The sequence below is a fragment of the Citrobacter sp. GW821-FHT07H02 genome, assembly GCF_059418505.1.
Window position 1 is genome coordinate 1 of record NZ_JBWKPZ010000005.1, and the last position, 57,671, is coordinate 57,671.

The 57,671-nt window shown below is 54.1% G+C and carries 45 protein-coding genes (1 of these 45 running past the window's edge); 28 read left to right on the top strand and 17 right to left on the bottom strand.

Annotation, left to right across the window (positions count from 1 at the left end; all coding sequences use genetic code 11):
* Positions 1-304: 304 nt before the first annotated feature.
* The 4 genes from AC07NP_RS08100 to azoR all read right to left on the bottom strand — a co-directional run bounded on the left by AC07NP_RS08100 (position 305) and on the right by azoR (position 9,978).
* Positions 305-1,639 (bottom strand): HlyD family type I secretion periplasmic adaptor subunit, encoded by a 1,335-nt coding sequence (locus AC07NP_RS08100; RefSeq protein ID WP_203361117.1) that lies wholly within the window; start codon positions 1,637-1,639, stop codon positions 305-307.
* Positions 1,636-3,396 carry a type I secretion system permease/ATPase gene (locus AC07NP_RS08105; RefSeq protein ID WP_494660097.1) on the bottom strand — a complete coding sequence of 587 codons (1,761 nt, stop codon included), beginning with the start codon at positions 3,394-3,396 and terminating at the stop codon, positions 1,636-1,638. Before AC07NP_RS08105 ends, AC07NP_RS08100 begins: the two co-directional genes overlap by 4 nt.
* Before the next feature lie 60 nt (positions 3,397-3,456).
* On the bottom strand, positions 3,457-8,751 hold the full coding sequence (locus AC07NP_RS08110) for a peroxidase family protein (protein WP_494660098.1): 5,295 nt from the start codon (positions 8,749-8,751) through the stop codon (positions 3,457-3,459).
* 621 nt (positions 8,752-9,372) lie between these two features.
* On the bottom strand, positions 9,373-9,978 hold the full coding sequence (azoR, locus tag AC07NP_RS08115) for an FMN-dependent NADH-azoreductase (RefSeq protein ID WP_192612286.1): 606 nt from the start codon (positions 9,976-9,978) through the stop codon (positions 9,373-9,375).
* Positions 9,979-10,179: 201 nt separating this feature from the next.
* Between azoR and hrpA the strand changes: the two genes are divergently transcribed.
* Positions 10,180-14,082 (top strand): ATP-dependent RNA helicase HrpA, encoded by a 3,903-nt coding sequence (gene hrpA, locus AC07NP_RS08120; protein ID WP_494660099.1) that lies wholly within the window; start codon positions 10,180-10,182, stop codon positions 14,080-14,082.
* Between the two features lie 57 nt (positions 14,083-14,139).
* Here hrpA and AC07NP_RS08125 read toward each other — a convergent pair whose 3' ends face one another.
* Entirely contained in the window at positions 14,140-15,459 is a 1,320-nt protein-coding gene (locus AC07NP_RS08125) for an MFS transporter (RefSeq protein WP_494660100.1), read from the bottom strand.
* A gap of 388 nt (positions 15,460-15,847) precedes the next feature.
* Between AC07NP_RS08125 and AC07NP_RS08130 the strand changes: the two genes are divergently transcribed.
* Positions 15,848-16,648: a YdcF family protein gene (locus AC07NP_RS08130; protein WP_494660101.1), complete on the top strand. Its 801-nt coding sequence runs from the start codon at positions 15,848-15,850 to the stop codon at positions 16,646-16,648.
* 204 nt (positions 16,649-16,852) lie between these two features.
* Positions 16,853-18,292 (top strand): aldehyde dehydrogenase, encoded by a 1,440-nt coding sequence (gene aldA, locus AC07NP_RS08135; RefSeq protein WP_494660102.1) that lies wholly within the window; start codon positions 16,853-16,855, stop codon positions 18,290-18,292.
* Between the two features lie 62 nt (positions 18,293-18,354).
* On the opposite strand, the gene gap is transcribed toward aldA, so the two are convergent.
* Complete coding sequence (gene gap / locus AC07NP_RS08140; RefSeq protein WP_494660103.1) at positions 18,355-19,356, bottom strand: type I glyceraldehyde-3-phosphate dehydrogenase; 1,002 nt, start codon at positions 19,354-19,356, stop codon at positions 18,355-18,357.
* Between the two features lie 191 nt (positions 19,357-19,547).
* Between gap and cybB the strand changes: the two genes are divergently transcribed.
* The 5 genes from cybB to AC07NP_RS08165 all read left to right on the top strand — a co-directional run bounded on the left by cybB (position 19,548) and on the right by AC07NP_RS08165 (position 24,012).
* Positions 19,548-20,078, top strand: coding sequence for a cytochrome b561 (cybB, locus tag AC07NP_RS08145; RefSeq protein WP_494660104.1), 531 nt, complete (start codon positions 19,548-19,550; stop codon positions 20,076-20,078).
* Positions 20,079-20,349: 271 nt separating this feature from the next.
* Positions 20,350-20,562 (top strand): hypothetical protein, encoded by a 213-nt coding sequence (locus tag AC07NP_RS08150; protein ID WP_203361126.1) that lies wholly within the window; start codon positions 20,350-20,352, stop codon positions 20,560-20,562.
* A 181-nt stretch (positions 20,563-20,743) separates the two neighbouring features.
* On the top strand, positions 20,744-21,019 hold the full coding sequence (locus AC07NP_RS08155) for a metal/formaldehyde-sensitive transcriptional repressor (RefSeq protein ID WP_003833178.1): 276 nt from the start codon (positions 20,744-20,746) through the stop codon (positions 21,017-21,019).
* 32 nt (positions 21,020-21,051) lie between these two features.
* On the top strand, positions 21,052-22,170 hold the full coding sequence (locus AC07NP_RS08160; protein ID WP_494660105.1) for an S-(hydroxymethyl)glutathione dehydrogenase/class III alcohol dehydrogenase: 1,119 nt from the start codon (positions 21,052-21,054) through the stop codon (positions 22,168-22,170).
* Positions 22,171-22,338: 168 nt separating this feature from the next.
* Entirely contained in the window at positions 22,339-24,012 is a 1,674-nt protein-coding gene (locus tag AC07NP_RS08165) for a methyl-accepting chemotaxis protein (RefSeq protein WP_494660106.1), read from the top strand.
* 79 nt (positions 24,013-24,091) lie between these two features.
* Here AC07NP_RS08165 and AC07NP_RS08170 read toward each other — a convergent pair whose 3' ends face one another.
* The gene (locus AC07NP_RS08170; protein ID WP_192612277.1) at positions 24,092-25,015 is read right to left on the bottom strand and encodes a LysR substrate-binding domain-containing protein; all 924 of its coding nucleotides are present in this window, start codon (positions 25,013-25,015) and stop codon (positions 24,092-24,094) included.
* Positions 25,016-25,310: 295 nt separating this feature from the next.
* On the opposite strand from AC07NP_RS08170, the gene hglS reads away from it, so the two are divergent.
* The 5 genes from hglS to rimL all read left to right on the top strand — a co-directional run bounded on the left by hglS (position 25,311) and on the right by rimL (position 31,122).
* Positions 25,311-26,654, top strand: a complete 1,344-nt coding sequence (gene hglS / locus AC07NP_RS08175; RefSeq protein ID WP_494660107.1) for a 2-oxoadipate dioxygenase/decarboxylase HglS — start codon at positions 25,311-25,313, stop codon at positions 26,652-26,654.
* A gap of 48 nt (positions 26,655-26,702) precedes the next feature.
* Positions 26,703-28,211 (top strand): carboxylesterase/lipase family protein, encoded by a 1,509-nt coding sequence (locus AC07NP_RS08180; RefSeq protein WP_494660108.1) that lies wholly within the window; start codon positions 26,703-26,705, stop codon positions 28,209-28,211.
* A 231-nt stretch (positions 28,212-28,442) separates the two neighbouring features.
* Positions 28,443-30,101: a glucan biosynthesis protein D gene (locus AC07NP_RS08185; RefSeq protein ID WP_301697106.1), complete on the top strand. Its 1,659-nt coding sequence runs from the start codon at positions 28,443-28,445 to the stop codon at positions 30,099-30,101.
* A 167-nt stretch (positions 30,102-30,268) separates the two neighbouring features.
* Positions 30,269-30,487, top strand: a complete 219-nt coding sequence (locus AC07NP_RS08190; protein WP_192612273.1) for an HP1242/YdcH family protein — start codon at positions 30,269-30,271, stop codon at positions 30,485-30,487.
* An 89-nt stretch (positions 30,488-30,576) separates the two neighbouring features.
* Positions 30,577-31,122: a 50S ribosomal protein L7/L12-serine acetyltransferase gene (rimL, locus tag AC07NP_RS08195; protein ID WP_203361132.1), complete on the top strand. Its 546-nt coding sequence runs from the start codon at positions 30,577-30,579 to the stop codon at positions 31,120-31,122.
* On the opposite strand, the gene ydcK is transcribed toward rimL, so the two are convergent.
* Positions 31,114-32,094 (bottom strand): YdcK family protein, encoded by a 981-nt coding sequence (gene ydcK, locus AC07NP_RS08200; protein WP_494660109.1) that lies wholly within the window; start codon positions 32,092-32,094, stop codon positions 31,114-31,116. The genes rimL and ydcK overlap by 9 nt on opposite strands.
* A 112-nt stretch (positions 32,095-32,206) precedes the next feature.
* On the opposite strand from ydcK, the gene tehA reads away from it, so the two are divergent.
* The 3 genes from tehA to AC07NP_RS08215 all read left to right on the top strand — a co-directional run bounded on the left by tehA (position 32,207) and on the right by AC07NP_RS08215 (position 34,645).
* Positions 32,207-33,211, top strand: a complete 1,005-nt coding sequence (gene tehA / locus AC07NP_RS08205; RefSeq protein ID WP_494660110.1) for a dicarboxylate transporter/tellurite-resistance protein TehA — start codon at positions 32,207-32,209, stop codon at positions 33,209-33,211.
* On the top strand, positions 33,208-33,804 hold the full coding sequence (gene tehB, locus AC07NP_RS08210; protein WP_494660111.1) for a tellurite resistance methyltransferase TehB: 597 nt from the start codon (positions 33,208-33,210) through the stop codon (positions 33,802-33,804). Before tehA ends, tehB begins: the two co-directional genes overlap by 4 nt.
* 163 nt (positions 33,805-33,967) lie before the next feature.
* Positions 33,968-34,645: a DUF3313 domain-containing protein gene (locus AC07NP_RS08215; RefSeq protein WP_494660112.1), complete on the top strand. Its 678-nt coding sequence runs from the start codon at positions 33,968-33,970 to the stop codon at positions 34,643-34,645.
* Between the two features lie 33 nt (positions 34,646-34,678).
* Here the strand turns inward: AC07NP_RS08215 and AC07NP_RS08220 are convergent, their stop codons facing one another.
* On the bottom strand, positions 34,679-35,890 hold the full coding sequence (locus tag AC07NP_RS08220; protein ID WP_494660113.1) for a benzoate/H(+) symporter BenE family transporter: 1,212 nt from the start codon (positions 35,888-35,890) through the stop codon (positions 34,679-34,681).
* A 52-nt stretch (positions 35,891-35,942) separates the two neighbouring features.
* Here AC07NP_RS08220 and AC07NP_RS08225 point away from each other — a divergent pair, with 52 nt between their 5' ends.
* Positions 35,943-36,479 carry a helix-turn-helix domain-containing protein gene (locus tag AC07NP_RS08225; RefSeq protein WP_494660114.1) on the top strand — a complete coding sequence of 179 codons (537 nt, stop codon included), beginning with the start codon at positions 35,943-35,945 and terminating at the stop codon, positions 36,477-36,479.
* Between the two features lie 78 nt (positions 36,480-36,557).
* Complete coding sequence (locus AC07NP_RS08230; protein ID WP_494660115.1) at positions 36,558-38,519, top strand: peptidase U32 family protein; 1,962 nt, start codon at positions 36,558-36,560, stop codon at positions 38,517-38,519.
* Positions 38,520-38,522: 3 nt separating this feature from the next.
* On the opposite strand, the gene AC07NP_RS08235 is transcribed toward AC07NP_RS08230, so the two are convergent.
* The 4 genes from AC07NP_RS08235 to AC07NP_RS08250 all read right to left on the bottom strand — a co-directional run bounded on the left by AC07NP_RS08235 (position 38,523) and on the right by AC07NP_RS08250 (position 41,441).
* Positions 38,523-38,753 carry a DUF2554 family protein gene (locus AC07NP_RS08235; protein ID WP_203361271.1) on the bottom strand — a complete coding sequence of 77 codons (231 nt, stop codon included), beginning with the start codon at positions 38,751-38,753 and terminating at the stop codon, positions 38,523-38,525.
* Between the two features lie 146 nt (positions 38,754-38,899).
* Complete coding sequence (locus tag AC07NP_RS08240; protein ID WP_192612264.1) at positions 38,900-39,028, bottom strand: DUF2474 domain-containing protein; 129 nt, start codon at positions 39,026-39,028, stop codon at positions 38,900-38,902.
* Entirely contained in the window at positions 39,028-40,038 is a 1,011-nt protein-coding gene (cydB, locus tag AC07NP_RS08245) for a cytochrome d ubiquinol oxidase subunit II (protein ID WP_494660116.1), read from the bottom strand. The genes AC07NP_RS08240 and cydB overlap by 1 nt, the downstream gene beginning before the upstream one ends.
* Positions 40,038-41,441 carry a cytochrome ubiquinol oxidase subunit I gene (locus AC07NP_RS08250; protein WP_494660117.1) on the bottom strand — a complete coding sequence of 468 codons (1,404 nt, stop codon included), beginning with the start codon at positions 41,439-41,441 and terminating at the stop codon, positions 40,038-40,040. Before AC07NP_RS08250 ends, cydB begins: the two co-directional genes overlap by 1 nt.
* A 261-nt stretch (positions 41,442-41,702) precedes the next feature.
* Between AC07NP_RS08250 and AC07NP_RS08255 the strand changes: the two genes are divergently transcribed.
* The 8 genes from AC07NP_RS08255 (at position 41,703) to patD (ending at position 49,568) form a co-directional block, all read left to right on the top strand.
* Entirely contained in the window at positions 41,703-41,879 is a 177-nt protein-coding gene (locus tag AC07NP_RS08255) for a type II toxin-antitoxin system HicA family toxin (protein WP_276295086.1), read from the top strand.
* 46 nt (positions 41,880-41,925) lie between these two features.
* Positions 41,926-42,342, top strand: a complete 417-nt coding sequence (locus tag AC07NP_RS08260) for a type II toxin-antitoxin system HicB family antitoxin (RefSeq protein WP_276295180.1) — start codon at positions 41,926-41,928, stop codon at positions 42,340-42,342.
* A 115-nt stretch (positions 42,343-42,457) separates the two neighbouring features.
* Entirely contained in the window at positions 42,458-43,867 is a 1,410-nt protein-coding gene (locus tag AC07NP_RS08265) for an aminotransferase-like domain-containing protein (RefSeq protein ID WP_494660118.1), read from the top strand.
* A gap of 337 nt (positions 43,868-44,204) precedes the next feature.
* Positions 44,205-45,350: a putative ABC transporter substrate-binding protein YdcS gene (gene ydcS / locus AC07NP_RS08270; RefSeq protein ID WP_494660119.1), complete on the top strand. Its 1,146-nt coding sequence runs from the start codon at positions 44,205-44,207 to the stop codon at positions 45,348-45,350.
* A 17-nt stretch (positions 45,351-45,367) separates the two neighbouring features.
* Positions 45,368-46,381, top strand: coding sequence for an ABC transporter ATP-binding protein (locus tag AC07NP_RS08275; RefSeq protein WP_494660120.1), 1,014 nt, complete (start codon positions 45,368-45,370; stop codon positions 46,379-46,381).
* Positions 46,382-47,326, top strand: coding sequence for an ABC transporter permease (locus AC07NP_RS08280; RefSeq protein ID WP_494660121.1), 945 nt, complete (start codon positions 46,382-46,384; stop codon positions 47,324-47,326).
* Entirely contained in the window at positions 47,316-48,122 is an 807-nt protein-coding gene (locus AC07NP_RS08285; protein WP_494660122.1) for an ABC transporter permease, read from the top strand. The genes AC07NP_RS08280 and AC07NP_RS08285 overlap by 11 nt, the downstream gene beginning before the upstream one ends.
* A 21-nt stretch (positions 48,123-48,143) precedes the next feature.
* Entirely contained in the window at positions 48,144-49,568 is a 1,425-nt protein-coding gene (gene patD / locus AC07NP_RS08290) for an aminobutyraldehyde dehydrogenase (RefSeq protein ID WP_494660123.1), read from the top strand.
* An 89-nt stretch (positions 49,569-49,657) separates the two neighbouring features.
* Here the strand turns inward: patD and yncL are convergent, their stop codons facing one another.
* Entirely contained in the window at positions 49,658-49,753 is a 96-nt protein-coding gene (yncL, locus tag AC07NP_RS08295) for a stress response membrane protein YncL (protein WP_162382245.1), read from the bottom strand.
* 192 nt (positions 49,754-49,945) lie between these two features.
* Between yncL and AC07NP_RS08300 the strand changes: the two genes are divergently transcribed.
* Positions 49,946-50,119, top strand: coding sequence for a GhoT/OrtT family toxin (locus tag AC07NP_RS08300; RefSeq protein WP_203361147.1), 174 nt, complete (start codon positions 49,946-49,948; stop codon positions 50,117-50,119).
* A 41-nt stretch (positions 50,120-50,160) separates the two neighbouring features.
* Here AC07NP_RS08300 and AC07NP_RS08305 read toward each other — a convergent pair whose 3' ends face one another.
* Genes AC07NP_RS08305 through AC07NP_RS08315 form a run of 3 tightly spaced genes read right to left on the bottom strand, consistent with a single transcriptional unit; the run spans position 50,161 to position 56,589 of the window.
* Positions 50,161-52,311 (bottom strand): virulence factor SrfC family protein, encoded by a 2,151-nt coding sequence (locus AC07NP_RS08305; RefSeq protein WP_494660124.1) that lies wholly within the window; start codon positions 52,309-52,311, stop codon positions 50,161-50,163.
* Positions 52,308-55,289 (bottom strand): virulence factor SrfB, encoded by a 2,982-nt coding sequence (locus AC07NP_RS08310; RefSeq protein WP_494660125.1) that lies wholly within the window; start codon positions 55,287-55,289, stop codon positions 52,308-52,310. The genes AC07NP_RS08305 and AC07NP_RS08310 overlap by 4 nt, the downstream gene beginning before the upstream one ends.
* Positions 55,290-55,293: 4 nt before the next feature.
* Positions 55,294-56,589 carry an SrfA family protein gene (locus AC07NP_RS08315; RefSeq protein ID WP_494660126.1) on the bottom strand — a complete coding sequence of 432 codons (1,296 nt, stop codon included), beginning with the start codon at positions 56,587-56,589 and terminating at the stop codon, positions 55,294-55,296.
* A 282-nt stretch (positions 56,590-56,871) separates the two neighbouring features.
* Between AC07NP_RS08315 and AC07NP_RS08320 the strand changes: the two genes are divergently transcribed.
* Positions 56,872-57,671, top strand: the 5' portion of a protein-coding gene (locus tag AC07NP_RS08320; RefSeq protein WP_494660127.1) for an ABC transporter substrate-binding protein. Its footprint extends 799 nt past the window's final position; only the first 800 of its 1,599 coding nucleotides appear in the window; the start codon lies at positions 56,872-56,874; its stop codon lies off the right edge, out of view.

Genomic DNA, 57,671 nt, shown 5'->3' on the forward strand with positions numbered 1-57,671 from the left:
ACAACGGTGGGTTGACACCCACCGAGATGGAAAGACAAAGAACCTCTGGCTGTGTCCAAATTAAGTAGACCACTTCACGCCCGACCCGGTCGCCTGGAGGAATAAACGGAGGGGACCGCGAAGCGGTAATTTTCCTGCCGGGAGCCGGGATTGTTAAGGGGGCGGCGATAGCCCCCTTAACCCGTTCACGGGACATGAAATACCAGAGTAGCTAAGAACATAAGGTGAACGGAACCCTTCGCCAGAGTGACAGATTCTCCCTAATTTCTTAACCGACCATCATGACTAACCACACCTACCAGAATTAATACTCTTTGAACGCCAGCTCCAGACGGGCAAGCAATGGTTTAAACAGGTAGCTCAGAAAGGTGCGCTCACCGGTTTTTATCGTGACGCTGGCGGGCATCCCCGCTTTAATTTTGTAATTTCCCAACAGATGCACCCCTTCCGGGGAGACCCGGACTTCAGCGAGATAATAGGGCTGCTGAGTCACTTTATCGATAAGACGGTCGGCCGAAATGGTTAACACCTGCGCCGGCACCGAAGGCAATAATGCATGGTTGAGCGCCGGGAAAAGCACATCGACGGTCAGTCCCGGCGTCATTTTATCAATGGCATGTACCGGAATTTTGGCGTCGATTTGCAGCGGTTGCTCTGCGGCGACTATATCCATCAAGTGCTCACCCGGTTGAATGATCCCGCCGACGGTACTGACTTTTACGTCCAGAACGATCCCGTCAATCGGCGAGCGGATCTCCGTGTTATTCAGCTCGTGTCGGGTCGACGCTAACTCATCTTCCAGCATGGCGACCTCTTTTTGTTTGAGGGTCAGCTCCGATTCCACTTCCTGGAGAAACTGGTGCTGTACCTGATACGCCTTAATCTTCATTTCATTTTGCTGAGACTTGAGTTTGGCAATATTAAGAATATCTTCTGAGACATTACTGGATATTTCGGCGGCCTCCCGCTCAAGCACCAGTAACTGGGCCTTGGGATAGTAGTTTTTTTCGCTCAGTGCGCGAATGGCGCCCAGTTCTCTGCTAATCAGCGTAAATTGATGCTCGCGAAACCCTTTTATCTTGGTTAAATTTTCGGTTTGCCCGGTCAGACCGTCCAGGGTTTCCTGAATCATGGATAATTCATCCTGAATATTTTTTCTGCGGGTTTCAAACAGCTTTTCTTGTAATTGACGGACTTCGACAAGGCGCTTATTACTGGAAAATTGGCTTATCAATTCCTCGCTATAGACGATGGTATCGCGGCCGTCTCTTTCTGCCAGTAATCTGTCCTCATGGGTTTTTGCCGAGATATATTGTGCAATCAATGCGCTGTAACGCATATCAAGCTGCATTTTATCCAGGCGAACAAGGATTTGATCTTTCTTAACCCGATTGCCTTCCTTAATCAGAATATCGGTCACGCGTCCGCCGCTTAAATGTTGAATCGTTTTTCGATTACTGGAGACGGTAACCGTACCGTCAGCGACCACACCAGCGTCCAGTGGCGCACCTACCGCCCATAATATAAAACCACCGACCCCCAGAATAATCACAGCGATACCTCTGATTAAAGGCGGCCATATATTTGTATCGACACTCTCCGTCTTTGGCTCTGTCGTATTCTCTGTCTGCTTTTTCATGATAAAGCCTCTCGTTGTGGTTCATTATTCTGGGCAGGTGGTGGGGTGGTTGATGCGTTGGGAACCGATTTTAAAATATTTGCCTGACGCAAATTGGCAAACACCTGGTCGCGCGGACCGAATTCCTGAATCGCCCCTTCGTTGAGCAATAACACTTTATTGACGACGCCCAGCAGCGTCGGTCGGTGCGAGATAATGATCACCGTTTGTCCCTGCGTGCGTAGCGTATTGATGGCCTTGATCAGGGCCTGTTCACCGGCGTCGTCAAGGTTAGCGTTGGGTTCGTCCAGCACGATGAATGCCGGGTTGTCATAGACCGCCCGCGCCAGCCCGATACGCTGACGCTGGCCGCCCGACAATTGATATCCCTCGGCACCGAGCGGGGTATCGTATCCCTGTGGCAGACGTAAAATCATGTCGTGTACCCCTGCAAGTTGCGCTGCCGCCACGATCAGTTCGCTGTTATTGGGGGTAAAGCGTGCGATATTCTGCGCGATGCTACCGTCAAACAATTCAACATCCTGCGGCAGGTAGCCGAGAGACGGACCAAGCAAGGCTTTGTCCCACTGGCAGATATCTGCGCCATCGATACGGACCTTACCGGAAAGCGGACTCCAGACGCCGACCAGCAGTTTTGCCAGCGAGGTTTTTCCGGAGGCAGAGGGGCCGATTATCCCCAGGATTTCTCCCTGTTCGAGTTGAAACGTGATATTTCGCAGCGTTGGCGTTTTTTGGCCTGGAGGTGCCGCGAAGACGCCTTCTACGCTGATATTGCCTTTTGGACGCGGAAGCGTCAGCACATCTTTCTGTTCCGGAAATTCCCGTAACAGCGTGGTGGTCTGATGCCAGGCGTTGCGAAACTGCACAAACTGTTTCCAGCTACCGATGACCTGTTCGACCGGATTCAACACCCTGCCGAGGATAATGGAGGCGGCAATCATCAGGCCGGGGGTGATTTTCCCGTCGATCACCAGTAAGGCACCCGCACCCAGCGAAACAGATTGCAGTAAGATGCGAACAAAGCGGCTCAGACTGCTTAATGTGGCGGTTTTGTCCGCAATTTGTGTTTGCAGAACCAGCACTTTACTGTGCTGTTCCAGCCAGTGTTTTTTCAGCGTTGCCAGCATTCCCATCGCTTCAATGGTGTCGGAGTTTTGCAATTGCTTATTCAGTTTACTGGTATTGTTGATGGTTAATGCGTGCGCCTGCTGAATCGGTTTTTTGGTTGACAGTTCTGACACCAGCGTCAGGGTAAATAAGATCAGTATCCCGATAATGGAAAGATATCCCAGCAGCGGGTGGACAATAAACGCAATCAGTAAATAGAAGGGTGTCCACGGAATATCTAACAGGGCAAATAAACTGTTGCCTGCCAGAAACTGGCGGATTTGCGCCAGGTCGGCCAGCGCCTGCGCCGGGTTATTTTCACGGGTGGAAACCCGGCGTTTAAACGCGGCATTAAAAACTAATTGATTTAATTTCACATCCAGTCGGTTGCCAAATCGCGTCATCACGCTGGTGCGGGCATATTCAATCATTGAGATAACCGTATACAGACCGATTATCAGTAATGTCAGCATTAACAATGTGGTGGTGTTCTTACTGACCAACACGCGATCGTAGACTTGTAACATATAAATTGCCGGCGCCAGCATTAGCATATTAATCGTACTGCTAAAAAACAGTAACATCAGAAATGCAGGCTTACATCCTTTCAACGCATTTTGTAGCTCAGTTGGCTTTTGCTGGCGCGGCATAATAGGCTCCTTACTCGTTAATCAAATGTTCAACAGTTCGGCTTTTCTTATTCCAGACGTTTAAATAATAAAGTCAGTAGAGTTAACGGTATTGGCTCCAACCCCCGTTAATGTAATAACATCGCCGCCGATGGTGATGATCGTTTGGTTATTATTTCCCGAAATCAAAACCGTAGAGGTAAAGTTTGCGGTAGTCACTCCCATTCCAGAGATATTAATCAGATCCTGTCCGCCGATAGCATTACTGTCGAAACCAGAAATGCTGTCCTGTCCGAACCCGCTTGAGAAGATGAAGCGGTCGTCACCGGTACCGCCGTCCATGGTGTCGTTACCTGTACCGCCCGTCAGCACGTCATTGCCGAGACCGCCAGAGAGCACATCGTTGCCTGCGCCACCCCGCAGGGTGTCGACTCCGTTTGCCCCTTGCAGGTTGTCGTTGCCGTCGCCACCGTCGAGAATGTCGTTGCCAACACCACCCAGCAACTGGTCATTCCCGCCCATCCCGGATAAGTTGTCATTGCCATTACCCCCGGTGATGGTGTTCGCCAGCGCGTTACCAGTGCCGGTGAAATTCCCTGTACCGGTGTATTCCAGGATTTCGACGTTGTCCGTCAGGACATAAGTGGCGAGATTGGTCTCGACAGTATCGGTACCCGCATTCGCCCCCTCGATCACCACGTCACCTGCGTTATCAACGATATAGAGGTCATTCCCGGCGCCACCGTCCATGGAGTCGGCATCCAGTCCACCATCCAGTTGATCGTTGCCGGCCTCGCCAATCAGCGTATCCCGACCACTGCCGCCTTCAATGTCATCATCACCGGCTCCGCCGTTCAGCAGATCGTCACCCGCCTGACCGAGCAGGGTGTCATTGCCGCCTTGCGCAAGGATGACGTCACTCCACGCTGTTCCAGAATGGGTGTTTGACGCATTCGTGCCGACGATCATATCGCCAATCGGTTGAGTGGCGGCGGAGGTCAGGACGACGGACGGGTTCCCCTCATCATCGGTGACCGTTACCACGACCAGCAATGTACGCCCAATCATGTTTGCTGGCGGGGTGTAGGTCGCTTGCGTCGCCCCGGCGATATTGGTGAAAGTGCCGTTTGGCTGGTTCACTCTCCATTGGTAGGTGAAGTTATTCCCGGTTAAACCGTCTGCATCCGCAATGCCGGAGACGAGGGCGGTCAGCGTGACGCTTTCCGTTGGCGTCAGATCGCTAATGACCGGCGAGCCGGTGGTGGGCTGGTCGCGTACCATCACGGCACTGGTTTGCGACGACACCAGTGTTTCAGCATCGCCCATGCGGTCGGTAAAGCTGGCAACAACCCGCAGCGGCGCGCCCAGAATATTCCCCGGAACCCTGAACTGCGTACCTGTCGCCTGATCGCGCCATTGACCGTTGACCAGCGCCTGCCAGGTCATGGTGATTGGTGTATCTGCGGCAATACCATTCCCGTCGAGCAGATTAGACAGATTGACCTGCAACAAATCGCCCACTTCCGGTGTTCCGTCGCTAATGGCCAGATTGCCGGTGGCTCTTTGCGCCGTCACCCAGAGCTGATCGCCGTTACCAAACTCCAGTTTTTCAATGTTGAGCAGGCGGTCTACGCCGTCATTGAACGCCAGTCCTGCCGCCGGAGTGGCATGATTGACGGTAAGACTGCCGTCGGCATTACGCTGGAATTGATAGTTGCTGCTGAGATCCCGGTAAACGGCAACGTCGGTTTCTGTGCCATTACCGTCGCGGAGGATTTCCCGCACAATCGACAGCTGGTTCGGTTTGAGCGTGCCAGCCTGCATGTAGGATTTGAGCTCATTCATGCTGTCGGCGCTGGTTAACCCTTGCATCCCGGAGACCGCGATACGCACGTTCAGCCACGCATCACCGTCGATGATGTCGTTGCCGGCCTTACCGGTGATGCGGTCGCTGCCGCCGCCGCCGAGCAAAATGTCGCCACCGTTGTCCGGATTAAACAAGACGGCATTGCCCGATGCTGCGCGTGGAACACCCAGAATCGACTGGAGTCCGGTGATTCTGTCTGCGCCCTCCTGGGTCAGGTTGTTGGAAAGCGGCGTGCCCTGAACCGGCGCGGTTCCGATAGGTTGCTCTGTGCCTACCAGCACATCGTTAAATTTCCAGCCCGAAAGGCCTTCCACCAGGTCAAAGCGATCGCGCAGGATAAACTCTTGCTGGTTGACGAAAATCGGGATGCCCAGATCCGAGTTGGCGGCGTTTGGGTCACCTTTGTGGATGGCCCAGTCAAAACCAGACATGCCGTTGTTGCGCTGAATGCCCGCGCCCTGAACCATAATGTCGTCACCGGCTTCGCCATCGTAGTCGGTGTCGTTACCCTGACCGTTCAACACGTCATGACCAATGATGGTACTGTTAAAGAACAGTTCGGAGTTATCGCCGGCCAGGGTATCGAAGCCGTCACCGCCTTCTAACCAGTCGTCGCCTTCGTTACCCATCAGGGTGTCACCGCCAGATCCCCCCAGCGCGAAGTCATTATCGCGTCCGGAAAAGACTTCCTGAGCATCTTCGCCGATCACCATGAAATCACTGCCGCTGCCGCCGAAGATCAGGTCGTTGCCGTTACCGGAGAAAATGACGTCGTGTCCCGCATCACCATGCAGGAAGTCAGCCCCGCCGATGGGGGTTCCGGTGTCTGTAATGATGTCGTTGCCATCACCGCCGTGCACAACGTCGGCTTCATCGCCACCGTCGAGACGGTCGTCACCGGCATCACCCCACAGGCTGTCGATCCCTTTGCCGCCAATTAACGTGTCGTTGCCCGCCGAACCGCCGAGCACCACATGACCATCACCCGAATATTTCAAATAGGCGCCATCAGCCGCGCCGTCATTGTCGACATCCGCCCCCGCCGCACGGCGAACCACCAGTGGGAAGAGGAGGTCTTTCAGCGCATTGCCCCATTTCGGATCGGCATGCGTCTGCAAGGACTGGTTGACTTCGAAGGTGTAATCAGGTGTCTGGAACAGGTGGGCAGGCAGGTGAGACGAGCCTGGATCGCCCAGGTCACTGTTACGCATCACCAGGGCAGAGAAGGAGTTTGCCTCCAGTTCGTTCAGCATGTTGAGACCCTGAACGCGGCTCAGATAGTAGAACCGGTCACCGTCCTGCAACATCTCCATCTGCGTTTCAAAGACAAAGTTAAAGGTGGAGCCGAGCATGCCACCGAACTCATTTTTGCGTTCCGCCAGCCCGCCAATCCAGAAATCGACCATATTGAGGCCGGTTTCTTTGTTGGCCCAGGCACCGGTTCCCATAAAGAAATCGAGCGCATCGGCAGGCGCCGGGGCGTCATCCGAACCAAACAGGAGGAGGTTTACCGCCGCGCGTTTTCCTTCCAGCGTGTCGGCGGCTTTGATCAGCTCATGTTGGCCGTAGGCCGCCATAAAGTTGATGATCGATGCCGGGTTTTTCAGGAAGGAGCCAAAATCGGCCCAACTGGTATAGGGGCGCAGCTCGCTGTTGCCGGTTAACTCGTAGAATTGCTCACGCGCCTGATTGAGGGTGGGCATTAACGTGTCGCGCCCGCGTGCGATGTTGAGTGCGCCCAAATCCAGCGGTAGCCCGACCAGGTTATTGCGCAGCGCCTCGGTAATGAACTCATCAATTTCGTTGCCGACCTGACGGGTCATCCCGCGAACAATGGCGCCGACCGCCTGATCGCTGGAGATAGTTTGACCGTTAAGTTCATGGAACGCGATCGGGTTAAGGAAAGCCTCAATCAGCCCGATGTCATCGTCTTTCATGTCGGCATCGGTACGGGCGACGGTTTCGGTCAGCATCGAGTGACCAAAGCGGTAAACCACGTGGGCAAATTCAGCAAAAATAGCCGGGTTGATGTCCGCCGTGTTGGAGAAGACGAACGGATCGACCGCTGGTTGCACGGCACGGGCGAACTCTTCAAACACCAGGTGCTGATATTGCATTTCCGTCGCGAAACGTCCCGCCTGGAAGAGGTATTCCCCGTTCCATTGCAGGGTGTTGAGATCCTCAGGCAGTTCGGTAATCGGCTTAATCAGCCATTGGTTGATCAGTTCAATGTCGTTAGTTTCGAGGATGGTGGTCTTGTACTGATCGACCAGCCGGTTATGTTCGCTGTGGAACACGGAGTGTACGGCAGTCAGACCGATGTTTTCGTTGCCGCGACCGTCACCGGTAATGAAGTGTCTGTCGAGCAGTTCATCGTCATAGGTTCCAGCCCCCGGTGCATTACCCACTTCGCTATCGCCATCGGCTACCAGGTTGGCCTTCGGCACCGCCGTGTGGGCAATATCATCGAGGAAGGCATGCCCGGTTCTCAACGTATCGGCAGGTAACGCCTCGCCATTGGCTTCAACCAGTCCATGTTTGGTCACGATTTGGACTTTGCCATCCTCGCTTAAAATCAGGTTGCCATAGCGGTCGGTCGCCAGCAGCGGCACGTTGAAAACGTCCTGATTGGTCAGCTTGATGCCCAGCAAGGTTTCTGCCTGATGTTTGATATCAGCCCAGGTCGCCAGCCCGCCGTTGCTGCCTTCCAACAGGTGACCGGTGGGCACCGGCTTACCGTCTGCATCCAGCACATATTCGCGGATAAAGATTTGATGAGAAGGGTGGGAGGTGTAGGTCTGGTTCTGATCAATCCACGGCGTAGTGGTGTTGATGGTTTCATGATTAGCATCGACTTTCGCGCGGGTGAGGATCATGAAGTTATTGTCGACGCCGCCGGTGAGTTCAGGATCAACCCATAAAGGGTCATCCGGCATCAGCGGAATAAAGACAATGCCATTGCCTTCTTTCGGGATCAGATCCAGGCCGTGGTCGAAGAACTGCCCGAAAAAGGTCATCCAGCCATTAAACGCCGGTGATAAACCGATGTCAGGCGAGAGGTTCGGAATCGATAAACTGCCGTTGTCGGAAGTGGCACCTCCGCCGGGAACGTCAGTCAGTCCGTCATGGGCTTCCTGGGCCGCTGGGTTAGAGGCGGTTTGGTCGGAAATCAGATTACTGATAATACGCGGGTCGGCATCCCTCACCATCTGCCCTGGGTTTAAGGTGAGGTACTTTGCCAGTGCTTCCATATCTTTCAAATCCAGCGCGACCATTCTGGGCATGGTCTGGTCGGCAGAGCCGTACAGCTCCTGGCCGGGCAGAAGGTTGTTCCATGAACCATCCACGGTACGAATCCCGTAAGGCAACAGGGGACTGGAGACGAGCTCGCGAAGCAGATCGCCATTCACGCTACCATCCGGATTGGTTGCCGCTTCTGATATCTTGATTTGTTGAAGAATAAACGCCAGGTCATGCAACGTTACTGTGAAATCGTATTGTGTAGCCATAGATAATTGCCTCATTGCTTATGTAAGCATTCTCATTCGCATCTAGCCAAATAAAGGCAGAAGAAATGTACTGAGTCCGACTTAAAAAATTATCTGATTAATAATTACGCACCTGAGTTCTTTTCTAATGGTAAATGACAATACCTCTGGACCTCCCATTTTCACTGATATTTAAATTTACTTTGTCCGCTAAGTTTATTATCAACCCAGGACAATAATAAAAACGCCAATGAAAAACCTTCTAATGCATTGAAATCTATGAAATAACGCAAATAACTTCATTTGTAAGATAAAAATACACTAGCGTTGTTTATAAATATTAAGGAGTATTTCAGTGACGTTACAATTGCGTAATGTTCATAACTATGAAAGGTCATGGTTTTACAACCATCATACTTTTTCATGATACGAATTGGGTTTTCTAAACTGTTACGCGGTAATTAAAAATGGCTGGGGAGATAAAAAAGAATAAGCATTCACCAAGTGAATAAATAAAAGACACATTAACATTATGGTTTTGTGGTGAAGGTAAGGGAATAAGTAATACAAAATACGATGGGGGGATTTTTGGATATAAAAGAAAGACAAAACCCTCTCACCTGGCGGTGAGAGGGTTAATTTTTAAGCTGCAACGACGCTGTCGATGGCCGCTTTGGCATCGGATTGCGCTTTGGTCGCGACATCCGGACCGTAGGCAATGCCTTCGGCAAACACAAAGTTCACGTCGGTAATACCGATAAAGCCGAGGAAGACTTTCAGGTACGGCGCGATCAGGTCAGTCGGGGTATCTTTGTGAATACCGCCACGGCTGGAGAGAATTACCGCACGTTTACCGGTAACCAGACCTTCCGGACCTTTCTCGGTGTAGCGGAACGTCACGCCAGCACGCGCAATCAGGTCGAAGTAGTTTTTCAACTGCGTCGGGATGTTGAAGTTGTACATGGGCGCAGCGATGACAATCACATCATGGGCTTTCAGTTCTGCAATCAGCTCATCAGAGAGCGCCAGCGCTTCCTGTTGACGCGGCGTCAGCGCAGCATCGCTCGGACGCAGTGCGCCAACCAGTTCACCATCCAGTACCGGAATTGGGTTAGCCGCCAGGTCACGAACGGTGATTTCGTCTGCGGAGTGTTTTTCACGCCATTGTTCAACAAAATAATCAGACAACTGACCAGACTGAGAGTACCCTGCCAGAATACTGGATTTGAGGACTAATACCTTGCTCATGGGTGTTTCCTTGTATGTGTTTGAAGGGGGGATGCCCCGTTGCTTGTTGACACTTTATTCACAATCCTGCCGCAGTGATAGCGCAATATATCGAAGCCTATGTTCGAAATTATTGAACAACACACGGTTAGCGCCGATGTGGTAATCTATACCTAACATCGAAATGAGATTTGATCAGGCAGAGCACTGCCCTCTAACGTTATGACAGAACAACAAAAATTGACTTTTCACAGCCTGCAACAACAGCTGGAATCGCTGATGTTGCGTGACCGACAGCGCTTTGCTCGTCGCCTGCACGGTGTGAAGAAGGTTAAAAATCCTGATGCACAACAAGCCATCTACCAGGAGATGGCGAAGGAGATTGAACAGGCGGCAGGTAAAGTCCTGCTGCGTGAAGCGGCGCGTCCTGATATCACTTACCCGGATAACCTGCCGGTGAGTCAGAAAAAACAGGACATCCTGAACGCCGTTCGTGACCATCAGGTGGTGATTGTGGCGGGGGAAACCGGCTCCGGGAAAACCACGCAGTTACCCAAAATCTGTATGGAACTGGGGCGCGGCATTAAAGGATTGATTGGTCATACGCAGCCGCGTCGTCTGGCGGCGCGTACCGTCGCCAACCGTATTGCTGAGGAACTGCAAACGGAGCCGGGCGGCTGTATCGGCTATAAAGTTCGTTTTAGCGACCATGTCAGCGACAACACGATGGTCAAGCTGATGACCGACGGTATCCTGCTGGCTGAAATCCAGCAGGACAGACTGCTGATGCAGTATGACACCATCATCATTGATGAAGCGCACGAACGCAGTCTGAACATTGATTTTCTGCTCGGCTATCTGAAAGAGCTGTTGCCGCGTCGCCCGGATTTGAAAATTATCATCACCTCCGCGACCATCGATCCGGAGCGTTTTTCTCGCCACTTTAATAATGCGCCGATTATCGAAGTGTCTGGCCGAACCTATCCGGTTGACGTGCGCTATCGCCCGATTGTCGAAGACGCGGACGATACCGAGCGCGATCAGCTGCAGGCGATTTTCGACGCGGTGGATGAACTGGGACGCGAGAGCCCCGGCGATATTCTGATCTTTATGAGTGGCGAGCGTGAAATTCGCGACACCGCCGATGCGCTCAATAAACTCAATCTGCGCCATACCGAAGTGCTGCCGCTGTATGCGCGGCTTTCTAATAGCGAACAGAACCGCGTCTTCCAGTCGCACAGCGGGCGTCGCATTGTGCTGGCGACCAACGTAGCGGAAACCTCGCTGACGGTGCCGGGCATCAAGTACGTCATCGACCCAGGGACCGCGCGTATCAGTCGCTACAGTTTCCGTACCAAAGTCCAGCGTTTGCCGATTGAACCGGTGTCGCAGGCCTCCGCTAACCAGCGTAAAGGTCGCTGTGGACGCGTGTCGGAAGGGATCTGTATCCGCCTCTATTCGGAAGACGATTTCCTGTCGCGCCCGGAATTTACCGATCCAGAAATTCTGCGTACCAACCTGGCGTCCGTCATTCTGCAAATGACGGCGCTTGGGCTGGGCGATATTGCCGCGTTCCCGTTTGTTGAAGCGCCAGATAAACGCAACATCCAGGATGGCGTACGCCTGCTGGAAGAGCTGGGCGCGATTACCACCGATGAACAGCAGACCGCATACAAACTGACGCCGCTCGGTCGTCAGTTATCGCAGTTGCCGGTGGACCCGCGTCTGGCGAGGATGGTACTGGAAGCGCAAAAACATGGCTGCGTGCGCGAGGCGATGATCATCACCTCCGCGCTGTCTATTCAGGATCCGCGCGAGCGCCCGATGGACAAAAAGCAGGCATCGGATGAGAAGCATCAGCGTTTCCACGATAAAGAGTCCGATTTCCTCGCGTTTGTGAATCTGTGGAATTACCTCGGCGAGCAACAGAAAGCGCTGTCATCGAATCAGTTCCGCCGCCAGTGCAAAGTCGACTTCCTTAACTATCTGCGCGTACGCGAGTGGCAGGATATCTACACTCAGTTGCGTCAGGTGGTGAAAGAGCTTGGCATTCCGGTGAACAGTGAACCCGCAGAGTATCGTGAGATTCATGTCGCGCTGCTCACCGGTTTACTTTCCCATATCGGCATGAAGGATGCCGATAAGCAGGAGTTTACCGGCGCGCGTAACGCACGCTTCTCTATCTTCCCCGGTTCTGGTTTGTTTAAAAAACCGCCGAAGTGGACGATGGTTGCCGAGCTGGTGGAAACCAGCCGTCTGTGGGGACGCATTGCCGCGCGGATCGATCCCGAGTGGGTGGAGCCGGTTGCCCAGCATTTGATCAAACGCTCGTATAGCGAACCGCACTGGGAACGGGCGCAGGGCGCTGTGATGGCGACGGAAAAAGTCACCGTTTACGGCCTGCCGATTGTCGCTGCGCGTAAGGTCAACTACAGCCAGATCGATCCCGTGCTCTGCCGTGAGCTGTTTATCCGCCATGCGCTGGTGGAAGGCGACTGGCAGACGCGCCACGCGTTCTTCCGTGATAACCTCAAACTGCGCGCCGAAGTGGAAGAGCTGGAGCACAAATCGCGCCGCCGCGACATTCTGGTGGATGACGAGACGCTGCTTGAATTCTACGACCAGCGCATCAGCCATGACGTGATTTCCGCGCGCCATTTTGACAACTGGTGGAAGAAAGTCAGTCGCGAAACCCCGGATCTGCTCAACTTTGAAAAGAGCATGCTGATCAAAGAGGGTGCTGAAAACATCAGCAAGCTGGATTACCCGAACTTCTGGCATCAGGGCAATCTTAAGCTGCGGTTGAGCTATCAGTTTGAACCCGGCGCGGACGCTGACGGTGTCACCGTCCATATTCCGCTGCCGCTGTTAAATCAGGTGGACGAGAGCGGCTTTGAATGGCAAATCCCCGGTCTGCGCCGTGAACTGGTTATCGCATTGATTAAATCGTTGCCAAAACCGGTACGACGTAACTTTGTCCCCGCGCCAAACTATGCCGAAGCGTTTTTAGGCCGCGTGACGCCGCTCGAGTTGCCGCTGCTGGATTCGCTGGAGCGTGAACTGCGCCGGATGACCGGCGTAACGGTTGACCGTGAAGCCTGGCAGTGGGATCAGGTGCCCGATCACCTGAAAATCACCTTCCGGGTGGTGGATGACAAAAACAAGAAGCTCCAGGAAGGGCGCTCTTTGCAGGATTTGAAAGATGCGCTGAAGAGCAAAGTGCAGGAAACGCTCTCCGCCGTTGCCGATGACGGTATCGAACAGAGCGGTCTGCACATCTGGAGTTTTGGTCAGCTACCGGAAAGCTATGAACAGAAACGCGGCAACTACAAAGTGAAAGCCTGGCCCGCGCTGGTGGATGAGCGCGACAGTGTCTCCATCCGATTGTTCGACAACCCACTGGAACAACAGCAAGCGATGTGGAGCGGGTTGCGCCGCCTGTTGCTGCTGAATATTCCGTCGCCGATCAAGTATCTGCACGAGAAGCTGCCGAACAAAGCCAAACTTGGCCTCTACTTTAACCCGTACGGTAAGGTACTGGATCTGATCGACGACTGTATCTCCTGCGGCGTAGATAAGCTGATTGACGCTAACGGCGGGCCGGTGTGGACGGAAGAGGGCTTTGCGGCGCTGCATGAGAAAGTTCGCGCCGAGTTGAATGAGACGGTTGTCGACATTGCAAAACAGGTCGAACAGATCCTGACTGCCGTTTTCAATATCAACAAACGCCTGAAAGGGCGGGTAGATATGACCATGGCGCTGGGGCTTTCCGATGTTAAAGCACAAATGGGCGGGCTGGTGTATCGCGGTTTCGTCACTGGCAACGGCTTTAAACGCCTCGGTGACACGCTGCGTTATCTGCAGGCGATTGAAAAACGGCTGGAGAAACTGGCTACCGATCCGCACCGCGACCGGGCGCAGATGTTGAAAGTCGAAAGCGTACAGCAAGCCTGGCAGCAGTGGTTCAACAAACTGCCGCCAGCGCGTCGTGATGATGAGGATGTCAAAGCGATCCGCTGGATGATTGAAGAACTGCGCGTCAGCTACTTTGCCCAGCAGCTGGGAACACCGTATCCCATCTCGGATAAGCGTATCTTGCAAGCGATGGAGCAGATTAGCGGCTAGCGTTTTACATGTCAGCGAGTGAACATTACGGCCAGCATTTGCTGGCCGTTTTGCTGATTACAGGGTCGATGTTTGCGCGTCAATGACGGCTGTGCGACGGCGTCGACTGGCGAAGAAAATTGCCGTCAGTGAAATGGCGACGGTGGTCATCAGATAGATGGCGACAGGCACCCAATCACCATCGTATTTTGCCAACAGGCCGGTGGCGATCAGCGGGGCGGTTCCGCCCGCCAGCGCAGCGCCAATCTGGTAACCGAGGGTGATGCCAGTGTAACGCACGTTAGCGCTAAAGATTTCAGAGCACAGCGTGCCCAGAACGGCGGTCACTGGCGCCCACAAGATGCCAAACATGATGACCGTGGCGACCACAATTCCCCAGGTGGTGCCAGTATTGAGTAACAGGAACCACGGAACAATAAACAGCCCCAGCGCAAACACGCTGATGGCGTACATTTTTTGGCGTCCCACCTTATCGGAAAGCAACCCCATGAGCGGGATCATCACCGTGGCAACAAGCGCGCCCAGCGTGACCGCTTCCAACACCTGGGATTTTTGGTAGGTCAGGGTGGTGGTGGCGTAGCTGACGACAAAGGTCGAGAAAATATAGAAAGGTGCAGTTTCAACCACTTTCAACCCGGCTGCGATCAGTACTTCACGCCAGTGATGCGTCAGTGTATCGCGCAGCGGCGCTTTGGCTACCTGGCCGGACTGTTTTACTTTCTTAAACTCCGGCGTTTCATCGATATCTTTGCGGATCCACAGTCCTAACAGCACCAGTACAGAACTTAACAGGAACGGGATGCGCCAGCCCCAGGAGAGGAAGTCTTCTTCACTGAACAACGTCATCAGCGAAACAATAAAGGTGGCCATCAGCATACCGATGGTGACGCCTGCCTGCGGGATGCTGCCAAAAAAGCCTTTTCGTTTTTCGGGCGCATATTCATACGCCAGTAACAGGGCGCCGCCCCATTCGCCGCCGATGCCCATCCCCTGAATGACACGCATCAGAATCAATAAAATCGGTGCCCAGATACCGATCATTTCATAGGTCGGCAGCAGGCCAATCATCACGGTTGCGCCCCCCATCAGCGACAGGGTCAGCACCAGCGTTTTCTTACGCCCGATACGATCGCCAATGTGGGCAAACAACACCCCGCCGATGGGACGAATGAAAAAGGTGAGCGAGAAAGAAAGATAAGAGAGAATCAGCCCAATGACCGGATCAACCATCGGGAAGAAGATTTTGTTAAACACCAGGGCGGCGGCGGTGCCATATAAAAAATAATCAAACCACTCTATCGCGCTGCCGGTCAGACTGGCGATGAGTACTTTTTTGTTTTTCTTCAAAATAGCCGTGCTGCTTTCATGCGTTGTCATTACTGGGAACCTCGCCACAGAGAGTGTGAGTCAGGTGATACCCGAAACGGTGTGGGTGCAACCTGCTGCGTTACAAAAGTTGTTAAATTGTTAATCAAACTAGAATTGTTTGTAATGTTTAACAAGTAACAAGACCAGTAAAAGGGCTAAACAGGTAACATTTTTGCAGCGTTATTCACTGCGATTCATTGTAATAACAAGTAAATGCTTTATCGGAAGCGAAAGTGACAGGATAATCTCCAGGTGCAACCGCGACTTTTTTAGTTATTTCGTGTTATTTCACCGAGATGATAAAAAAGTGCTGAAATTCAACACGCCGTCTTTCAGAGTGATCCGCTATTTTCGCGAAGTGAGTTCGGTACCCTGCAGTGAACAATGAGGAGGAATCATGAACATGCGTCAATTTCCGCCACTGTCCGAAGTGACGTTACAGGCAGTGAACACCGTTGGCCAATGGCTGGCGCAAAACGATTTCTCAGCAGAGGAACCCTTTCAGGCTGACTGCGTCGTACTGGCGGGAAATGCCGTCATCCCGACCATCGATGCGGCTTGCAAAATCGCGAAAGAGCAGCGTATTCCATTGCTGATAAGCGGCGGGATTGGCCATTCGACGACGTTCCTCTATTCGGCGATCGCAGAGCACCCGCGCTATAACACGATACGTACCACCGGGCGGGCGGAAGCCGCGATTCTGGCCGACATCGCCAATCAGTTTTGGCAAATACCCGGCGAATCCATTTGGGTGGAAGACCAGTCAACAAACTGCGGAGAGAACGCCCGGTTTAGCTGCGCATTACTCCGTCAGGCGCCGGTGACCATTAACACGGCGATTGTGGTTCAGGACCCTACCATGCAGCGACGTACGCTGGCGACCTTCCGGCGTGTGACGAAGGATGACCCGGACGCCCCGCGTTGGCTCAGTTTCCCGGGTTTTACGCCGGAGCTGCGTCATCAGGAAGAAGGGGTTGATTTTACGAATGCGGCGCAAGGGGTGTGGCCCGTCGATCGTTACCTGTCATTAATTGCGGGAGAACTCCCGCGTGTGCGTGATGATGAGGCCGGTTACGGACCGCGCGGACGTGATTATATTGTCCACATCGACATTCCCGATGAGGTTGAAGCGGCCTGGCAGATCTTGCAAAACGATGATGTTCTGAATGAGGCAATCGATAGCCGTTCCCTGCGTTAACCGATCATTTTTGCCCGTTTGTGACGATCTACGCTCAAACGGGCATGATTTTTCGTCTTCGTTGTCCTTCCTGCGCCCCTTTCGGGGCCTCTTTTATGAACTGCTTCACAAAGTTGCTAACCTGACGGCAGTATCTGCTTCACGATTGATATTAATTAACAATGATTTTACTTGTTAAAAACAAATCAATTACAGGAGCAGCGCATGTCAGCACCCGTACAACACCCGATGTATATCAATGGCCAGTTTGTGAGCTGGCAGGGAACGTCATGGATTGATGTGGTTAATCCTGCAACGGAAGAACTGATTTCACGCATTCCTGATGGCAGCGCAGAAGAGGCGCGTCAGGCCATTGATGCGGCGGTACGCGCCCAGCCTGGCTGGGAGGCATTGCCCGCCATACAACGGGCGGGATGGCTGCGAAAAATTGCGGCGGGTATCCGCGAGCGTGCAGAAGAAATCAGCGCCTTGATCGTGGAAGAAGGCGGAAAAATTCAGCAACTGGCGCAGGTGGAAGTTGCCTTTACGGCCGATTACATCGACTACATGGCGGAGTGGGCGCGCCGCTACGAAGGCGAAATTTTGCAAAGCGACCGTCCGGGTGAAAATATTCTGCTGTTCAAACGCGCGCTGGGTGTGACCACCGGGATCCTTCCGTGGAATTTCCCGTTCTTTTTGATTGCCCGTAAGCTGGCACCGGCGCTGCTGACCGGGAATACAATCGTAATTAAACCCAGTGAGTTCACGCCCAACAATGCCATCGCCTTTGCGCAAATTGTGCATGAGATTGGTTTGCCAGCCGGGGTCTTTAACCTGGTGTTAGGGCGTGGTGAAACCGTGGGGCAGGAGCTGGCGGGCAACCCGAAAGTGGCGATGGTGAGTATGACCGGCAGCGTGGCGGCGGGTGAGAAAATCATGACGGCGGCGGCGAAAAACATCACCAAAGTATGCCTTGAGCTGGGTGGCAAAGCGCCTGCGATTGTGATGGACGATGCGGATTTGGAACTGGCCGTGAAAGCGATTGTTGATTCACGGGTGATCAACACCGGGCAGGTATGTAACTGCGCGGAGCGCGTCTATGTGCAAAAAGGGATCTACGATCGCTTTGTTAATCGACTGGGTGAGGCGATGAAAGCGGTACAGTTTGGCGATCCGGCACAGCGGGATGATATAGCCATGGGACCACTGATTAATGCCGCAGCGCTGGCTCGGGTAGAGCAAAAAGTGGCGAAAGCGGTACAGGAAGGGGCCAGAGTGGTGCTGGGCGGCAAAGCGGTTGAGGGGAAAGGCTACTATTATCCGCCAACCCTGCTGCTGGATGTCCGTCAGGAGATGGCGATCATGCACGAAGAAACATTCGGACCGGTACTGCCTGTCGTGGCGTTTGACACGCTGGAAGAGGCGTTACAGATGGCAAATGACAGCGAGTATGGCCTCACATCTTCTATTTATACCCAGAATCTGAGCGTTGCTATGCAGGCTATCAAAGGGCTGAAGTTTGGTGAAACCTACATCAACCGCGAAAACTTTGAAGCGATGCAGGGTTTTCATGCGGGGTGGCGAAAATCAGGGATTGGCGGCGCCGACGGTAAACACGGGCTGAATGAGTATCTGCAAACGCAGGTCGTCTATTTGCAGTCCTGACAGGCGAGCAGTACCGGGCTGGCCGGGTGAGCGTGAACGCGACCCGGCCACACCCTCATCGTTTAAAGTTTGACGAATTTCTCCAGGGTACGAATCAGTTGGGTGACGAATCCGTACTCGTTATCGTACCAGGCGACCGTTTTCACCAGTTGCAAATCGCCGACTTCAGTAATCTCTGTTTGCGTGGCGTCAAACACCGAACCAAAGTGAGAGCCGATGACGTCAGAAGAGACGATTTCTTCATCGGTGTAGCCAAAGGATTCATTATTCTCCGTCGCCTTTTTCAGCGCGTTGTTAACCTCTTCCGCGGTCACTTTTTTACCCAAAATCGAGACCAGTTCCGTCACTGAACCTGTTTTTACCGGAACTCGCTGAGCATGACCTTTTAGTTTTCCGCTCAATTCCGGTATCACCAGGCCAATCGCTTTTGCGGCTCCAGTGGTATGAGGGATGATATTTTCCGCCGCCGCCCGCGATGCGCGCAGATCTTTGCCTCGCGGACCATCGACCAGTGACTGCGTACCGGTATAGGCGTGAATGGTGGTCATGGTGCCGACCTGAATACCGAAGTTGTCATGCAGCGCTTTGGCCATCGGTGCGAGGCAGTTAGTGGTACAGGAGGCGACAGAGACAATCTGGTCGCTGGCATTCAGCGTGTCATCATTGACGTTAAAGACAATGGTTTTCATCTCGCCCGCCGGTGCTGAGATCAGCACTTTTTTCGCACCGGCATCGAGATGCGCGCGGGCTTTTTCTGCGGAGGTATAGAAGCCTGTGCATTCGATGATGAATTCCGCACCGGTGGTTTTCCAGGGGATATTTTTCGCCTCTTTTTCTGCGTAAACGGCAATTTTCCTGCCATCAACAATCAGCGCATCCTCAGTGAAATCAACGCTCCAGGGGAACGGTCCGTAGTTAGAGTCATGCTTTAACAGATAGGCGAGTATTTTGGGGGAGGTGAGATCGTTAATCGCCACCACATCCACATTGCTCTTCACTTCCAGCAGACGTCGCAACACCAGGCGACCGATACGACCAAAACCGTTAATGCCAATTTTACTCATGATTTTCTCCTGTCAGGGTAGGGCAATACGCCACATTTTTTCCTTACCAGGCTTAGTCCACTCCGCCGTTGCGGGCAATGACCATTGTTGCGACTTACCGTAACCGATTGAAAACGGGAGAACAAAAGTTAATGAATTTTTAACAAAAGCCCGCTATGTTGGCGCTTTATTGTTTTTATTCAGGAATTGTTATGGGCAATAAGTATTCTGGCCTGCAAATTGGTATTCACTGGCTGGTTTTTTTACTGGTGATAGGCGCCTACTGCGCCATGGAATTACGCGGGTTTGCACCGCGCAGCTATCGTCCGTGGTTCAATGTGGTCCACGTTTCATGCGGTATCTCGATTCTGGTATTGATGGTGACGCGTCTGTTAGTCCGGCTTAAGTATCCCGCGCCGCCGATCGTGCCAAAACCGAAGCCGATGATGACCGGTTTTGCCCATCTTGGGCATCTGGTTATCTACCTGCTGTTTATTGTTCTGCCGGTTATTGGCCTGCTGATGATTTACAACCGGGGAAATCCCTGGATGGCATTTGGAATTGTGATGCCACATGCCGCCGAAGCCAATTTTGACCTGGCGGATACGCTGAAATCCTGGCACGTCACGCTGGCAAATCTGGGCTACTTTGTGATTGCTCTGCATGCCGCCGCCGCGCTGATGCATCACTATTTCTGGAAAGATAATACGCTGTTGCGCATGATGCCGCGAAAACGTTCCTGACGTCACACATCGCCCCGCATCTGCGGGGTTTTTCTTTGAATGGGGGAGAGAAAGCACCTGCGTCTAACCAGACCCGTACGCAGGTGAAAACAACGGGTCTACATCGGAAGCGACTATTATATTCATTTGTATGACAAATATAAACCGGTTTGTTATCCCGCTGGCAGGTGCGCCCACACGGGATCTCTGCACCTCTTTATCCTTAAAGTGAACATGGATAAAGCCCGTTCTGCGAACTACGCTTAAAAGGATATAGATATCGGGAGGGATTATGCTGACTCACTCTGAAGCCCGACGCTGGGCGACGCTCATGCTGAAATCGGCGCTGTGTGATGGTATGAAGGGGGATGAGATCTGCAGACAAGTGCATCTGGTTTGCGACAAACACGGAAAAGAGTGCCTTGAAGAGCTTATCGAAGAGATATTGATTGAAGCAGGACGCATTGGTCCTCAACACAGTGCCGGAGAATACCGGCATCATTAAACCACCGCCAGGCGATACGCTGCCTGCGTGAAAGAAACCCCGAAACCAGAACACCTGACGGTTCGGGGTTTTGTGCACATCCCCCGTTGTATCATTCACATGAATTATCCATTCACGACATCATCGTTTTACAGCCGCTATCAAACATTGTTACTATACCCCCCTATAGTATGGAGGGCATATGCCGCATTCCCCTGAAGATAAAAAACGTATTCTGACTCGCGTTCGTCGCATTCGCGGGCAGGTTGATGCGCTGGAACGGGCGCTGGAGTCCGGCGAGCCTTGCCTGGCTATCCTGCAACAAATTGCGGCGGTGCGTGGAGCCTCTAACGGCCTGATGGGCGAGATGGTCGAGATTCACCTGAAAGATGAGCTGGTCAGTGGGGAAACCACACCGGACCAGCGCGCGGTGCGCATGGCTGAAATCGGCCACCTTCTTCGTGCTTATCTAAAATAAATACATCACCTGACTATAAAGGGAAGAGACAAATGAAATCACGTGCTGCAGTTGCATTTGGCCCCGGCCAGCCGCTAAAAATTGTTGAGATTGACGTCGCACCGCCAAAGAAGGGGGAAGTGCTGGTGAAAATCACCCATACCGGGGTTTGCCATACTGATGCGTTTACGCTCTCTGGCGATGACCCGGAAGGGGGGTTCCCAGCAGTGCTGGGACACGAAGGCGGCGGGATCGTCGTTGAGGTTGGCGAAGGAGTGACCAGTCTGAAGCCTGGCGACCACGTCATTCCGCTGTACACGGCAGAATGTGGCGAGTGTAAGTTCTGTAAGTCGGGTAAAACCAACCTGTGCCAGGCGGTTCGCGCCACCCAGGGGAAAGGTCTGATGCCGGACGGCACCACCCGTTTTTCCTACAACGGTGAACCCATTTATCACTACATGGGCACCAGTACCTTCAGTGAGTATACGGTTTGCGCAGAGATCTCTCTGGCGAAAGTGAACCCGCAGGCGCCGCTGGATAAAGTGTGTCTGCTGGGCTGCGGCGTAACGACCGGTATCGGCGCGGTGCATAACACGGCAAAAGTGAAAGAGGGCGATACCGTTGCCGTATTCGGTTTGGGTGGTATTGGTCTGGCGGTTATTCAGGGAGCGGTACAGGCGAAAGCCGGACGCATTCTGGCTATCGATACCAATCCAGAAAAATTCAAACTCGCCGCTGAAATGGGCGCGACTGACTTTATCAACCCGAACGATCATGACAAGCCGGTTCAGGATGTGATTGTTGAACTGACCGACGGTGGCGTCGATTTTAGCTTCGAGTGCATCGGTAACGTCAATGTGATGCGCGCCGCGCTTGAGTGCTGCCACAAGGGATGGGGCGAGAGCATTATTATCGGCGTGGCGGGGGCGGGTCAGGAGATCAAAACCCGTCCATTCCAGCTGGTGACCGGGCGTGTCTGGCGTGGTTCGGCCTTTGGCGGCGTCAAAGGGCGTTCACAGCTTCCGGGGATGGTGGAAGAGGCCATGAGCGGGAAAATTCAACTGGATCCGTTTATTACCCACCGCTTGCCGCTGGAACAGATCAATGAGGCGTTCGATCTCATGCATCAGGGCAAATCTATCCGCACCGTTATCCATTTCGGCGATAGCTAAGTATTCCGCCAGCGGTATCCTCCGCTGGCACTTTCCTGAATTTTCCGGAATGAATTGTTCTGAAATGTGACGAGTATGGCGCTTTTCAGGGTAAGCCATTGTCGGGAAATGCCGATGATCCTCTTACGGGCGTTTTTTGCGCATTCACCTACAAGAGAGTCGACGGTCATGGACAACACATCATCGATGCAAGCACCGCATAAGCTGGGCTTTTTGCATCATATCCGGCTGGTTCCGCTGTTTTCCTCCATTCTTGGTGGCATCCTGCTTTTGTTCGCGCTCAGTTCGGGGCTGGCAGGCTATTTTCTGTTGCAGGCCGATCGCGACCAACGCGATGTGACGGATGAAATAGAGGTGCGTATGGGGCTATCCAATAGTTCTGACCACCTGCGTACCGCACGTATCAGTCTGATCCATGCTGGCGCCGCCAGCCGTATTGCCGAAATGGCGGACATGAAAGCGAATATCGCCGAGGCCGAAAAACGCATCAAACTGGCGCAGGATGGGTTTAACGCCTGGATGGCGCGCGCCGTGAAAACGCCTGCGGATGAAGCGCTGGACGATGCGTTACGCACCCGCTTTAACGCCTATGTTGACGGTTTGCAGCCGATGGTTAAATACGCCAAAAACGGCATGTTTGAAGCCATTATCAACCATGAAAATGAACAGGCGCGGCAGCTGGACAGCATGTATAACGCCACGTTGCTGAACGCGGTAGAGTTGCGAACGGAACGCGCAAACCAGCTGAGTGGTCAGGCGCACCAGCGTAGCCAACTGGGGCTGATGTTTATGATTGGCGCATTTGCGCTGGCGCTGGTATTGACCCTGATGACGTTTATCGTACTACGCCGCACCGTGATTCAGCCATTGCAACGTACCGCCCGACGAATTGAACAGATCGCCTCTGGCGATTTGACCCTCCAGGATGAACCCACCGGAGGCAGTGAAATTGGTCGACTGAGCCGTCATCTGCAAAAAATGCAGCACGCGCTGGTCCAGACCGTCGGCACGGTTCGTCAGGGCACGGAAGAGATCTATCGCGGCACCAGTGAAATTTCGGCGGGCAATACCGATCTCTCTTCCCGCACAGAACAGCAGGCGGCGGCGATCGAACAGACTGCCGCCAGCATGGAACAGTTAACCGCGACGGTGAAACAAAATGCGGATAACGCACATCACGCCAGCAAACTGGCGGAAGACGCGTCCGACAAAGCCAGCCGGGGCGGTCAGATGGTTTCTGGCGTGGTGAAAACGATGGGCAATATCTCCTCCAGTTCGAAGAAGATTTCCGAAATCACGGCGGTGATTAATAGCATTGCGTTCCAGACCAATATCCTGGCGTTGAATGCCGCCGTGGAAGCCGCACGCGCGGGCGAACAGGGGCGCGGATTTGCCGTTGTCGCCAGTGAAGTTCGCACCCTTGCCAGTCGCAGTGCGCAAGCGGCGAAAGAGATTGAAGGACTGATCGGCGAATCCGTCAGATTAATCGATCAAGGGTCGGGTGAAGTGGTGGCCGCGGGCGACACAATGACGGAGATAGTTGAAGCGGTTAAACGCGTTACCGATATTATGCTGAACATCGCAGCAGCCTCTGATGAACAAAGTCGCGGTATTGTGCAGGTAAGCCAGGCCATTTCAGAGATGGATAAAGTGACGCAGCAAAACGCGTCGCTGGTTGAAGAGGCGTCTGCTGCGGCCGCCTCTCTGGAAGCGCAGGCCGCCCGATTAACCGACGCCGTAGGGACGTTTCGTTTACAGGGCAGAAGCCGGGTGAAAAGTGTTCCGGATGCGTTTTCACCGCGAGCCGCCACAACCCATAGCGATAATTGGGAAACGTTCTGAGCAACAGGCCGGGGTTACCCGGCCTTACTTTCGGTGAATGTCCAGCCGGGTGTCTAAAACGGGATTACAACGCGAGGCGTCAGAGCGGCATGGATTTGCGAATCGTTGAAATCAACGTTTGTGCTGCACTGGAAAGGGTTGTATCGACCCGAGTGAGGATCCCGATAGGTTCACCGGCTCCCTGAGACGGAATCGGCAGCGACACCAGCGTCGCCTGACGTAAATCATCCCTGACGGCGCCGGAAGGCACAAACCAAACGTAGTCATAATCGACGGTAAGCTGACGCGAGAGGGACGCTGAAAGCGTTTCGATACAGCCGGAAGGCATTTTGCAGCCCTGGCTTTGCAGTAAGGCTTCTGCGTTCTGCCGGGGGACGGTTCCCTTGGGGGAGACAACGACCGGCCAGTCCGTGACGCGACTCAGCGTCACCGTCTCCTGCAACAACGGGTGATTGGGGCGCACAACCAGTTTCAGGGATTCGAGAAACAACAGCTCATAATTGAGTCCGCTCATCAATTCCGGGTCGGACATTCGGCCAATCCCCAGATCGATTTCTCCCGATTTCAGACCTGCCAGCAGCATGGGATTGTTCATGGTCGCCACTTGCAGGGTCGTCTCTTTTTGTTGCTGATGAAATTGTCCAATTACGGCGGGGAGGATCCCCAGTGCGGCGGTGGGTAGGGCGCCAATGCGCACCACATCATGGTTATGGCCTTCCTTGCGGTTCAGCGCCTGTCCTGCGGTGTTTAGTGCATCAAGCACTTTCACTGCATGGGTAAGAAACTGCTCGCCAGGTAGCGTGAGTTGCGCGCCGAGGCGTCCACGCTCAAAAAGACGGGTTCCGGTCAATTGCTCCAGCTCGTTAAGGGTTTTGGAGAGGGCCGGTTGACTCAGGTTAAGGGTTTCAGCCGCGCGCCCCAGTGTTCCCTGTTGGGCGACGGCTACGAAAGTATGAAGGTGGCGCAAACGAATGCGCTGACTGAACAAACCATTTTTTTCCATAATAGATGTTAAAAACAAAGCAGTGTTGGTGACAAGTAAAGTTATTTGTTTTTGATAACCTGTAAGCAAATTATTATTAACATTTAAAGCATTTAAGTTACAACTGTTTTGTTTTGCTTATATTTTGTACTGCCTGGTGGTGCGTTTTTCGTCCTGATACACGTAACCGCTATGAAGGGCTGGCATAAACGAGGGAGGGGATGAATTCAGGCGAGATCACACTTCGTAAATTCTTCCCACCAGAGTGAATAGCGTTTTCTACACTCCAGGTAATATTCACTGGAGGCATGACATTATGGCGAACACCATCACGGCAGATGAGATTCGGGAACACTTTTCGCAGGCAATGTCAGCAATGTACCAGCAGGAAGTGCCGCAATACGGGACATTGCTGGAACTTGTCGCTGACGTGAATCTCTCGGTACTGGAAAATAACCCGACGCTGCATGAAAAACTGGCCAACGCCGATGAACTGGCACGGCTGAACGTGGAGCGCCACGGCGCGATTCGGGTGGGTACTGCACAGGAACTTTCCACGCTGCGCAGGATGTTCGCCATTATGGGGATGTATCCTGTCAGTTATTACGATCTCTCCCAGGCGGGCGTCCCGGTGCATTCCACCGCCTTTCGCCCGATTGATGATGCGTCGCTCTCCCGCAATCCGTTCCGCGTCTTTACCTCGCTGTTGCGACTCGAACTCATCGAGAACGAAGACCTCAGAAAACAGGCGGCGGAAATCCTGGCGAAACGCGATATTTTTACACCGCGTTGTCATGCACTTTTGGATGAATTTGACGCGCAGGGCAGTTTTACCCCTGCACAGGCGCGAGAGTTTGTTCAGGAAGCGCTGGAGACTTTTCGCTGGCATCGACATGCCACCGTTGATGAGGCGACATACCATGCGCTGCATAACGAACACCGCCTGATTGCTGACGTGGTGTGTTTCCCCGGCTGCCATATTAATCACCTGACGCCGCGTACGCTGGACATCGACAGGGTGCAATCCATGATGCCGGAGTGCGGAATCGAACCCAAAATTTTGATTGAAGGCCCGCCGCGCCGCGAGGTGCCTATCCTGCTGCGCCAGACCAGTTTTAAAGCGCTGGAAGAACCTGTGCTGTTTGCTGGCGAAATGCAGGGAACCCACTCGGCGAGGTTTGGTGAAATCGAACAGCGCGGTGTGGCGCTGACCCCGAAAGGCCGTGAACTGTATGACACGCTGTTGCAAAAGGCCGGGACCGGTAAAGATAATCTCACGCACCAGCTTCATCTACAGGAGGTGTTCAAATCCTTTCCCGACAGCGAATTTCTCCTGCGCCAGCAGGGGCTGGCCTGGTTTCGCTATCGCCTGACGCCATCGGGCGAAGCACATCGTCAGGCGATCCACGCGGGGGATGATCCGCAACCGCTGATTGAGCGCGGGTGGGTGGTGGCGCAACCTATTACCTACGAAGATTTTCTGCCAGTGAGCGCGGCGGGGATTTTTCAGTCAAATCTCGGTAATGAAACGCAGGCGCGAAGCCATGGCAATGCCAGCCGTGACGCCTTTGAGCAGGCATTGGGTTGTCCGGTCCATGATGAGTTTGCGTTGTACCAGCAGGCGGAAGAACGCAGCAAGCGGCGTTGCGGCCTGCTCTGAACACGGTATCCTGTTGGGATGTAAAAGAAGTCGTGTCAGGATGTTGTTATGAAAATCCCTTCCATCCCCCTGGCTGAAACACTGCAGGGGAAAATTATGGGTGTCGCGCAAGGCGACATCCACCTTTGGCGTGGGATCCCCTATGCTGCGCCGCCGACAGGCGAGCTGCGCTGGCGTGCGCCGCAACCAGCACCCGCGTGGCAGGGCGTCCGCCAGGCGAACGCCTTCTCCTGCGCGAGCTGGCAGGATATCGAGTATTGCAAAGCCCTTGGCGGCGGTGATCCGGGGCGTTTTTCGGAAGATTGTCTCTATTTGAATATCTGGTCCCCGGCGACGCGTTCCCAGCCATTGCCCGTCATGGTCTGGCTACACGGTGGGGGTTACACCATCGGCTCTGGGTGTCTGCCGCCTTACGACGGAGAAGCGCTGGCAAAAAGAGACGTGGTGATCGTCACGCTCAACTATCGCCTCGGTCATCTCGGCTTTTTTGCGCATCCGGCGCTGGAAGGCGAAGAGGGCGAATGCCTCAACAATTTTGCCTTATTAGACCAGATTGCGGCGCTGCGTTGGGTGCAGGAGAACATTGCTGCGTTCGGGGGCGATGCGCAAAATGTCACCTTGTTTGGTGAATCCGCCGGTGCGCGCAGCGTCCTCTCATTAATGGCCTCGCCGCGTGCCAAAGGGCTTTTCCAGCGGGCGATGATTCAGAGCGGGTATACGTTGCCCGATACGCCGCGCGAGATTGCGCTCGAAAACGGCGTTGCCGTGGCGGCGCATTTTGGTCTGCAAAACGCCACTGCTGAACAGCTACGGGCCATTCCGGCGCACCTGTTCTGGTCGCTCGGCGCGCCATTGAAAATTGCGCCGACGCCCATTTTTGGCGATGCGGTTCTCCCGGAACCGATGCTCGACGTCTTTTTCGCGGGTAAACAGCACCCGATGCCGGTACTGATTGGCTCAAACAGCGATGAAGCCAGCGTGATGCCGGTGTTTGGCGTAGATCTCGCCGGGCAAATCGAAAAGTTACGCCGAGAGCGTCGACTGGGCCTGGGGCTTATCAAACTGTTGTATCCCGGCGTTAAAGGGGATGAAGAGCTGGGACGTCAGGTGTGCCGGGATATGGCGTTCACCACGCTGGGATATGTGGTCATGCAGGCGCAGCAGCGGGTCGGCGAGCCCTGCTGGAGGTACTGGTTCGATTATGTTGCTGAAAGTGAGCATGCCACCTATGCGAAGGGGGCCTGGCACGGCAATGAGGTGCCTTATGTTTTTGATACGCTGATGCTGGCGGAACCGTCGCGCTATTACGCCAATGGCAACGATCGGGCGTTTGCCTCGCACATTGCGGATTACTGGGTGAGCTTTGCCCATCATGCCAGCCGCTCCTGTGATGTTTTGCACGGCCCGGTACGCTGGCCCGCCTCAATTCAGGGACGCGATCGTCTGTTGCGGATTGGTCTGAACAAATTTGCCGGTTTTAAAGTTGAAAACCGTTTTATGCGGGCGCGGATGTCACTGCTTAAACGGGTGATGAAACATCATGTCAGCCTGGATTAACCTCCGTGAAGATGTTTCAACCCGGTAATACTCCTGTGCTAACTTTACATTGGAATCAGTCTGTTCCGATCGACAGAAAATATTTTCATTTTTGTACAGATTATCGGCGGGCAACAATTGGATTATTAATCGAATTTGTCTAGAGTGAGCGCTCAGAAACGTGCACTCTCTTGCCGCTGTTACGTACCAGCGCGGGACCATTCACACGACCAGAAGGACTTACTTTCAGGTATGGATCGTAGACGATTTATTAAAGGTTCAATGGCAATGGCCGCCGTGTGCGGTACCAGTGGTATTGCATCTCTCTTTTCTCGCGCCGCCTTTGCGGCCGAATCCGACATTGCTGATGGTCAAACCGTCCGTTTTGACTTCTCTGTTCTGCAATCCATGGCGCACGACCTGGCCGAGAAACCGTGGGGCGGCGCGCCGCGCGCACTGCCGAACACGCTGGCGAATCTGACGCCGCAAGCGTACAACAGCATCCAGTATGATGCCGAACACTCGCTGTGGAATAACGTAGAAGGGCGCGAGCTCGATGTGCAGTTCTTCCATGTCGGGATGGGGTTCCGCCGTCGCGTGCGGATGTTCTCCGTGGATGCGGGGACGCATCAGGCGCGTGAGATCCACTTCCGTCCTGAACTGTTTAAATACAACGATGCGGGCGTCGACACTAAACAGCTGGAAGGGCAGACCGACCTCGGTTTTGCCGGTTTCCGCGCGTTTAAGGCACCGGAACTGGCGCGTCGCGATATTGTGTCGTTCCTCGGCGCCAGCTATTTCCGCGCCGTTGATGACACCTACCAGTATGGTTTGTCTGCGCGCGGTCTGGCGGTCGATACCTACGCGGATAAGAAAGAAGAGTTTCCTGATTTCACGGCGTTCTGGTTTGAAACGGCGAAGCCGGGCGACACCACGTTTACGGTGTACGCGCTGCTAGACAGCCCCAGCGTCACGGGTGCCTATAAGTTTGTGATCCATTGCGAGAAGACGCAGGTGATCATGGATGTGGAAAATCACATCTATGCACGTAAAGACATTCAGCAACTGGGCATTGCGCCAATGACCAGTATGTTCAGCTGCGGCAATAACGAACGCCGCATGTGCGACACTATTCACCCACAAATCCACGATTCCGATCGCCTGGCCATGTGGCGCGGCAACGGTGAATGGATCTGCCGTCCGCTGAATAACCCGCAAAAGCTGCAGTTCAACGCCTACACCGACAACAACCCAAGAGGGTTTGGTCTGTTGCAGCTTGATCGTGATTTTACCCACTATCAGGACATTATGGGCTGGTATAACAAACGTCCAAGCCTGTGGGTAGAGCCGCGCAATCAATGGGGCAAGGGAACGATTGGCCTGATGGAGATCCCGACCACCGGCGAAACGCTGGACAACGTGGTCTGCTTCTGGCAACCGGAGAAAGCGATAAAAGCCGGTGATGAACTGGAGTTCAAATACCGTCTGTACTGGAGTGCGCAACCGCCGGTACGCTCGCCGTTGGCGCGTGTCATGGCAACCCGTACCGGTATGGGCGGGTTCCCGGAAGGTTGGGCGCCGGGCGAACATTACCCGGAAAAATGGTCGCGTCGTTTTGCCATTGATTTCGTGGGCGGCGATCTGAAAGCGGCAGCGCCGAAGGGCATTGAGCCGGTGATTACGCTCTCCAGCGGTGAAGCGAAACAGATCGAAATTCTCTATGTTGAGCCTTTCGACGGCTATCGCATTCAGTTTGACTGGTATCCAACCTCAGACTCTACCGACCCGGTGGATATGCGCCTGTTCCTGCGCTGTCAGGGCGACGCCATCAGCGAAACCTGGCTGTATCACTACTTCCCGCCAGCGCCGGACAAACGCCGGTATGTTGACGATCGCATCATGCGCGAATAATGTTTAGCACGGCTCTTCCCGCGTGGAGGAGCCGTTTTCACCTTTCCTGCCATTGATACCTGTACACGATTTAAACACGATCCCGTTCGCATTATTCTCTGCGCCAAATGCGTAAGCTGGCTGTGTGTATTTGCTATACACATTTTTGCCACTCACAGGGAGAGCGTATGTTTCCAGAGTACAGAGATCTCATTTCCCGACTGAAAACCGAGAATCCTCGCTTTCTGTCCTTGTTTGAAAAACACAATAAACTTGATCACGAGATTGCCCGGCTGGAAGGTTCAGATGGCCGGGGATACAATTTGGATATTGTTCGCCTGAAGAAACAGAAACTCCTGTTGAAGGACGATCTGCTTAAAATGTTGCAAAAAGAAAGCGTTGAATAACGCATGTTCTCAAGGGCTTCACCCGCGGTGAGGCCCTTCATCTGATACTATTCTGGCCATCTTGATTTTTTATAAGGGAATGGCCTGAAATGTCCGACATCATCACTCTCGACGACACCTTACAACTGCGGGCGGTAGACGAAAGTCACGTTACGGCTCTGCACCAGTTGGTCCTCAAAAATAAAGTGTGGCTGCAAGCGTCGTTGAACTGGCCGCAATTCGTGAATTCTGAAGATGACACGCGCAAAAACGTGCAGGGCAACAAGATGTTGCACGAGCGTGGATACGCCAAAATGTACCTTATTTTTAAGCATTCCGATGTCGTGGGCGTCATTTCGTTTAATTTAATCGAACCCCTGAACAAAACAGCCTATATCGGTTACTGGCTTGATGAAGACCATCAGGGGCAGGGGATCCTTTCGCGTGCGCTACAGGGCATTATCGATTGTTATGCGCAGCGCGGCGAGATCCGGCGGTTTGTCATCAAATGCCGGGTCGATAATGCAAAAAGTAACCGCGTGGCTATCCAAAATGGATTCACGCTGGAAGGTTGCATGAAACAGGCTGAATTTCTCAACGGTGATTATCACGACGTCAATATGTACGCCCGTATTATCGATACCGTTTCACAGTAAACCCGCCAGGGGGGTACGCGTAATATGCTGCTCCCCGTTAATGGTCTTCGGCCCGCGCAGGTGGATCATGTCGCCGTCAAAGGCTTCCACCGTCGCCCGGTCGGTGATCTCAACGCGGTGCTCTATCAATACTTCGCCGATGACACGGGTGTCGCCCTCAATTAAGACATGATCATCGAGCAGAATGGGCCCGCCGCTGAGATGGGCGCGTCCGCCTACCAGCACATGATGTTTCAACACACAATTGCCTTCCACGGTGGCGTGTTCAGCCACCTGCGAACTGTAGCGTAGGGTGGGAATGGCATCCTCCTGGCTCCCGGCGATGATGCGGGCGTGGCCGTACACTTTCGCGCAATCGCAAATCCAGACATTGTTTTCGGCGTTACCTTCGATCAGGGCAAAATCAAACACTTCAGCCCGGTGCTCTATAAACGCTTCATTGATGATCGCGTCGCCATAGATTTGTGCCTGGTGCACCACCCGCGATCGGCTCACCGTGGCGCGATCATAGATTTGCAGCATCAGGTCGTTAGCGTGGGTTAACCCAATCGCGGCGATAATTTCAGACTGATGCAACACGCGGGCATCGCCAAAGAGGTGACAAATACCGCGAACCACGGAATGCTGCACGGTGACGTTGTCACTTATTCGGGCGCCATGGCTGATTTCCGCCCGATCAATCCAGCTATTGCCACCGACCTGCGCGTCATCATTGATCACACAATATTGGGTAATTCGGGCATTCCCTGAAATCCGTGCGCCGGCAAAGGCCACACTGTTTTCATCGTAGATCCAACAGTGGCCTTCCTGCGCGAGAACAGAATCCGCGTCCACCCAACCGCCGGGCGTGCCGGCTTTGACGTCGTTAAAGTCTTTCAGAGCGATTATCTGGCGCAGGGGTATGCTTTTTTTACTGCCATTCTCCTGAAAACTAAACGATCGCTGTTCTTCACTAAGACGGTATTTGGTCATGGGTTATTTCCACTCAGTCGCTTAAGATAACCGTAGCAAAGATTTCGGCTCTGGATAAACCCGCTGAAATTCCATAAAATGCATTTCAAATATACTTTATAAATTAAACAAAATGAGTAAGAAAAAGCAGAGCGACCGGGTGCTTAATCTTCCGGCGGGATATTTTGGCATGGTTCTGGGCATCATCGGTATGGGCTTCGCGTGGCGCTATGCAAGCCATATCTGGCCTGTAAGCCACTGGATTGGCGATGGACTGGTGATACTGGCGATGATCATCTGGGGATTGCTGACGCTTGCGTTTCTCAGTCGCCTGGTGCGTTTTCCCCACAGTGTGCTGGCCGAAGTGCGCCATCCGGTGATGAGCAGCTTTGTGAGCCTGTTTCCCGCGACCACCATGCTGGTGGCCATTGGCTTTGTTCCCTGGTGTCGCCCGTTATCCGTGGTGTTATTCAGCATCGGGGTCGTCATTCAGTTGACCTACGCCGCGTGGCAAACGGCCGGGCTGTGGCGGGGCTCGCACCCTGAAGAGGCCACAACGCCGGGTTTATATTTGCCAACGGTGGCGAACAACTTTATCAGTGCGATGGCCTGTGGGGCGCTCGGCTTTAATGATGCCGGACTGGTCTTTTTAGGTGCTGGCGTGTTCTCGTGGCTTAGCCTGGAGCCGGTCATTTTGCAGCGTCTGCGCAGCGCCGGAGAGCTTCCGACGATGTTACGCACCTCCCTTGGCATTCAGCTTGCGCCCGCGCTGGTGGCCTGTAGCGCCTGGCTGAGCGTCAACGGCGGAGAAGGCGACATTCTGGCGAAGATGCTGTTTGGCTACGGTCTGTTGCAACTGCTTTTTATGTTGCGACTGATGCCCTGGTATCTGTCACAACCGTTTAATGCCTCGTTCTGGAGCTTCTCGTTCGGCGTTTCTGCGCTGGCCACCACCGGATTGCATCTGGGGCACGGCGCGCCGACAGGTTTTTTCCATACCTTGTCGATCCCACTGTTTATTTTCACCAATTTAATTATTGCGTTATTGCTGGTACGTACGGTTGCATTGCTGATGCAGGGAAGGCTGCTGATTCGCGCTGAACGTGCAACATTACAGAAATCTGAGGATAAAAAATGACTCTTCGCGACGAAAATTACTTTACGGAAAAATACGACCTCACCCGCACCCATTCTGAAGTGTTAGAGGCGGTTAAGGTTGTAAAACCAGGAAAAACACTGGATCTGGGGTGTGGCAACGGCCGCAATAGCCTTTATCTGGCGGCTAACGGTTTCGATGTGGCGGCGTGGGATAAAAACCCGATGAGTATCGCCAACGTGGAACGAATTAAAGCGGCGGAAGGGCTGGACAATTTGCATGAAAAAATTGTTGATCTCAACACGCTAAGCTTTGATGGCGAGTATGATTTTATTCTTTCTACCGTGGTGTTGATGTTCCTTGAAGCCAACACCATTCCCGGTTTGATTGCCAATATGCAGCGTTGTACAAAACCGGGAGGGTATAACCTGATCGTGGCGGCAATGGATACGGAAGACTTCCCGTGTACCGTGGGTTTCCCATTTGCTTTTAAAGAAGGCGAATTATGTCGTTATTATGAAGGCTGGGAACTGCTGAAATACAATGAAGATGTTGGGGAATTACATCGTACGGATGCTAACGGTAACCGAATTAAATTACGTTTTGCGACAATGCTGGCGCGAAAAAACGGCTAAATCTGATTGATTTACGATGATTATCATCCATTCTGCATTCGATAAGGGTTTTATCGGATGCAGAGATCAAATTTGTGCGGACGATACCATTTTTGGTACATCGTATTTATTTTCTCTTTGCTATTATTTCAGATGCATATCTTCAAAACTAAGGGATCGTTTCATGTGTGCTCAAACTTTAATAAAAGTTGCAGTGCTTACTGGTTTACTGGCGTTATCAGGCTGTGCGTCTAAAGTCACTCAGCCAGATAAATACTCGGGTTTTTTAAAAGACTATTCTGGTCTTCAGGAAACAAAATCTGCTACGGGGCATCCGGTTTTACGTTGGGTCGATCCCAATTACAATGCGTCTAAATACGATAGCATCGTTTATAACCCGGTTACCTATTACCCGGTTCCTAAACCTAGCACTCAGGTTGGACAGCAAGTTCTCGATAAACTGCTGAACTACACCAACACCAAAATGAAAACCGCTATTGGGCAGCGTAAACCGCTGGTCGCGACCCCTGGTCCGCGTAGCCTGATCTTCCGCGGTGCAATTACCGGTGTGGATACCAGCAAAGAAGGACTGCAATTCTATGAAGTGGTTCCTGTAGCGTTAGTTATTGCAGGGACACAGATGGCAACGGGCCACCGCGACATGGATACCAGCCTCTACTTTGAAGGCGAGCTGATTGACGCGGCAACCAATAAGCCGGTGATGAAAGTGGTCCGTAAGGGTGAAGGTAAAGATCTGAACAACGAAAGCACGCCGATGGCGTTCGAAACGTTGAAGCAAGTTGTTGACGACATGGCGACCGATGCCACCATGTTTGATGTCAATAAACCGATCCAGAAATAAGATTGCTGCGCCATCTTCGGATGGCGCAATTTTTTATACTCTCCGATGTATCAGACGTAACGCGCCATAGCAAATCCCTCCGGCAATGAGTCCCCAAAATGCGGCACCGATCCCCAGCAACGTCAGTCCGCTTGCTGTCACTAAAAATGTGACGATAGCCGCGTCGCGTTCTGTGGCATCAACCAGCGCTTGATGCAGACTTCCGCCAATGGTGCCTAACAGAGCAAGTCCCGCCAGCATCTGAATCCAGGTGGCGGGTAGGGCGGCCATCAGGCTGGTCACGGAACCGCCAAACACACCCGCCAGCAGATAAAATACCCCCGCCGACGCTGCCGCCATCCAGCGACGTTTGGCGTCCGGGTGCGCCTCAGGGCTTTGGCAAATCGCCGCCGTAATGGCAGCAATGCAAATGGAATAGACACCAAAGGGGGAGAAGAGCAGAGCCAGAAGCCCGGTGAAAACGATCAATGGTGAAACCGGCAACGCATAACCCGAGGCTTTCATGGTGGCGATGCCGGGGGCATTTTGCGACGCCATCGTCACCAGAAACAGCGGTAATGCTACACTAAGCGAGTGCGCAAAGGAAAACTGCGGGGCGATAAAGGCAGGGAGTACCGGTGAAAACTGAATACTTTGCGTGACAATGTCACCTTTTAGCAGCGCAATCACCATTCCCACCACCATCGCGGCGATAATGGCGTAGCGCGGCGCGATGATTTTCATCATAAGCCAGGCGAATAACATACCGGCACACAACACAAACTCACCGTCAAAACGGGCAAAGGCCTGCAAACCAAAACGCAGCAGGATCCCCGCCAGCATGGCCGCAGCGAGAGAGTGTGGAATTATCTGCATTAGCCTTGCAAACAGCCCGGTAACCCCGCACAGGACAATCAGCAGATTGGCGACAATGAAAACGCCGACCGCTTCCTGAAGCGTTAATCCCTGCAGTCCGGTGACCAGCAACGCCGCGCCAGGGGTCGACCATGCTGTCAGCACCGGTGCGCGATACCACAACGTCAGTGCGAGGGTGCTGACGCCCATGGCGATGCCAAGCGCCGTCATCCACCCGGCGATTTGCCCGGTGGTTGCTCCGGCGGCAATAGCCGCTTGCCAGATAATGGCTGCGGAACTCGCGTAGCCCACCAGAACGGCGACAAATCCAGACAGCACCGTTGGCAGAGGAAGAGAAAATGAACGCATGGGGACCCTTTTGTGCGTTATAGCGGTCGCCCACTGTAGCATTTGTGCGTTATAGCGTACAAGTGATAAGCTGAGTCTTTGCGGGAGGAGAAATATGGACAATCTGACCCACTATCTGGCCACTACCCTGAAAACGCTGCGTCAGCAGCGTGAATGGAGTCTGTCGCGTCTGGCCGAGGCGACGGGGGTCTCAAAAGCCATGCTCGGGCAAATAGAACGCAATGAGTCCAGCCCGACGGTGGCGACGTTATGGAAGATAGCGACCGGACTGAACGTGCCGTTTTCAACCTTTATTTCACCGCCGGAATCCGGGACGCCGCCTGCATTTGATCCACAACAGCAGGCGATGGTGGTCACGCCGCTGTTTCCCTGGGACCCAGAGCTCTGTTTTGACCATTTTTCTATTCTGTTGGCTCCGGGCGCGCTCAGTGAATCAACCCCGCATGAACGCGGCGTTATCGAGCATGTGGTGGTCATTTCGGGTCAACTGGATATGTGTATTAACGGTGAATGGAAAACGCTACAGGCCGGAGAAGGCGTGCGCTTTGCCGGGGACGCCGCCCATGCGTATCGCAACAGCAGTGGGCAAACCGCGCACTTTCATTCACTCATTCATTACCCACGGAGTTAATCGGGAAAAGTATTCCGTAAATCGGTGCTTCTGACTACAATAGCCGCCATTTCGCTGTTATCGGATGGTATTAACTGTATGCGCCAGCAACCTCATCACCTCGAACTGTTAAGCCCGGCCCGCGACACCGCCATTGCTCGGGAAGCGATTTTGCATGGCGCTGATGCCGTCTATATCGGCGGACCCGGCTTTGGCGCTCGTCATAACGCCAGTAACAGCCTGAAAGATATTGCTGAACTGGTGCCATTCGCTCACCGCTATGGGGCGAAGATCTTTGTGACGCTTAATACCATTTTGCATGATGATGAGCTGGAACCCGCGCAGCGGTTGATTACCGATCTGTATCAGACCGGCGTGGACGCGCTGATTGTGCAGGATATGGGGATTCTGGAACTGGATATCCCGCCCATTGAACTGCATGCCAGTACCCAGTGTGATATTCGCAGCGTTGAGAAAGCGAAGTTTCTTGCTGATGTTGGTTTTACCCAGATTGTGCTGGCGCGCGAGCTGAGTCTGAGCCAAATTCAGGCGATCCACCAGGCGACCGACGCCACCATTGAGTTCTTCGTCCACGGCGCGCTCTGCGTTGCATACTCCGGGCAGTGTTATATCTCTCATGCGCAGACCGGACGTAGCGCTAACCGTGGCGATTGTTCCCAGGCCTGCCGACTGCCGTATACGCTCAAAGACGATCAGGGACGGGTGGTCTCCTATGAAAAACACCTGCTATCGATGAAAGATAACGACCAGACGGCCAATCTGGGGGCGTTGATTGACGCCGGTGTGCGTTCCTTCAAGATTGAAGGACGCTACAAAGACATGAGCTACGTGAAGAACATCACCGCCCATTACCGGCAGATGCTGGATGCGATTATTGACGATCGTAGCGACCTGGCGCGGGCGTCAGCGGGACGTACTGAACATTTCTTTATTCCCTCGACGGACAAAACGTTCCACCGCGGCAGCACAGATTACTTTGTGAATGACCGTAAAGGCGACATTGGCGCTTTTGATTCACCGAAATTTATTGGTCTTCCGGTCGGTGAAGTTCTTAAAGTGGCGAAAGATCATCTGGATGTGGACGTCACGGAACCGCTGGCCAACGGCGACGGATTAAATGTGCTGATTAAGCGTGACGTGGTCGGTTTTCGCGCCAATACCGTTGAAAAAACGGGGCAGAATCGTTATCGCGTCTGGCCAAATGAGATGCCCGCGGATCTGCACAAGGTGCGCCCGCATCACCCGCTCAATCGCAACCTGGACCACAACTGGCAACAGGCCTTAACGAAAACTTCCAGCGAGCGCCGCGTGGCGGTTGATATTGAACTGGGCGGCTGGCAGGAACAGCTGATCCTGACGCTGACCAGCGAAGAGGGCGTCAGCATCACGCACAGTCTGGACGGTCAGTTCGACGAAGCCAACAATGCTGAAAAAGCGCTGAGCAACTTAAAAGACGGTTTAGCCAAACTGGGGCAGACGATGTACTACGCCCGCAACGTTGAGGTAACGCTGCCCGGCGCGTTGTTTGTGCCGAACAGCGTGCTTAACCAGTTCCGGCGGGAAGCCACCGAGATGCTCGACGCCGCGCGTCTTGCCCGCTATCAGCGCGGTCACCGTAAACCGGTGGCAGAGCCTACGCCGGTCTATCCGGAAAGCCATCTCAGTTTCCTGGCGAATGTCTATAACCGCAAGGCGCGTGAGTTTTACCACCGTTATGGTGTGCAACTGATTGATTCGGCCTATGAAGCGCATGAAGAAAAAGGCGACGTACCGGTGATGATCACCAAGCACTGTCTGCGTTTTGCGTTTAACCTGTGCCCGAAACAGGCGAAAGGCAATATCAAGAGCTGGAAGGCCACGCCAATGCAACTGGTCCACGGCGATGAAGTGTTGACGCTGAAGTTTGATTGTCGTCCGTGTGAAATGCATGTCATCGGCAAGATCAAAAATCATATTCTGAAAATGCCGATGCCGGGGAGTGTGGTGGCGTCGGTCAGCCCGGAAGATCTCATGAAAACGCTGCCGAAGCGTAAAGATTAAGTTTTAGCGAAAATGGGTTTCAGGCTTGCGTGATTTTTGCCAGTAGTGGTGCTCGCGCAAGCCTTCTGCAGACTCTTCCGCCACCGTACGAAGTTCATCGCTGTCCGCTTCATGGCGAAGCTGATGATCCACGTTCTTTACCCACAAAAATGTGTGCCCTTTGTGTCCCGCCATCAACTGACCCGAAAACAGCGCGCAGGTCAGTAACATCACTGATAACGCTTTCGTAAACATCATGCCACCGTCTGATTACCTTTTGCGGCTATCATGCCCACGGTTTCGTCGGGTTATTATTCAAAAATTCAAATTTGCGAAAAGACTTTGTCAGCGTGTGCTGAAGAAGGGCAAGTGCCGGGAGCGGGCGGCCCCCGGCGGATGGACTAGTGCGCTTTAAACCCAGCTGCCGCCATCAATACGCGAAAGAACATGCCCACGGCGGCCAGCGCCAACACGCTGCCTCCCCACAAGATAACCAGCCACATCAAGCGTTTCCAGACTGAGTGTTCCATCAATGATACCCCTCGCCATGTTGAACTTTTCCACGAAATACGTAATAGCTCCAGAAGGTGTAAACCAGGATGACAGGGATAATCAGCAGCGCGCCAACCAACATAAAGCCCTGACTTTGTGCGGGCGCTGCCGCCTGCCATAGGGTGATAGACGGCGGAATAATGTGTGGCCAAATACTGATCCCCAGACCACTGAAACCGAGGAAAATCAGCCCTAATGTCAGGACAAACGGCAGCGCATGGCTTTCAGGCTGGTTCAGCGATCGCCACAGCCACAGGCTGCAAAGCCCAACAAGCACCGGCACGGGTAGCAGGAACCACAGATTCGGCAGGCTAAACCAACGGACGGCAATGTCACTGTGCGCCAGCGGCGTCCAGAGACTGATGATGGCAATAACCAGCAATAACGCCATCAGCCATTTTTTCGCCGCCGCCCGCATTTTATCCTGCAAGGGATTTTCGCTCTTCATGACCAGCCAGGTGGCGCCCAGTAACGCGTAGGCCACGACCAGTCCGGCACCGCAAAACAGCGTGAAGGGCGTCAGCCAGTCGAATGGCCCTCCGCTGTAACTGCGTCCTGTGACGGAAAATCCGTTGATCACCGCGCCGACGACAACCCCCTGCGAAAACGTTGCGAGTATCGATCCGCCCAGAAAGGCGTTGTCCCAGAACGGTCGGTGCGCAGGCGTGGCCTTGAAACGAAACTCAAAGGCGACGCCGCGAAAGATTAATCCAATCAGCATCAGCGTGAGCGGGATGGTCAGTGCGTCGACAATCACCGCATAGGCCAGCGGAAAGGCGCCGAATAATCCCGCGCCGCCCAGCACCAGCCAGGTTTCATTACCGTCCCAGACCGGGGCGACGCTATTCACCATCACATCACGATCGTCGGCATCCCGGGTGGCGGGAAACAGGATGCCGATCCCCAAATCGAAGCCGTCCATCACGATATACATCAGCGTGGCGAACACGATGATAACAAACCAAATTACTGATAAATCAATACCCATTAGCGATGTGCCTCTTGTTGAGAATCGAGGACAGCAGCAGAAAGCGGCCGTGCAGGCGTACCGGTTGGCGGAAGGGTTGGATCATCGTCCTGTGGTCCTTTGCGGATAAGGCGGATCATGTAGCTGTAGCCGACGCCAAACACGGAACTGTAGACCACGAAGAAACCCAGCAAACTGATGCTCATGTGCAGATCGCCGTGAGCGGAGACGGCATCGGCGGTGCGTTGCAGACCATAAACCACCCAGGGCTGGCGACCGACTTCAGTCGTTACCCATCCGGCCAGAATGGCGATTAATCCGGAGGGCCCCATCCATAACGCAAAGCGCAGGAACGGTCGCGAGCTGTACAGCCGTTCTCTGTAACGCAGCCATAGCGCGAGGGCGCCCAACAGAATCATCAACATGCCCAGCCCGGCCATAATGCGGAACGACCAGAACACCATGGTTGAATTCGGACGATCCTGTTTTGGAAACTCTTTCAGCGCGGGGACCTGTTTATCCAGACTGTGCGTGAGGATCAGGCTACCCAGCGCGGGAATCGCCAGTCCGTAGCGGGTACGTTCCTGCTCCATATCCGGCCAGCCAAACAGAAGAAGTGGCGTGGGCTCGCCGGGAGGATTCTCCCAGTGACCTTCGATGGCGGCGATTTTCGCCGGTTGATGCTTCAGGGTGTTCAGCCCGTGCATATCGCCGATCAATGCCTGGATTGGTGCGACGATTAAGGTCATCCACAGCGCCATCGAAAACATTGCACGTATGGCCGGCGTGTTATTACCGCGCAACAGGTGCCAGGCTGCAGAAGCGGCCACGAACAACGCGCTGCTCAGGAATGCCGCCACCGACATATGCAACAGGCGATAGGGGAAAGAAGGATTGAAAATGACGGCAAACCAGTCGACCGGCACGACCTGGCCGTTGACGATTTCATACCCTTGCGGCGTCTGCATCCAGCTGTTTGAAGCGAGGATCCAGAAGGTAGAAATAATGGTGCCCAGCGCCACCATGCAGGTAGAGAAAAAGTGCAGGCCTGGGCCGACTTTGTGCCAGCCAAACAGCATCACGCCGAGGAATCCCGCCTCCAGGAAGAAGGCGGTTAGCACTTCATAGGTGAGCAACGGGCCGGTAATACTGCCCGCGAACTCGGAAAAACCGCTCCAGTTGGTGCCAAACTGGTAGGCCATCACCAGCCCGGAGACAACCCCCATACCAAAGTTAACGGCGAAAATTTTTGACCAGAAATGGTACAGCGAACGCCAGGTGGGGTTTTTCGTTTTCAGCCAAAGGCCTTCCAGCACCGCCAGGTAACTGGCGAGCCCAATGGTGATCGCGGGAAAAATAATGTGGAAAGAAACCGTAAACGCGAACTGGATCCGCGCCAGGTGAAACGCATCAAGACCGAACATGCCTAACTCCACAGAGAAAATTGATTCAGCGCAATTTTAAGCGCCTGGCATGTTCAGTGGCAGAAACAGAACCCGCTTATTTAACCATAACAGTTGCACGCTGTTATGAGTTGTGGCGGATGAACGCGATTCTGGAATCCGCGTTCCCGTTTTTAAATGTCGGGGATACAGGATGAAGAAAAGCGTGGTATAGATGCTAAAAAGAGAGACAGGTAAACATAAACGTTTACTTTGTGGTTATAATACACCGTTGGGGGCGCAGTGAAGCAAAGCGAATTAAGGCGCTGGCTTGAATCTCAGGGCGTTGAAGTGACAAATGGTGCGAACCATTTGAAACTGAGATATCACGGGAAACGCAGCGTCATGCCCAGACATCCCGGCGATGAGATAAAAGAACCGTTGCGTAAAGCCATATTAAAGCAACTGGGTTTGCGTTGATCATCACGGATAAGAGGTTGACCACATGCGAGAGTCTCAAATCATTATGCGCTATCCCGTCAATTTAACGCCTGCACCAGAAGGCGGTTATGTCGTGTCGTTCCCGGACATTCCGGAGGCATTAACACAGGGTGATACGCGTCAGGAGTCTTTAGAGGCGGCCTTTGATGCGCTGATGACCGCGTTAGAATTTTATTTTGAAGACAATGAACCGATACCGCAGCCTTCGGTGCTTTGCGATGCGGACGCTTACGTAGACGTCCCGCTAAGCGTGACCTCCAAGATTTTGTTACTCAACGCATTTTTGGAATCAAGCATCACGCAGCAGGAGTTGGCAACGCGAATTGGTAAGCCAAAACAAGAAATTACCCGGCTCTTTGATTTACGCCATTCGACGAAAATCGATACCGTTCAGGCTGCAGCCAAAGCGCTGGGGAAAGAACTGAAACTGACGCTCGTGTGACTGGCAAGCGGGTATGAGGTTTTGAGCTAAATTGTTCATAACAGTTATCAAAAACCAGGCAATTATGTAAACTGATATACACTGCGTTTATCCCTGTACGCGTTCAGGAAGAGAAATGAAGAAATATCAGCGACTGGCCGAACAGATTCGCGATCAAATCGCCTCCGGCGTGTGGCAGCCCGGCGACCGTTTGCCGTCGTTGCGAGAGCAGGTTGCCAGTAGCGGCATGAGCTTTATGACGGTCGGTCACGCGTATCAGTTGCTGGAAAGTCAGGGGCGCATCATTGCCCGCCCGCAATCGGGCTACTATGTGGCGCCGCGTCCGGTGCGCCAGCCGGTGGTGCCGCCTGCGCAGGTCATGCGTGATGAAGCGGTGGACATCAATACCTATATTTTTGAGATATTACAGGCCAGCCGGGACGCCTCCGTCATGCCGTTTGCCTCGGCGTTTCCCGACCCGCGACTATTCCCCTTACAGCAGCTTAACCGTTCCCTGGCCCAGGTCAGCAAGACCGCCACGGCGATGAGCGTCATTGAAAACCTGCCGCCGGGGAATGCCGAGTTGCGCCATGCGATTGCGCGCCGTTATGCCCAGCAAGGCATTACCGTCTCTCCGGATGAAATCGTGATCACGGCCGGGGCGCTGGAGGCGTTAAACCTCAGTCTGCAGGCCGTGACCGAACCCGGCGACTGGGTGATTGTTGAAAATCCCTGTTTCTACGGCGCGTTGCAGGCGTTAGAACGGCTACGCCTGAAAGCGCTGTCGGTGGCGACCGATGTCAAAGAGGGCATTGATTTAGCGGCGCTGGAACAGGCGTTACAGGAGTATCCGGTGAAAGCGTGCTGGTTGATGACCAACAGCCAAAACCCGCTCGGCTTCACGCTCAGCCCCGAGAAAAAGGCGCGACTGGTCGCACTGCTGGAAACGTACAACGTGATGCTGATAGAAGATGATGTCTACAGCGAACTCTATTTTGGTCGTGAAAAACCCTTGCCCGCCAAAGCCTGGGATCGCAGCGACAGGGTGTTACATTGCTCGTCGTTTTCGAAATGTCTGGTGCCCGGATTTCGCATCGGCTGGGTTGCGGCAGGTCAGCACGCCCGACAAATCCAGCGGCTACAACTGATGAGCACGCTTTCTACCAGTTCGCCGATGCAGCTGGCGTTGGTGGATTATCTCGCGACCCGCCGTTATGACGCCCATTTGCGCCGTTTACGTCGCCAGCTTGCCGAGCGTAAGCAACAGGCCTGGCAAACGCTGCTCCGTCATCTTCCCGCAGAGGTCAAAATACACCATAACGACAGTGGCTATTTTCTCTGGCTGGAGTTGCCTGACTCGCTGGATGCCGGGGCGTTGAGCGCACAAGCGCTGGCTCATCACATCAGTATCGCCCCGGGAAAAATGTTTTCTACTTCTGACACCTGGACGCGTTTCTTTCGTTTTAATACCGCCTGGCCCTGGGGAGAAAGAGAAGAGCAGGCGGTGAAACAACTTGGAAATCTGATTCGCGGCATGCTGAAATAAATTCTCTGGCGCTATTGTTTTAATTTGAATAGCGCAGAGTCATTTTCAAAATAGTTATTCATGACCGATTGTTAACCCCATCGCTATTAACGTATTGCCCGTCATAGGAAATTTGAATAGCCCGCTGTATTTTTCCGCTGCGCCCTAACTCCTTGTCTATACTCCAGAAGATTTAGCATTGTTGCTGCTATCTGCGGCGTAATGCGTGTCAGCTCACAACCTGATTAAATTTCCTTGCCCCGACAGGTGCGCTTCAAAGGCGCCGACTATTTTTAGGAAAGGACATATATTTACGGCAAGGCTGCCGCTCAATATTTTGCGACAGGAGTAAGACGTTATGAGCAAGAAATTTGCCCGCAGCAGCCTGTGTGCGCTCGGTATGACATTGATGACCGCACACGCCGCCGAACCGCCCACCTCATTAGAAAAACCGGAAGGTCGTCTGGATATTATCGCCTGGCCTGGTTACATCGAACGGGGTCAAACCGATAAGCAGTACGATTGGGTCACCCAGTTTGAAAAAGAGACGGGCTGTGCGGTCAATGTGAAAACTGCCGCAACGTCAGATGAGATGGTGAGCCTGATGGCAAAAGGGGGCTACGATCTGGTGACCGCCTCGGGCGATGCGTCGCTGCGACTGATTATGGGCAAACGCGTGCAACCGATTAACACGGCGTTGATCCCCAACTGGAAAGAGGTCGACCCGCGCGTCGTGAAAGGCGAGTGGTTTAACGTCGACGGCAAGGTTTACGGCACGCCGTATCAGTGGGGGCCGAACCTGTTGATGTACAACACCAAAACATTCCCAACGCCACCGGACAGCTGGGGCGTGGTGTTTGTTAAGCAGGATCTCCCGGATGGTAAAACAAACCAGGGACGCGTCCAGGCTTACGATGGCCCCATCTATCTTGCGGATGCCGCGTTATATCTGAAAGCCACCCAACCGAAGTTGGGCATCACCGACCCGTACCAGCTGAATGAGAGACAGTACCAGGCCGTACTCGAAGTGCTGCGTACCCAGCACGGTTTGATCCATCGCTACTGGCACGATACCACCGTGCAAATGAGTGATTTCAAAAATGAAGGCGTGGTCGCCTCGGGCGCCTGGCCTTATCAGGCGAATGCGCTGAAAGCCGAAGGCCAGCCTATCGCCACGGTCTTTCCAAAAGAGGGGGTGACCGGCTGGGCTGATACCACCATGTTGCACAGCGAAGCCAAACACCCGGTGTGCGCGTATAAGTGGATGAACTGGTCGCTAACGCCGAAAGTGCAGGGTGATGTCGCCGCCTGGTTTGGCTCTTTGCCAGTGGTGCCCAATGGCTGTAAAGCCAGCCCGCTGCTGGGTGAAAAAGGGTGTGAAACCAACGGCTACAACTTCTTCGACAAAATCGCTTTCTGGAAAACACCGATCGCGGAAGGCGGAAAATTTGTGCCTTACAGCCGTTGGACGCAGGACTACATTGCCATTATGGGCGGTCGCTAATTCCTCTGGGGTGATTTATGACGTACGCAGTGGAGTTTGAGAACGTCTCACGCCTGTACGGTGACGTACGGGCGGTGGATGGCGTCAGTATTGCGATTAATGACGGTGAGTTTTTTTCCATGCTGGGGCCTTCCGGCTCCGGCAAAACGACCTGCTTACGCTTGATTGCAGGTTTTGAGCAGCTCTCCGGCGGTGAAATTAAAATTTTTGGTCAGCAAGCCAGCGAATTACCGCCCTGGGAGCGGGACGTCAACACCGTCTTCCAGGATTACGCGCTGTTCCCGCATATGTCGATTCTCGACAACGTCGCGTATGGTCTGATGGTCAAAGGCGTTGCTAAAAAACAGCGTTATGCACAGGCCCAGGAGGCGCTGGAAAAAGTCGCCCTTGGTTTTGTTCACGGACGTAAACCTTCGCAGCTTTCCGGCGGTCAGCGCCAGCGTGTGGCGATTGCCCGGGCGCTGGTCAATGAACCGCGGGTGCTCCTGCTGGATGAACCGCTGGGTGCGCTTGACCTCAAATTACGCGAGCAGATGCAGCTGGAGTTGAAAAAGCTGCAGCAGTCGCTCGGCATTACCTTCATCTTCGTCACCCACGACCAGGGTGAGGCGCTGTCGATGTCGGATCGCGTGGCGGTGTTCAACAATGGCCGTATCGAGCAGGTTGACTCTCCCCATGAGCTCTATATGCGACCGCGTACACCCTTTGTGGCGGGGTTTGTCGGCACATCAAACGTGTTTGATACGGCGATGTCCTCCCGTGTCTGCGGCCTTGCCGGAACGTACTCGCTGCGCCCGGAACATATTCGGCTCAATGTCCCGGGTGAAGTGCAGACGGCAGGGGTGATTCAGGCGGTGCAGTATCAGGGGGCGGCGACCCGGTTTGAGCTAAAACTGAGCGGGGGCGAAAAGCTGCTGGTCAGTCAGGCCAACCTGACGGGGGAAATTCTGTCCCCGACGTTGTCACCGGGACAAAACGTGATGGCCTCATGGTCACGCAACGTCATGGTGCCGTTGATTGAGGAGAGGTAAATGGCAATGAGCGTATTACATTCGCCCCCTCCATCAAAACGCCTGAGTAAAATCTCCGGATTTTTCTGGCGCAACCCTGGGCTGGGGCTGTTTCTGCTGCTGTTGGGACCGCTGATGTGGTTTGGCATCGTCTATTTTGGATCATTGCTGACATTGCTGTGGCAAGGGTTCTATACCTTTGACGATTTTACCATGTCGGTGACGCCTGACCTGACGCTGGCCAACCTGCAGGCGCTGTTTAATCCCGCCAACTACGACATCATTTTGCGAACGCTGACGATGGCGGTGGCGGTGACGATCGCCAGCGCGATTCTGGCGTTCCCGATGGCCTGGTTTATGGCGCGTTACACCCGCGGCAAGATGAAAGCCTTTTTCTACATCGCGGTCATGCTGCCGATGTGGGCCAGTTATATTGTCAAAGCCTACGCCTGGACATTGCTGTTGGCAAAAGACGGCGTGGCGCAGTGGTTTCTGACCCATATGGGGCTGGAACCTTTGCTGATGTCGTTTCTGACGCTACCCGGCGTCGGCGGTAACACGCTGTCAACCTCCGGTTTGGGGCGTTTTCTGGTGTTTGTCTATATCTGGCTGCCGTTCATGATCCTCCCCGTTCAGGCCGCGCTGGAACGCTTGCCGCCTTCATTGCTCCAGGCGTCAGCCGATCTGGGCGCGCGCCCAGGACAAACCTTTCGCTACGTGGTGCTACCGCTGGCCATTCCAGGCGTCGCGGCAGGGTCTATCTTTACCTTTTCGCTGACCCTGGGCGATTTTATCGTGCCGCAACTGGTGGGGCCGCCCGGCTATTTCATCGGCAACATGGTCTATTCGCAACAAGGGGCGATCGGCAATATGCCGATGGCGGCGGCCTTCACTCTGGTGCCGATGGTCTTGATCGCACTGTATCTGGCGTTCGTGAAACGCCTGGGAGCGTTCGATGCACTCTGAACGCGCACCTTTTCTCCTCAAACTGGCCGCATGGGGCGGGGTGATTTTTCTTCATTTCCCGATACTGATTATCGCCACCTATGCGTTTAACACCGAAGATGCGGCGTTTAGTTTTCCGCCTCAGGGGCTGACGCTTCGTTGGTTTAGCGTCGCGGCGCAGCGCAGCGATATTCTGGAATCTGTGACGTTGTCACTGAAGATCGCCGCGTTGACCACCGGGATCGCGCTGGTGCTGGGAACTCTGGCGGCGGCCGCGCTGTGGCGACGCGACTTCTTTGGCAAGAATGCCATTTCGCTGCTGTTGCTGCTGCCGATTGCGTTGCCGGGGATTATCACCGGTCTGGCCTTACTGACCGCATTTAAGACCATCAATCTGGAGCCGGGCTTTTTCACCATCGTGGTGGGGCATGCGACGTTTTGTGTGGTGGTGGTGTTCAACAACGTGGTCGCCCGTTTCCGACGCACCTCCTGGAGCCTGGTGGAAGCGTCAATGGACCTTGGCGCAAATGGCTGGCAAACCTTCCGCTACGTGGTGCTGCCCAATTTAGGGTCTGCGCTGCTGGCAGGCGGCATGCTGGCGTTTGCGCTCTCCTTCGATGAGATCATCGTTACCACATTTACTGCCGGGCATGAACGGACGCTGCCGCTGTGGTTGCTCAATCAACTGGGACGACCGCGCGATGTCCCGGTGACGAACGTTGTGGCATTGCTGGTGATGCTGGTGACAACGATTCCGATTTTAGGTGCCTGGTGGCTAACACGTGAAGGCGACTCGCTCGCCGAAAACGGTAAATAAACGACAATATGGGAAAATGCTATGCAACATCAATTACTGATTAACGGTGAGCTGGTCAGCGGTGAAGGTGAAAAGCAACCCGTTTACAACCCCGCGACGGGCGAGGTGATTCTGGAGATTGCGGAAGCCTCACCCGCGCAGGTCGATGCCGCAGTGCGGGCGGCCGATCGCGCATTTGTCGAATGGGGGCAAACCACGCCCAAGTCCCGCGCCGATCTGCTGCTTAAACTGGCCGATACGATCGAAGCCAACGCCGGGGTCTTTGCGGCGCTGGAGTCGCAAAACTGCGGCAAACCGCTGCACTGCGTACTGAACGATGAGATCCCGGCGATTGTCGATGTATTCCGCTTTTTTGCGGGCGCAGCGCGTTGCCTGAACGGTCTGGCGGCGGGGGAATATCTGGAAGGGCACACCTCAATGATCCGCCGTGATCCGGTCGGCGTTGTCGCCTCCATCGCCCCGTGGAACTACCCGCTGATGATGGCGGCCTGGAAACTGGCGCCTGCGCTGGCGGCGGGAAACTGTGTGGTAATTAAACCCTCTGAAATCACGCCGCTCACGGCGCTGAAACTGGCAGAATTTGCAAAAGACATTTTCCCCGCAGGTGTGATTAACGTGCTGTTCGGCCGCGGGAAAACGGTGGGTGATCCGCTGACGGGGCATGAAAAAGTGCGCATGGTTTCCCTGACTGGCTCCATCGCCACAGGCGAACACATTATCAGCCATACTGCGCCGTCGATTAAACGCACCCATATGGAGTTGGGCGGTAAAGCCCCGGTGATTGTCTTCGACGATGCAGACCTGGATGCCGTAGTCGAGGGCGTACGCACCTTTGGATTCTACAATGCCGGACAAGACTGTACCGCAGCCTGCCGGATTTATGCCCAGAAAGGGGTCTACGACGCGCTTGTTGCGAAACTCGGTGCGGCCGTCGCCAGCCTGAAGACCGGCGCGCCGGAAGATGAAACCACCGAGTTGGGACCGTTAAGTTCGCTGGCCCATCTTGAGCGGGTAAGCAAAGCGGTGGAAGAGGCGAAAGCGCTTGGCCATATCAAGGTCATCACTGGCGGTAATAAAGTGGCGGGGGCGGGATACTATTTTGCGCCGACACTGCTGGCCGGCGCGAAACAGGAAGATGCCATTGTGCAGCGCGAAGTGTTCGGTCCTGTGGTGAGCGTCACCGTCTTTGACGATGAAGATCAGGTGCTGGCGTGGGCGAACGATACACAGTACGGGCTGGCGTCATCGGTGTGGACGCGGGACGTTGGGCGCGCGCATCGTCTGAGCGCCAGACTGCAGTATGGGTGTACCTGGGTGAATACCCATTTCATGTTAGTGAGTGAAATGCCGCACGGTGGGCAAAAACTGTCGGGGTACGGTAAGGATATGTCACTGTATGGATTAGAAGATTACACCGTTGTCCGCCACGTTATGGTTAAGCATTAACCGGACGTCTCATCTACAGGAAGGTCGTAAATCGATGGCAGAGAGGAGAAATTCTCTCTGCCATTCTACATTGCAAGCACGGTATTGATTCAAGAAAACCAGCCAAATCTCAAAGAGATAAGACCAAAAAGCCCCACAGCAGCAAAGACATTTATCAGCACTACGGTTTTACTGGAAACATTCATTTTTGCCACCTTTTTATATTGCCCTTATGTGTATAGTACGGCTTCAAACTATTCGCAATAGTACTTATTCTGGACATCACAGAGTTGTGTTGGGCTTCTGTTAAATCCGTGTTTCAAGGCAATAAAACTTGATGCAGATCAAAAAAGGGAGCATATTGTGCGCGTTTTTTAATTCTGGCCTGGATGCCTGACATGTCTGTCTACCAAAAGATGTTAATTTTTTACGCAGTAATGGCGTCAATCTCCTGTTTGACGACCTGGTTTCTCTCCCACGATAAAAAACGGATCCGCTTGCTGAGCGCCGTTTTAGTCGGCGCCACCTGGCCGATGAGTTTTCCTGTCGCGTTGATGTTTTCACTGTTCTGATGCAAAACGGCACGGCCAGATAAGAGGCCTGGGCCTCGTTATCAGACCTGTGGCAAGAGTTCGCGCAACCGCTTTTTGTCTGCGTCTGTGACATCCAGCGGATGCCGGTATCCTTTGTTTTCATTGGCGCGAGTGTAAAGCGCAACCAGCCAGTCATAGACATAGCGACTGGCGGCATGGACGGGCTGTTCGTCCAGTTGCGTTAAGCGGGACATCGGCGGTTGCTCCGTTGCGCTAAAAATAGCGGTGCCTTTGCGGATTCGGCTGGCAGGACGCGCAGCTTCTGCAACCTCCGCATAGCCGAGCCAGGCGACAAAGTTGCCGATCCCGGCGTGCAACTGCGCGCCACAAACCGCTTCACGCTGCATAATCTGCTGTAAATGCTGTGGCAGAGCGAGCCGATAGCTTGCGATGACCAGAATATCCACGGTATGTCGGAGCGTTTCCGGCGCCAGACCTAATCGACGCGCATTTTCCTCATTACGACACCACTGACGCACATGGTTAACCCACATTCGATGCGCCAGGTCGCCGGTCTCTTTGTTTTCCGCCGGACGGGGCGCATCGCGCATGTCGGCGAACAGGTCGATCTCTTCACTGAACAATCCGCTCACCTGCTCTTCACGCGGTTGTTGAGTCTGCAGCAACGACTCAAAACGGTGAATCGGCGGCAACAGCCCGTCGAGCAGTTCGCCATGACGGGCTGCCTGCGCCTGCAACTGGCGGATGACGATCTCGGCGGCCATCGGCTCATCCGCGTCCGGAAGCAGCAGGTCACGGAGCTGTTGATGATGCTGCCCAATCAATGAGGTCAGCCGCGCCTGACGCTGAACCGGTGATGTCGCCTGCGAGAGCCACTCCACCAGGCGTTGTAAGCTGTGTTTATCCAGCGCCTGCAGTGTTCCCCAATGTAAACCGGGTTTGCCCATTAACTGCTGAACGGCTTCATCCAGATTTTGTTGCGTCGCAAAGCGGGCATCCTGCGGGGTAATCGCCCACACCACCCCTGGCATGGCGGCGTCGCGCAACGGTTGAGTGTCATACACCCAGCCGGATAGTTTGCGAGCGACAGTCGGGGTTTGCGAACGGGATGAGAGAGCGTTACAGATGACTAAAACGTCGGGTTGCAAGCGCTGGCGATAACTCTCCAGCATCCAGTCCAGTTTCGCCCGCCATAACGGGGAAATCGCCACGTCAGGCGACAGGGGAATATCCAACAGATCAACGTTATCCAGCACCGTATCTTCAACGGTCAGAACCACTTCACGGGTTAACAACGCCAGGGCGTCCAGCGACAGGCTGGTCGCATTCTGCAGTTGCCCCTCCACCACCGGATGGACCACCACATCGCTTTGTGTCTCTCCGCTACTCTGCGCTCCCTGGGTGAGAAAGCTTTCCGCCGGCAAACCAAAATTGTCGACCAGTAAACTCAGTGGTGCCGCCACTTCTTTAGCATGACCGGTTTGCTGCAACGTATGCGCCAGATCCAACCATTGGCGGGTCAGTTCCGGTTGCTCTCCCCACAGTAACGCCCACGCGTTTGCCCGGGTGGTGAGATCGACAGCGGGCAGAAGGGTGGCAAACTGGTGCCAGAGCGCATCGTCAATCTGCTGCTGCCCTGAGGGCACACACGTTCGCCAGAAATGGGCAATGGCCGCGACGTCTTCAGGCGTCACCCCCGGAACAGGCTGACGCTGGCGCAGCGCCTGCCACTTTTCTAATCGTGATTCGATGATCGACCGTTCAACCGGTCGATGGGCGGGCTGCGCGCAGGCCTGGGCGATAAAAATCTGCACCAGATCCGCTTCGCTAATAAGCCGCAAATGCAGCGGCCAGTCGCTGTCGGTTGCGACGTTGTCCCGGGTAAAACGCAGCGCCATATTCGTTGGCGCATGCCCCGGATTAATATGTGAAAAATAGTCAAAACTACGATCTGGCGTAACGACATTCAATTTGCCGTTGCCGCCTCTGCAGAGCGCGCTGAGCAGATGTGCTTTCGCGGATTGTGAATGCCCGTACAACCCCACGCTGCCTCTGGCGGCCTGCGCCTGGTGAAGGGCCAACTCTTTCATGCCAGCCTGGGTGAGCCGCGCCAGCAGCGCATCGGCTTCATCATCAAGGCGTGTTGTCTGCTGACGAGTGTGATTAACCCAGTCAATGATGGCCTGTGTGGTGTTTAACGGCTTACTCATTTCAGGTACACACTCCCGCTGTCGATCCAGTAGTGGCTGCCGCTGTGTCGGCGGTCAGCCAGCGTATTTAATTTGAGGGTCAGGGCATTGGCGGCGACAGGCGTGCCATCCTGTAGCCAGGCATCGCTCAGCACAAAGGATTCCGGCCCGCTTTCTTTATTGGTGCCACGCAGTTGTAGCCGCACGTTTAAGACGCCGTCACCGGCAATGGTTTTCGCCAGTTCGGCGGAATTGATGCTCAGGGTGTACAACGGCGTTGCCGGCCAGCGGCTGTTCGCCAACTGGCGAAAACCGAGGGTAACGTTGCCGCGTAACGGGAAGTGCAGACGGGCGTCCAGCTTCATGCCGGGTTTGTCGAGATCGACGTTGTGATACCAGACATTCTCATCGCGCAGCGTGTTCACCGTGTTATCCAGCACCCCGAGATAGCGCACCGTAGAGTAAGCGCCAATATCCGCCGCTTTGAAGTTAAAGCGCGGCAGGCGTAAGTCCAGCGCCAGACTGCACAGCATCGCCCCCACGGCAGCGGTCGATTTCGGATTGCCAATACGGCCTTGCTGGCTGAACGGATACCATTCATGCACGCGGTAGTTGTCCATCCAGACGATTCGATTGACCGGAACCGGCTGCAGATGGCGGATCAGCGCCTGTACGCCCGGTAAGCAGGCAGGACGTCCGGTGACCAGCAACACGTCGCAACAATAGTGCGAAATGGCTTCACAGACGGCATGAAGCGGGGAGGTCAGTGTGAACTGACCCGCCAGCAGCGCCTCCTGTAGCGTGCTGAACTGCACCTGTAGCGGTACACTCAGCAGATCAAATGCTGGAGCGCCAGGCGGCAACGCATGATCGAAAGCCTGCTGGATATAGTTCATCACGTTGCGCGTAGGACGCTGAGGCAGCAGTTCGCCAAACGAGGCATGTAATCCCGCCAGCGGATCGTTAACATCACTCTGTTCCCAGGCGCTAAGCACCGCATGGCCCAGCGGCATAAACAGCTGTAACGCGGTTTGTTGGCGCAAAATCGCCTGTGTATCTATCCGCCCCGAGTCGCCAAACAAGGTCGCCAGCAGGGCGGCGGCATCGCTCACCCCGGCCTGCTGCAAACGGGTTTGCAACGCAGGCAGGACGCAACGTTGAATGACATCCAGCAGCAGGTCGTCTCCGGCGACTTTAAACCCTTCACGGAACAATAAGTGAGGTGTGATTTTGACGTTGGCGCCGACACCGTCATCAAGCTGATAATGAACAACCGCCATATCGGTGGTGCCGCCGCCAATGTCGATAGAGGCAACGCGCAGCGCCCGACCTTTCACTTCACCAGGTTCTGGCAGGCGATCCGGGCGGGAGAGCGCATTAAAGAAGGATTCGGTACGACCTGCGTAGTGTGAAATCGCTTCGTTGTACAGCCAGACAAGCTGCCCACAGCTGGCTTCATCCCATTCCATCTGGATCGTGGGCACCGGGATAACGCTCTTTTCCTGCTGTTTGCGGGTGGCGAAGTCTTCGTCTTGTGGATGCCACCCCATCGCCTTCCACACCAGCGCGACGGCTTCGAACATGCGCTGGCGGAAAATCTCGCGCTCTTGTTTCGGCATCGCAGAGGGCAACGTCAAAATCAGCGAACGTAGCTGACGGGGAGAGGTTGGAAAGCCTAGCCGCAGACGGGTCGCGACGCTGTTAATTTGCCCCAGCGCCTGTGCCAGAATTTCACACAGCATGTGGGTCATCAGCGTGCTGCGGCTATATTGCGGGGAGAATACCGGCAATCGGTCATCCTGCGGCAGGCTGAACAGCGGCTCTCCGTCGTCATTCATCAGGTTCATTAACGGAAACGCGGTGGCGAGCGGCTCGCGCTGGGTTTTGCTGTTCATCTGGCTAAAACGCCAGTCCTGCAATACCGGCGTTTCATCCCACAGATAGCGGCGCGGGCTGGAGATCCCGCTGTTGCCTTCGGTGCCCAGACGCTGCATGGCCAGTTTTCGGGCTTCGTCTCCCACCCGTACGATGGAAGGCCAGACAAAAGCATCGTCACGGCCGCTTTCGACGGAAAAGTGCTGCTTGCCAAAGCGTGCTTCGGAAAACTCCAGGCGGCTGGTGAAGAGGGGATCGTTGAGGAACTGCGGCTCGCTTAACGAACGCACCTGCAATTCTGCCGTCTGGCGCAGTCCGTCGTTGGCGTCGCCGTGATCTTCAATCAGGACGCCGCAGGTGTGCGTATTGCCGACATCCAGAATCAAATCGACCGGGATCGCAGGCGTACTCAGCGTATGAGTAACCAGTTTTACTTCCGGCATCGCAAGTTGTTCGCCCAGCAGCGTCAGCAGATTCAGCCAGTGCGCCTGATACTCAAAGTTACGCAGCGCCAGTTGAACGTCCTGCTCTGAGTGATCTTCTTTCTGGGTAAGATGTTGGAAAAAGGCTTCCCGCAACCAGCCGTCAACCCAGGTCTGATCAAGAAAATCGGCCACTTCGTCATCGCGCCAGGCGAGCGCAAAGCGTGTGCCGTTGAGCAGATCGTTTTCGTTTGGCGCAAGCGTTGCAGAGACGTTCTGTGCCAGCTGGCTGTCTAATGCCAGGGTAACGCGATGGGTGTTTCCTGCCCCGTCGGGTTGCGCCAGTTTGCGCACCTGAACCCGCGCCCAGTTATCCGGGCCTTCCACGAAAGTGCGGGGGGGGTTGAAGCGCAAAAACGGCAGCGGCAGCCAGACGCCGTCAAGCACTTCCAGCGAATGATGCAGCGTCTGGGTACTTTCCGGTTTAACGACTTCGGGTTGCCCGCCAGTTCGCACCGGTAACGTATAGCGACCGCTGCTGAGATCGAAATCCAGCCGCAGTAAAGGGCCGTTGGCGGTTTTTCGCACAAATCGCCCCAGGTGCGCGGATTCCTGCGGCGTCAGCCCGAAATCCAGAAACTGTACGCCGCTGTTGGCGATAAGCGTTACGCTTTGTTTGTAATCACACAGATTTACCAGCATAAAATCAGGCACCTATCTTTTTAAACGTCAACGGCAGCGCCGCGTGAGCATCGTAACGCGCCGTGCACGCCGCGACGTCATTCGCGCCCGCTTTACAGGTAATTTCCGGCATCGGGTAGCGTGAACCGTCAGTGCAACGCGCATTGCCGCGGCTTTTGATCATCAGCTCGCCCGTCTGATGCAGACCCGAGAACACCTCGGCCCGACAGACGATACTGTCGCCATGCACCACGCGAGCGGTACCTTTGTTGTTTTGCATCTGATAGCGCAGAGAAGGTGCTTTCCCGGTGATGGGGTCCTTTACATCGATCATCACGCGCCAGTTGCCGTTTAAAAAACGTGTCGTCCCGGCTTTCATCTGATTGGCATCCATCACCAGCGCATCTTTCGGGATGGCGGCAATCACCACCGGCTGTTCCGCTTTTTTCTCTGTTTGAGGTGCCGGGATCACTTCCGCCTGATGCAGCGGCAGCGGGGCGATTGTCTTCGGTAACGGTTTTATCTCTGATGCGGCCAGCGTCGCGGGGGCGGGGGATTCAGTGACGACAACCGATGGCTTCCACAGCAACGGCGCAGCGATGGCCACAATAACCGCCGCCGCGAGCGGCAAACACCACATCGGCAGACGGCGGACGGGTTTCACCGACGGCGGTGGCGTTTCCGGCTCACTGACCTTCAGCGCAGCAATTGAAATCGGCTCAGGCTCCGGGAGTGGCTCGATAACAGGCACCAGCAGAGGTTCATCCGCCTGAGCGAAGGTTACCTCGGGTACGGGTTCGTCTTCCGGCTCCGGTTCTGCGCAAAGCGCAGGTGGCGCGTCAAAAGTGCGCAGGCAATCCAGAACCTCTTCACGGGTATTTTCATTGAGATTCACGAAACCCCAGAAGGTGATAACCGGTTTACCGTTCACCAGAAAAACATGATTTTCGCCAGGGAACTGAAGGGCTTTCTCCAGCAACGATCCAAACAGTTGCAGAGACGTTTTACCGGATTGCAGGCTTTTTCGACTCAATGCTGCTGCCGTTTCTACCATGCCAGTCAGCACGCGCAGCGCCCGTAAACGCGACTCTTCACTGGCGGATTTCCACGCGATAGCCTCTCCCTCTACCGGGGAATACCAGTCAACGCGTTCGCCGGTATCATTGAGTTGCGGTATCGCCAGACATTCCGCCATGGCCTGCTGTTTACGCAGGCGCAACGTTTCACGAATTTGCAATGCTGAATCAAAAACGGCCTGACCGCCGCCGCCCACGGCCTGATAGTCATCCAGATTGCCGCTACGCAAGAGAGTTTTTGCCACGTTATTGTCCCTTAGACTTCTTCACGCATCTACTTTACGGGTCGCTGCGACATACAAACGGCGGAAGAGAGGCAAAAAGGGGCGAATTTTCCAGGCATAGAGGAGACGGAAAAATCTTGACGTTAACAAAAAGACTTAAGGGAAATTCTTTCACGCCCGTTGCGGAATTTATCAGCGGAAAACGCCAGATTTGCATAACCTGAGAGTGATTCGTTATTTGTCAGTTTTTGTCAGCTATGCTCAGATGGTCACCTTACGACTAAAATGAGAAGGCCTATAACTATGTCTACAGGGAAAGCAGTGTTTGCACTGGCGCTCAGCGCAATGTTGCCCACAGGCGCCGCCATGGCGGCAGCGACGGATACAATCATCTATTGCTCGGAAGCGTCTCCCGAATCGTTTAACCCGCAAATCGCCAGTTCTGGCCCCTCGTTTGTGGCCAGTTCTCAGGTGCTGTACAACCGATTAATCAATTTTGATCCGGTAAAAAATACCCCGGTCCCGTCTCTGGCGACCGACTGGACTATCTCTGAAGACGGCAAAACCTATACCTTCACCCTGAGGCAGGGTGTGAAGTTCAACAGTAATAAATTCTTCAAGCCAACCCGTGATTTCAACGCTGACGACGTTATTTTCTCCGTCTTGCGCCAGAAAGACGCCAGCCATCCCTATCACAACGTTTCGCAGGGGAGCTACGAATACTTCAATGATGTCGGTCTGGACAAATTGATCAAAGAGGTGAAGAAGCTTGACGATTACCACGTACAGTTTGTGTTGAGCGAGCCGAATGCGGCGTTTCTCGCCGACTGGGGGATGGATTTTGCGTCTATTCTCTCGGCGGAATATGCCGATGCCATGCTGAAAAAAGGCACGCCGGAAAACGTCGATAACTGGCCGATTGGCACCGGCCCTTACGTGTTACAACAGTACAAACAGGATGCGCAAATTCGCTATCTGGCGAACCCTCACTATTGGGATGGCGATGTTCCGACGAAGCACCTGATTTTTTCGATCACGCCTAACGTCCAGACGCGTCTGGCAAAACTGCAAACCAACGAGTGTCAGATTATTCCCGCGCCTGC

Excerpts from the sequence above, each read along its gene's own strand:
- AC07NP_RS08260 (WP_276295180.1), top strand. The coding sequence starts at position 41,926 with ATGCGCTATCCCGTCAATTTAACGCCTGCACCAGAAGGCGGTTATGTC.
- hglS (WP_494660107.1), top strand. The coding sequence starts at position 25,311 with ATGGCGAACACCATCACGGCAGATGAGATTCGGGAACACTTTTCGCAG.
- AC07NP_RS08105 (WP_494660097.1), bottom strand. The coding sequence starts at position 3,396 with ATGCCGCGCCAGCAAAAGCCAACTGAGCTACAAAATGCGTTGAAAGGA.
- cybB (WP_494660104.1), top strand. The coding sequence starts at position 19,548 with ATGGGCAATAAGTATTCTGGCCTGCAAATTGGTATTCACTGGCTGGTT.
- AC07NP_RS08110 (WP_494660098.1), bottom strand. The coding sequence starts at position 8,751 with ATGGCTACACAATACGATTTCACAGTAACGTTGCATGACCTGGCGTTT.
- ydcS (WP_494660119.1), top strand. The coding sequence starts at position 44,205 with ATGAGCAAGAAATTTGCCCGCAGCAGCCTGTGTGCGCTCGGTATGACA.
- AC07NP_RS08160 (WP_494660105.1), top strand. The coding sequence starts at position 21,052 with ATGAAATCACGTGCTGCAGTTGCATTTGGCCCCGGCCAGCCGCTAAAA.
- AC07NP_RS08235 (WP_203361271.1), bottom strand. The coding sequence starts at position 38,753 with ATGTTTACGAAAGCGTTATCAGTGATGTTACTGACCTGCGCGCTGTTT.
- AC07NP_RS08215 (WP_494660112.1), top strand. The coding sequence starts at position 33,968 with ATGTGTGCTCAAACTTTAATAAAAGTTGCAGTGCTTACTGGTTTACTG.
- rimL (WP_203361132.1), top strand. The coding sequence starts at position 30,577 with ATGTCCGACATCATCACTCTCGACGACACCTTACAACTGCGGGCGGTA.
- AC07NP_RS08185 (WP_301697106.1), top strand. The coding sequence starts at position 28,443 with ATGGATCGTAGACGATTTATTAAAGGTTCAATGGCAATGGCCGCCGTG.
- AC07NP_RS08155 (WP_003833178.1), top strand. The coding sequence starts at position 20,744 with ATGCCGCATTCCCCTGAAGATAAAAAACGTATTCTGACTCGCGTTCGT.
- hrpA (WP_494660099.1), top strand. The coding sequence starts at position 10,180 with ATGACAGAACAACAAAAATTGACTTTTCACAGCCTGCAACAACAGCTG.
- AC07NP_RS08240 (WP_192612264.1), bottom strand. The coding sequence starts at position 39,028 with ATGGAACACTCAGTCTGGAAACGCTTGATGTGGCTGGTTATCTTGTGG.
- aldA (WP_494660102.1), top strand. The coding sequence starts at position 16,853 with ATGTCAGCACCCGTACAACACCCGATGTATATCAATGGCCAGTTTGTG.
- AC07NP_RS08250 (WP_494660117.1), bottom strand. The coding sequence starts at position 41,441 with ATGTTCGGTCTTGATGCGTTTCACCTGGCGCGGATCCAGTTCGCGTTT.
- AC07NP_RS08150 (WP_203361126.1), top strand. The coding sequence starts at position 20,350 with ATGCTGACTCACTCTGAAGCCCGACGCTGGGCGACGCTCATGCTGAAA.
- AC07NP_RS08310 (WP_494660125.1), bottom strand. The coding sequence starts at position 55,289 with ATGCTGGTAAATCTGTGTGATTACAAACAAAGCGTAACGCTTATCGCC.
- azoR (WP_192612286.1), bottom strand. The coding sequence starts at position 9,978 with ATGAGCAAGGTATTAGTCCTCAAATCCAGTATTCTGGCAGGGTACTCT.
- gap (WP_494660103.1), bottom strand. The coding sequence starts at position 19,356 with ATGAGTAAAATTGGCATTAACGGTTTTGGTCGTATCGGTCGCCTGGTG.
- yncL (WP_162382245.1), bottom strand. The coding sequence starts at position 49,753 with ATGAATGTTTCCAGTAAAACCGTAGTGCTGATAAATGTCTTTGCTGCT.
- AC07NP_RS08275 (WP_494660120.1), top strand. The coding sequence starts at position 45,368 with ATGACGTACGCAGTGGAGTTTGAGAACGTCTCACGCCTGTACGGTGAC.
- AC07NP_RS08285 (WP_494660122.1), top strand. The coding sequence starts at position 47,316 with ATGCACTCTGAACGCGCACCTTTTCTCCTCAAACTGGCCGCATGGGGC.
- AC07NP_RS08100 (WP_203361117.1), bottom strand. The coding sequence starts at position 1,639 with ATGAAAAAGCAGACAGAGAATACGACAGAGCCAAAGACGGAGAGTGTC.
- cydB (WP_494660116.1), bottom strand. The coding sequence starts at position 40,038 with ATGGGTATTGATTTATCAGTAATTTGGTTTGTTATCATCGTGTTCGCC.
- AC07NP_RS08220 (WP_494660113.1), bottom strand. The coding sequence starts at position 35,890 with ATGCTACAGTGGGCGACCGCTATAACGCACAAAAGGGTCCCCATGCGT.
- tehA (WP_494660110.1), top strand. The coding sequence starts at position 32,207 with ATGAGTAAGAAAAAGCAGAGCGACCGGGTGCTTAATCTTCCGGCGGGA.
- AC07NP_RS08180 (WP_494660108.1), top strand. The coding sequence starts at position 26,703 with ATGAAAATCCCTTCCATCCCCCTGGCTGAAACACTGCAGGGGAAAATT.
- AC07NP_RS08300 (WP_203361147.1), top strand. The coding sequence starts at position 49,946 with ATGTCTGTCTACCAAAAGATGTTAATTTTTTACGCAGTAATGGCGTCA.
- AC07NP_RS08230 (WP_494660115.1), top strand. The coding sequence starts at position 36,558 with ATGCGCCAGCAACCTCATCACCTCGAACTGTTAAGCCCGGCCCGCGAC.
- AC07NP_RS08170 (WP_192612277.1), bottom strand. The coding sequence starts at position 25,015 with ATGGAAAAAAATGGTTTGTTCAGTCAGCGCATTCGTTTGCGCCACCTT.
- AC07NP_RS08265 (WP_494660118.1), top strand. The coding sequence starts at position 42,458 with ATGAAGAAATATCAGCGACTGGCCGAACAGATTCGCGATCAAATCGCC.
- AC07NP_RS08280 (WP_494660121.1), top strand. The coding sequence starts at position 46,382 with ATGGCAATGAGCGTATTACATTCGCCCCCTCCATCAAAACGCCTGAGT.
- patD (WP_494660123.1), top strand. The coding sequence starts at position 48,144 with ATGCAACATCAATTACTGATTAACGGTGAGCTGGTCAGCGGTGAAGGT.
- tehB (WP_494660111.1), top strand. The coding sequence starts at position 33,208 with ATGACTCTTCGCGACGAAAATTACTTTACGGAAAAATACGACCTCACC.
- AC07NP_RS08125 (WP_494660100.1), bottom strand. The coding sequence starts at position 15,459 with ATGACAACGCATGAAAGCAGCACGGCTATTTTGAAGAAAAACAAAAAA.
- AC07NP_RS08190 (WP_192612273.1), top strand. The coding sequence starts at position 30,269 with ATGTTTCCAGAGTACAGAGATCTCATTTCCCGACTGAAAACCGAGAAT.
- AC07NP_RS08305 (WP_494660124.1), bottom strand. The coding sequence starts at position 52,311 with ATGAGTAAGCCGTTAAACACCACACAGGCCATCATTGACTGGGTTAAT.
- AC07NP_RS08130 (WP_494660101.1), top strand. The coding sequence starts at position 15,848 with ATGAACATGCGTCAATTTCCGCCACTGTCCGAAGTGACGTTACAGGCA.
- AC07NP_RS08165 (WP_494660106.1), top strand. The coding sequence starts at position 22,339 with ATGGACAACACATCATCGATGCAAGCACCGCATAAGCTGGGCTTTTTG.
- ydcK (WP_494660109.1), bottom strand. The coding sequence starts at position 32,094 with ATGACCAAATACCGTCTTAGTGAAGAACAGCGATCGTTTAGTTTTCAG.
- AC07NP_RS08225 (WP_494660114.1), top strand. The coding sequence starts at position 35,943 with ATGGACAATCTGACCCACTATCTGGCCACTACCCTGAAAACGCTGCGT.